We start from the raw sequence: 56,989 nt of genomic DNA, 5'->3' as shown, positions 1-56,989 counted from the left end.
AGATGTGTATAAGAGACAGGTATGCGAACGCGTGCGCGCCGTGATGCTCGCCGAATTCCCGCGCGGCCTCACGATCGTGCGCGACTACGACGTCAGCGTGCCGGACCTGCGCGGCGACAAGGAGCAGTTGATCCAGGCGCTGCTGAACATCGTGCGCAACGCGGCGCAGGCATTGCGCGAACGGATCGCGCAGGGCGACGCGAAGATCGAGCTGCGCACGCGCGTCGCGCGCAAGGTCACGATCGCGAAGCGGCTGTACCGGCTGGCACTGGACTTGCATGTGATCGACAACGGCCCCGGCATTCCGGACGAGATCCGCGACCGGATCTTCTATCCGCTCGTCTCCGGCCGCGACGACGGCAGCGGCCTCGGCCTGACGCTCGCACAGACGTTCGTGCAGCAGCACGACGGGACGATCGAGGTCGAAAGCCGGCCGGGACGTACCGAATTTCAGATTCTGCTGCCGCTCGACGCATGAGCGGCGACATTGCGATACACCAATATCTGACCGACCTATGAAGCCGATCTGGATAGTAGACGACGATCAATCGATCCGCTGGGTGCTCGAGAAGGCGCTCGCGCGCGACAGCTTCGCGACGAAGAGCTTCGCGAACGTGCGCGACGCGCTCGCCGCGCTCGATCACGAGACGCCGCAGGTGCTGGTATCCGACATCCGGATGCCGGGCGGGTCCGGGCTCGAGCTGCTGCAGGCCGTGCACGAGCGCCTGCCGGGGCTGCCCGTCATCATCATGACTGCGTTCTCCGATCTCGACAGCGCGGTCGCGGCCTTCCAGGGCGGCGCGTTCGAATATCTCGCGAAACCGTTCGACGTCGACAAGGCCGTCGAGCTGATTCGCCGTGCGGTCGAAGAGAGCCTGCGCGGCGGCACGCCGCAGGACGACCGCGTCGCCGAGGCGCCCGAGATGCTCGGCCAGGCGCCCGCGATGCAGGACATGTTTCGCGCGATCGGCCGGCTGTCGCATTCGGCCGCGACCGTGCTGATCACCGGCGAATCGGGCACCGGCAAGGAGCTCGTCGCGCGTGCGCTGCACCGTCATAGCCCGCGTGCGAACGGCCCGTTCATCGCGCTGAACACGGCCGCGATTCCGAAGGATCTGCTCGAATCGGAACTGTTCGGCCACGAGCGCGGCGCGTTCACGGGCGCGCAGACGACGCGGCAGGGCCGCTTCGAGCAGGCCGAGAACGGCACGCTGTTTCTCGACGAAATCGGCGACATGCCGTTCGATCTGCAGACGCGGCTGCTGCGCGTGCTGTCCGACGGGCAGTTCTATCGCGTCGGCGGTCACAGCCCGCTGCGCGCGAACGTGCGCGTGATTGCCGCGACCCATCAGAACCTCGAGGCGCGCGTGCGGCAGGGGCTGTTCCGCGAAGACCTCTATCACCGGCTGAACGTGATCCGGCTGCGGCTGCCGCCGCTGCGCGAGCGCAGCGAGGACATCCCGCTGCTTACGCGCCATTTCCTGCAGAAGAGCGCACGCGATCTCGGCGTCGAGCCGAAGCGCGTGTCGGACGAGGCGCTCGCGTATCTGACCTCGCTGCCGTTTCCCGGCAACGTGCGCCAGCTCGAGAACCTCGCGAACTGGCTGACCGTGATGGCGCCCGCGCAGACGGTCGAAATCAAGGATCTGCCGCCCGATCTCGTCCCGTCGGGCGCGCCGATCGCCGTATCGGCCGGCGACGGTGCGGCCGCGCCCGGCAGCCACGACGCGCCGGCCGCGCCGACGGTCGCCGCCGCGGCGCCGCTGGCATCGATGGCGGGCACGGCTGCGCCGAACGGTGCGCCTGCCGGCTACCCGATGTGGGAGCACGGGCTACGCACCGAAGTCGCGCGATTGCTGCGCGAGAATTCGGCCGGCGTGATGGACGAACTCGCGCGCCGCTTCGAGGCGGCCGTGATTCGCGAGGCGCTCGACTTCACGCGCGGCCGCAAGGTCGAGGCCGCCGAGCGGCTCGGCATCGGCCGCAACACGATCACGCGCAAGATCCAGGAACTGCATCTGGAGCCCTGAGCCTGCATCGCGGCATGCGCGGCGCCGCGCATGCCGCGATCGGACATAATCGCGCTTTGTGTTGCGCGCGCGATTCCGTCATGTCCGATTCCTTCCGCTGGCCCGCCGCGGCCGATCCCTTCCGTTTTCTCGAAGCGCTCGACAGCGCGCGCGCCCGCGCGTGGGTCGACGAACAGAACGCGCGCACGCGCGCCGCGCTGCGCGACGACGACGCGTACCGCGCGCTCGCCGCACGGCTCGCACGCGCGTATCTGCCGCGTGAACGGCCGGTGATTCCGACGCGCTGGCGCGACTGGGCCTACGACCTGTGGCAGGACGATCTGCATCCGAAGGGCCTCTGGCGTCGCGCGCGCTGGGACGACTGGCGTGCGGGCCGCCCCGAATGGGAGACGCTGCTCGACGTCGATGCGCTCGGTGCGGCCGAAGGCGAATCGTGGGTGTTCGAGCAGGACGCGATCCTGTATCCGGACGGCGATCGCGCATTGCTGTCGCTGTCGCCGGGCGGCGCGGATGCGGTCGTCGTCCGCGAATTCGATCTCGTGCTGCGTCGCTTCGTCGACGACGGCTTCACGATCGACGTGCCCGGCCATCACACGATCGGCTGGATCGATCGCGATACGGTGTACGTGAGCTGGGATCGCGGCGAAGCGCATTCGACCGCAGCCGGCTATCCGTACGACGTGCGGCGCTGGGTGCGCGGCACGCCGCTCGCGCAGGCGCCGGTCGTGTTTCGCGGCGAACCGGACGATATCAGCGCCGGTGCGTGGTTCGATCCGATCGACGGTCGTCACGTCGCGTGGCGCAGCGTCGACTTCTTCGACGCGCATACCTACCGGCTGACCGAGGCGGGCGAGTGGGCGCGCTACGACGTGCCGACGCACGTCGAGGTCGGCTTCTGGGAAGGCTGGCTCGTGCTGGAGCCGCGGCTCGACTGGGACTGCGACGGCGTGCGTCACGCGGGCGGGTCGTTGCTCGCGATCCGCGAGCGCGCGTTCCTCGAAGGTTCGCGCGCGTTCACGACGCTGTTCGAGCCGCAGCCGTCGACGTCCGCCTGCACGTGGACGCATACGCGCCACACGCTGATCGCGAGCTGGCTCGACGACGTGCACAACCGCACGCTGCTATGGGAGCCGCGCGAGACGGCCGACGGTACGTGGACCTGGGACGCGCGGCCGCTCGATTGGCCGGGCGACGGGCAGATCGACGTCGAGCCCGTCGAGCCGACGCTGAACGACGAGGTCTACGTCGACGTCGATACCTATCTCGATCCGCCCGAATGCTGGCTCGCCGATCTAGCCGACCGCGCGGCGGATGCCGCGTCGCGGCGCGTGCTGCTCGACCGGCCGCCGGTGCAGTTCGATGCGACCGGGCTCGTCGTGCGTCGCGCGAGTGCACGCTCGCGCGATGGCACGCGCGTGCCGTACACGCTGATCGGCCCGCGCGATGCGCTCGACGGCGCTACGCGCGTCGCGCGGCCGTGCCTGCTGTCCGGCTACGGCGGCTTCGCGCTGCCGAACCTGCCCGGCTACAGCGACGCGCTCGGCATCGGCTGGCTCGAGCGCGGCGGCGTCGCGGCGTTCGCGCACATCCGCGGCGGCGGCGAGTTCGGGCCGCGCTGGCACGTCGACGCACAGCGCGAACATCGGCAACGTTCGTTCGACGATTTCATCGCGGTCGCGGAGGACCTGATCGCGACCGGCGTGACGACGGCCGCGCAGCTCGGCATCGAAGGCGGCAGCAACGGCGGGCTGCTGGTCGCCGCATGCATGGTGCAGCGCCCGGCGCTGTTCGGCGCGGTGCTGTGCCGCGTGCCGCTGCTCGACATGCGCCGCTATCCGAAGCTGCATGCGGGCGCCGCGTGGCTCGACGAATACGGCGACCCGGACGATCCCGACGAAGGGGCGGCGCTCGCCGCGTATTCGCCGTATCACCGCGTGCGCGACGACGTCGCGTATCCGCCGCTGCTGCTGACGACGTCGACGCGCGACGACCGCGTGCATCCGGCGCACGCGCGCAAGATGGCCGCGCGCATGCAGGCGCTCGGTCATCGCAACGTGTGGTACTGGGAGAACACCGACGGCGGCCACGGCAGCGCCGACGATCTCGAGCGCGCCGAATCCGACGCGGCCGAATTCGGCTTTCTGTGGACCCATCTCGGGCCCGCGCCCGCGCGCGGCTGAGCGCACGCGGGGCAGGAGCGGGGCAGAAGCGGCAGGGCGGCGGCGTCAGCCGACGACCGCGACGACCGGCGTATGGTCGGACGGCTGCTCCCACGTGCGCGGCACGCGATCGACTTCGCACGACGTGCAGCTGCCCGCGAGCGCCGGCGACAGCAGGATGTGATCGATGCGCAGCCCGGCGTTGCGGCGGAACGCGAACATCCGGTAGTCCCACCACGTGAAGGTCTTCTCGGGCTGCTCGAAGCGGCGGAACGCATCGACGAAGCCGAGCTCGATCAGCTTCGCGAAGTGCGCGCGCTCCTGCGGCGACACGAGGTTCTCGCCTTCCCATTTCGCCGGATCGTGGACGTCGCGATCTTCGGGCGCGATGTTGTAGTCGCCGAGCAGCGCGAGCTTCGGGTAGCGCTGCATCTCGGTGCGCAGCCACGCATGCAGCGCGTCGAGCCACTGCATCTTGTACAGGAACTTGTCGGAGCCGACGGCCTGCCCGTTCGGGAAGTAGGCGGACACGATCCGCACGCCGTCGATCGTGACGGCGATCACGCGCTGCTGCGTGTCCTCGAAGCCCGGAATGTTTCGCACGACGTCCGATTCGTCGAACGGCAGCGTGTCGCGCGCGAGAATCGCGACGCCGTTGTAGGTTTTCTGGCCGGCGAACCAGCTGCGATAGCCGGCCGCCTCGAGATCGGCGCGCGGAAATTTTTCGTCCGGCAGTTTGAGTTCCTGCAGGCACAGTACGTCGACGGCGCTTTGCGCGAGCCAGTCGAGCACGTGCTGCTTGCGGACGTTGAGCGAGTTGACGTTCCAGGTGGCAATTTTCATGAACGGGGAAGCGCGCGTGCGGATCAATGCAAAGGCCGCCATCTTACCGCGAGCACGGGGCGGGAACGCGCGAAGCGCCGCGATGCATTGAGTACGAATATGACAAAAGTGTTGACGTAAGTGCTTAACCACCCTATAATTTATTTCTCTGACGCGGGGTGGAGCAGTCTGGCAGCTCGTCGGGCTCATAACCCGAAGGTCGTAGGTTCAAATCCTACCCCCGCAACCAAGCACACCAGACGATGTGCAGCGCAAGTGACCGATGCGCGCTTCGTCGACAGGAACCCGGCCCCGTGCCGGGTTTTTTGTTTTGTGCGTCCGCTGCGCGTCGTTGCGTCAGTGCGCGGCCCATTCGACGGCCGCCTTGGCATGCAGTGCCGTCGTGTCGAACACCGGCAGCGGCGAATCGTCGGCGCCGATCAGCAGCGTGATTTCCGTGCAGCCGAGAATCACCGCCTGCGCGCCGCGTTGCGCGAGCGATTCGATGATCCGCGCGTACATGGCGCGTGACTCGCGCGCGACGATGCCGTGGCAGAGCTCGTCGTAGATGATCCGGTGCACGTCGGCGCGCTCGCGTTCGTCAGGTACGAGCACGTCGATGCCGAAGCGCTCGCGCAGCCGTTGCGCGTAGAACGGCAGTTCCATCGTATAGCGCGTGCCGAGCAGCGCGACGCGCTCGACGCCCGCGTCGCGCAGCGCGGCGCCGGTCGGATCGGCGATATGCAGGAACGGCAGCGTGACGGCCGCTTCGATCGCGTCGTGCACGCGATGCATCGTGTTGGTCGTCAGCACGACGAGATCGGCGCCGGCCGCTTCGAGCTGCCGCGCGGCGTCGGCCATCCGTTCGCCGAGCGCAGGCCAGTCGTGCGCGCGCTGTAGCGCCTCGATCTCCGCGAAATCGACGGTGACGAGCACGCTCTTCGCGTTGTGATGACCGCCGTGCAGCGCCTTCGAATGGCGATTGATCAGCCGGTAGTATTCGGCCGACGATTCCCAGCTCATTCCGCCGATCAGTCCGATCGTCTTCATCCGTTGCCCTTTCGTTCGTATGGTCGCCGTCGAGTATAGGGGCCGGTGCGCGTGTGCGGCGGTACGCTTCGCGTAAAGCCGGCCGGTACGGCGCAGTGCGAGGCGGCGGCCCGCGGCAGGGCACCGTACGACGGCGGTCCGCGCCTGCCTCACGCGGCGGTTGAAACGCCCACTGTGTTTTTGTACAGTATCGGCACCGTGAACCCGCCCGCCATTCCGTCTTCCGATCCGCGCGAGCCGCCGCCCGACGGCGACGCACCGCCGCGCGTACGCAAGATCATCCACTGCGATTGCGACTGCTTTTACGCATCGGTCGAGATGCGCGACGATCCGTCGTTGCGCAATCGTCCGCTCGCGGTCGGCGGCCGGCCCGACCAGCGCGGCGTGATCGCGACATGCAATTACGAGGCGCGGCGCTATGGCGTGCACTCGGCGATGTCGTCGGCGCTGGCGATGCGCAAGTGTCCGGATCTGCTGATCCTGCCGAGCGCGATGGACAAGTACCGCACCGCATCGCGGCAGATCATGGCGATCTACCGCGACTACACGGCCGACGTCGAACCGCTGTCGCTCGACGAAGCCTATCTCGACGTGAGCCGCTCCGAGCGCTGTCAGGGCAGCGCGACGCTGATCGCGCGCGAGATCCGGCAGCGCGTGTACGAGACGGTCGGCGTGACGGTGTCGGCCGGCGTCGCGCCGAACAAGTTCATCGCGAAGATCGCCTCCGACTGGAACAAGCCCGACGGCCTGTTCGTCGTGCGGCCGCACGAAGTCGACGCCTTCGTCGCCGCGCTGCCGGTGCGCAAGCTGCACGGCGTCGGCAAGGTCACGGCCACGCGGCTCGACCGGCTCGGAATCCAGACCTGCGCGCAGCTGCGGACCTGGTCGCTGATCGATCTGCATCGCGAGTTCGGCGCATTCGGCCGGCGGCTGTACGAGCTCGCGCGCGGGATCGACGAACGGCCGGTGCAGGCCGATCAGGAGCGCAAGTCGGTCAGCGTCGAGACGACTTACGTGACCGATCTGACCACCCTCGAGCAATGCGCGGACGAGATCCGCCGGCTCGTCGTGCAGCTCGATGCGCGAATCGCCCGCGCAGGTGCCGCGCGTGCGATCCGCAAGCTGTACGTGAAGATCCGCTTCGCGGATTTTCAGCGCACGACGGTCGAATGCGTGGCCGACGCCACGAATGCCGATACGGCCGTCGCGCTGCTCGCGAAAGGGCTGCTGCGGCGCGCGCAGGCGGTGCGGCTGCTCGGCGTCGGCGTGCGCATCGACGAAAACACGCCCGAGCGCCACGGGCAGTTCTCGCTGTTCGACGACGACTCGCGCGCGCAATGAGCGCGCAATGAAAAAGGCACCGCCGAAGCGGTGCGTGTGCGGCGGCGACGCGGCGCAGCCCGTCAGTGCGCGGGCGCGGCCATCCCGTTATGACGCAGCAGCGCGTCGATCTTCGGCTCGCGGCCGCGGAATGCCTTGAACGAATCCATCGCCGGGCGGCTGCCGCCGACCTCGAGGATTTCGCGGCGATAGCGCGTGCCGGTTGCCGCATCGAGCACGCTGCCGTTCGCGGCGGCCGCTTCCTCGAACGCTGCATAGGCGTCGGCGGACAGCACTTCGGCCCACTTGTAGCTGTAGTAACCGGCCGCGTAGCCACCCGCGAAGATGTGGCTGAACGTGTTCGGCCAGCGCGAGAACGGCGCCTGCGGGATCACGTGATAGCGCTCGTTGATGTCGCGCGCAAAGTCGTTCACGGCGAGCGCGCCGGCCGGATCGAAATCGACGTGCAGCAGCATGTCGAACATCGAGAACACGATCTGGCGCAGCGTGCCGAGCCCGCTCTGGAAGTTCTTCGCGGCGATCATCTTGTCGAACAGCGCGCGCGGCAGCGACGCGCCCGTATCGACGTGCGACGACATCGACGACAGCACGTCCCATTCCCAGCAGAAGTTCTCCATGAACTGCGACGGCAGCTCGACCGCATCCCATTCGACGCCGTTGATGCCGGACACGCCGAGCTCGTCGACGCGCGTGAGCATGTGATGCAGCCCGTGGCCGAACTCGTGGAACAGCGTGATCACTTCGTCGTGCGTGAAGCAGGCGGGCTTGCCGCCGACTGGTGCGGAGAAGTTGCAGGTCAGATACGCGACGGGAGTCTGCACGCCGTCGCAGCGCTTCGCGCGCGAACGCGCGTCGTCCATCCACGCGCCGCCGCGCTTGCCTTCGCGTGCGTACAGATCGAGATAGAACTGCGCGACGAGCGAGCCGTCGCGGTTTTCGACGCGGAAAAAGCGCACGTCCTGGTGCCAGACCGGCGCATCGTCCGGCTTGATCTGCACGCCGAACAGCGTCTCGGTCACGGTGAACAGACCCTTCAGCACGGCCGGTTCCGGGAAGTACTGCTTGACCTCGTTTTCCGAGAACGCATAGCGCTGCTGGCGCAGCTTCTCGGCCGCGTACGCGACGTCCCACGGCGCGAGTTCGCCGAGGCCGAGTTCCTTCGCGGCGAACGCACGCAGCTCGTCCCAGTCCTTTTCCGCGTGCGGACGCGCGCGCGTCGCGAGATCCTCGAGGAACGCGATCACCTGCTGCGGCGACTCGGCCATCTTCGGCGCAAGCGACACTTCGGCGAAGTTGCGGTAGCCGAGCATCTGCGCTTCTTCGCGGCGCAGCTTCAGTTCGTCGGCGACGATCGCGGTGTTGTCCCACTCGGCCTTGCCGCCGCCGTACTGCGGGCCGAGCTCCGAGGCGCGCGTCGCATACGCGCGGTACAGCGTCTCGCGCATCGCGCGGTTGTCCGCGTACTGCAGCACCGGGAAATACGACGGGAAGTGCAGCGTGAATTTCCAGCCTTCCTTGCCGTCCTTCTGCGCCGCTTCGCGCGCGGCTTCGATCGCGTCGCCCGGCAGGCCGGCCAGTTCGGCTTCGTCGTGCGCGAAGTATGCATACGCGTTCGTCGCGTCGAGCACGTGATCGGAGAACGCCTTCGCGAGCGCGGCCTGCTGCTCCTGCAGTTCCGCGAAACGCGGCTTCTGGTCTTCGGGCAGCTCGGCGCCCGACAGGCGGAAGTCGCGCAGTGCGTTGTCGAGGATCTTCTTGCGCTCGGCAGAAAGCGTCGCATATTCGGCGCCGGCCGCGATCGCCTTGTACTTGTCGTAGAGCGCGAGATTCTGGCCGACGCTCGACCAGAACTCGGTCACGCGCGGCAGGTTTTCGCCGTACGCGGCGCGCAGCTCGGGCGTATCGGCGACCGCGTTCAGATGGCCGACGATGCCCCATGCGCGGCCGAGCGGCTCGGTCGCGCGCTCGACCGTTTCGACGACGTCGGCCCAGGTGGCGGGCGTGGCCGGCGCGCTCGCGGTTTCGACCGCGCGATTGGCGGCATCGAGCAGTGCGTCGAGCGCGGGCGTCACGTGTTCGGGGCGAATCTCGCCGAAGCGGGGCAGGCCGGAGAAATCGAGGAGCGGATTGGTTTGGGCGCTGTCGGACATAAGACTCCCTGTCTGTTGCCGGATGAACCGGGATGAAAACGGTGAGGCGCGAGGCGCGCCGATACCGACATTATTGGGGCGCGTCGCGCGCTTTCCAATCGTTAGTTTCTAATGGCGCGATTGAGGCAGGGTCGGATGCGCGGCGCGCACGCGATGCGCGGGGCGCGCGGCGAGCCGCGAGCGGCGCGGGGCCGCCGAGCGGCGGCCGGCAGGAAGCCGGCGCGCGCACGCGCCGGCGGGCATGGGGTCAGGCGGCCGCGGCGGCGCGCTCGGCCGATTCGAGCGTGTTGATCAGCAGCATCGTGATCGTCATCGGGCCGACGCCGCCCGGCACCGGCGTGATGTAGCCGGCGACTTCCTTCACGCCCGCGAAATCGACGTCGCCGCACAGCTTGCCCGCGTCGTCGCGGTTCATCCCGACGTCGATCACGGTCGCGCCCGGCTTCACCATGTCGGCGGTCAGGATGTTGCGCTTGCCGACTGCGGCGACGATGATGTCGGCCTGCCGCGTATGCGCGGCGAGGTCGCGCGTCTTGCTGTGGCAGATCGTCACGGTCGCGCCCGCTTCGAGCAGCAGCATCGCCATCGGCTTGCCGACGATGTTCGAGCGGCCGATCACGACCGCGTTCGCGCCCTGCAGCGCAATGCCGTGCGCGGCGAACATCATCATCACGCCGTACGGCGTGCACGGGCGGAACAGCGGCTTGCCCGTCATCAGTGCGCCGGCGTTGGCGACGTGAAAGCCGTCGACGTCCTTCTCGGGCGCGATCGCCTCGATCACCTTGTGGCTGTCGATATGCGCGGGCAGCGGCAGTTGCACGAGGATCCCGTGAATCTTCGGATCGCGGTTCAGTTCGTCGATGCGCGCGAGCAGGTCGGCCTCGGACAGCGTCGCCGGGTACGTGTCCTTCTGCGAGAAGAAGCCGTTGTCCTCGCACGCCTTGATCTTGTTGCGCACGTAGACTTCGCTCGCCGGGTTGTCGCCGACGAGGATCACCGCGAGGCCGGGCTGGTGGCCGCGGGCGGTCAGGGCGGCGGCGCGTTCGGCGGCCTGCGCGCGCAAGGTCTTCGAGAGGGCGTTGCCGTCGATGAGGAGGGCTGTCATGGTGGTGGGTTCTGCCGGGAAGTTGGAATGCGGGCGTGCGGCGTCGGGAAACGCCGCAGCAAAGCACGCAATTATACCGTTCGCCTGTCGCGGTCCGACAGCGAATGCGCGGAATGCGTCATGATCGGCGCGCACGGGCGCCGCAAGCAACGCCGCCCCGAGCGAGAGGGCCGTATCGCTCGGGGCGGAAGGGGAGCGGGCGCACCGGGCCGCGCGGCCCGGCGTGCGCGTCGCGCGCTCAGGCGGGCTTCTTCGACAGCGCGAGGCGCAGCAGGTCGGCCACCGTGTTGACGTTGAGCTTTTCCATGATGTTCGCGCGGTGCGCTTCGACCGTCTTGATGCTGATCCCGAGATCGTCGGCGATCTGCTTGTTCAGGCGGCCGGCAATGATGCGTTCGAGCACCTGCTGCTCGCGCGCCGTCAGCTTCGACAGGCGCTCGCTCGCGGCGCGCTGTTCCTGCACGCTCTTGCTTTCGCTTCGGGCCTTGTCGAGCATCCGCTCGACGAGCCTGCGCAGTTCCGCTTCGTCGAACGGTTTCTCGATAAAGTCCATCGCACCCTTTTTCATCGTCGACACGGCCATCGGTACGTCGCCGTGACCGGTGACGAAGATGATCGGCAGCGCGGCATTGTCGGCGATCAGACGCTCCTGCAGTTCGAGGCCGCTCATGCCCGACATCCGCACGTCGAGGATCAGGCACGCGATCTGGCCGGCCTGCTGCGCGGGCTGATACGCGTCGAGAAACTGCTCCGCGCTCGAGAAGCATTGCACGCGATAGCCGTTCGCCTCCAGCAGCCAGCGCAGCGAGTCCCGCACGGCCTCGTCGTCGTCGACGACAAAGACGGTTTCCTGGGTGGTGGTGACAGGACTATTCATAGTTCTCCCGTAACGGTATGTGATGCCGATGTCTCGGACCCCCCTTGGCCGAGATCAGCGGGTTCCCCAATGGGCAGGCTGCAGTGGAACGTCGCGCCGGAAATGCGGCCGTCCGGCTCGACGTTGTTGACCACCCACAGGCGCCCCCGATGCGATTCGATGATCGAACGGCAGATGTTCAGCCCCATGCCCATGCCGTCGGACTTGGTGCTGTAAAACGGTTCGAACAGGCGCTCGGCCGTCGCTTCGTCGACGCCGGGCCCCTGATCGATCACGCGAATGTCGACGAAGCCGGCGTCGATGTCGGCGACGACGCGAATCACGCCGTCGGCCGACGGCGGCTTCACGTCGGCCATCGCTTCGGCCGCGTTCTTCATCAGGTTCACGAGCACTTGCTCGATCAGCACGGGGTCGACATAAATAATAGGCATTCTTGCGAGGATTTCGGTGACGATCCGAATCCTGCGCTTCCTGGCCTCGATTTCGGCGAGCCCGACCGCATCGGCGACGATGTCCGCGACGCGCGCCGGCTGGCGCTTCGGCTCGCTGCGCTTCACGAATTCGCGGATCCGCTTGACGATCATGCCCGCGCGCAGCGCCTGCTGGGCGGTCTTTTCGAGCGCCGGCTGCAGCATCTCGGGCGTGCCGCGGCCGCTCTTCACGAGCGCGAGCGTGCCCGAGCAGTAGTTGTTGATCGCCGCGAGCGGCTGGTTCAGTTCGTGCGCGATCGACGACGCCATTTCGCCCATCGTCATCAGCCGGCTCGTGAACTGCAGCTTTTCTTCCTGCTGATGCGCGAGTTCCTGCGCCTTCTTGCGGGTCGTGATGTCGGTCGCGATCTGCATCTGCGCGAGGTGGCCGTCGACCCACTGGATGTACTGGCGGCGCACCTCGAACCATTTCTGGATGCTTTCGACGTACACCTCCTGCGCGTCGGCGGCGGTGTTCGTCAGCGCGGTGGCCGGCAGGCCCGCGAACGCATCGACCATGTCGATCGAATCGGACGACGCCTGCGCGCGGTCGAAGCCGCCGCCCGACAGCTCGAGATGGCCGTCCGGACGGATCCCGAACAGGTGACGGTAGTAGCGGTTCGCGAACAGCAGCTCGGCTTCGTCGGCCGCGAGCACCGACACTGCGGCGTCGAGGCTTTCGAGCACCGTCGTGAAGCGCTCGTGCGCGGCCGCGAGCTCCTCGCGCGCGCGCTTCGGCTCGGTGATGTCGGTCATCGACGACATCCAGCCGGTCTGGCGCCCCGAGCTGTCGATCAGCGGCGACACGTAGAGCCGCGCGTGGAACAGCGTGCCGTTCTTGCGCCGCACGCGCAGCTCGAAGCCCGAGCTCGGCGCCTTGCCGCGCAGCGTCATGTCGAGCTGGCGCTGCATTTCGGGATACGCGTCGCGCGGCCAGTACGGGAACGGCGCGACCTTGCCGACCAGATCGCTTTCGTCCCAGCCCGTCATGCGGCAGAACGCGGGATTCACGTGCGTGATGCGGCCGTGCATGTCGAGCACGCGCATGCCGATCAGCACCGAGTTTTCCATTGCACGGCGGAAGAACGCTTCCGCGTAGAGCGCCTGCTGCGCCTCGAAGCGCTGGCGCGTGTGCTTCCACAGGCTCCAGAGGCTCCACAGCACGAAACACGACAGGCCGGCGACGAGCCACACGAGCGTGTTGTTGGTCAGGTTCGTGAGCTGCGGGAACGCGTAGACGCGCACCGTGAGCCCCTGGCCGGGCGGATCGAGCGGCAGGTCGTAGTGCGAGTCGCGCGGCAGGCGCGGGCGCGTCGACGTCGACGAGAGTTCGCGGTTGTTCGCGTCGGTGATCGAGATCTTGTACTTCGACGACAGTTCCTGCGGGATGTCGTGCTTCAGGATGCCCTCGACCGAGAACACCGCGGCGAGCGAGCCGAGATAGTCGCGGTCGCCGCGCATCACGGGCGTCTGCAGCGTGATGTAGCCGTTGCCGAAGTCGTCGTAGATCAGCGGCGAATACGCCTGGCGGCGCGAGCTGCGCGCTTCGTCGTAGGCACCGCGCACCGCGTCCTGCAGCTGCGCGTCGCCGGGCTTCGCGAGCCGCTGGCCGAGCAGCGGCGGATGCACGGTCGGCCAGCGCTGCACGCCGGGCGCCGTATACCAGTTCAGATAGAGGATTTCCGGATGCGTCTGCATGACGTCCGCGACGGCCATCTGGAATGCGTTCTGGTCGAGGCGGCCCGACGCGAGGTCGCGCGACAGCGCCTGCAGCTGTTCCTGCGCACCTGTCATCGACAGCCGGATCTGCTGCTGCGCCCACGCGACGTTACGGAACAGCGTGTCTTCCTGCTGCTGCTGTTCCCGGCGGTTGAGGCTCCATAGAATGAGGCTCATCACCACGAGGAACACGAGGATCGACAGCAGCGGCGTCAGCAAATAGGAATTGGACCACCACGGTCCGTGGTGCCAACGGGACGGCTGCGACTCCGCCGGCGGGCCCGACGGTCGCGCCGAGCGTGCGAAAAGCCGATCGGTCAACATGGCAGGATTGTAGCGCAGCGCAATACATGGAAAACCTATACCCGATATGTTGAGCCGAAACGGATTTATGCGGCTGGCGCGGGCCGCAGCGCCCCGCGGCATGGGTGCAGCGCAGCAATATTCCGCATTACGAGAAAAGATCTCATAATTCGAAAATTTTGTTGCGTGCGGCCCGGCACGCTCATTACAATCCGCTGAGCTTGCCCGCAGCCGGCCGCGCCGCGTCGTCTGCACGAGAGCGATCCTCACATTCCAGGACCCAGGAGACGAGAATGTCCGCTGTACCGAATGAAGTGATGAAGTATGTCGCCGCCGAGCGTGACGACGACCCGCAGGAAACCGTTGAATGGCTCGAGGCGCTGGACGGCGTGATCTCCTCCGTGGGTACCGGCCGCGCGCACTACCTGATCGAAAAGCAGATCGAATTCGCACGCATGCACGGCGAACATCTGCCGTTTTCCGCGAACACCCCGTACATCAACACGATTCCGGTCGAAGCCCAGGCCAAGATTCCGGGCGACCAGGACATCGAGCACCGCATCCGCTCGTACACGCGCTGGAACGCGCTCGCGATGGTGCTGCGCGCCGGCAAGGACACGAACGTCGGCGGCCACATCGCGTCGTTCGCATCGGCCGCGACGCTGTACGACGTCGGCTACAACCATTTCTGGCACGCACCGTCCGACCAGCACGGCGGCGATCTCGTGTTCGTGCAGGGCCACTCGTCGCCGGGCGTGTACTCGCGCGCGTTCCTGCTCGGCCGCCTGACCGAGGAGCAGCTCGACAACTTCCGCCAGGAAGTCGGCGGCAACGGCATCTCGTCGTACCCGCACCCGTGGCTGATGCCGGACTTCTGGCAGTTCCCGACCGTCTCGATGGGCCTCGGCCCGATCATGGCGATCTACCAGGCGCGCTTCATGAAGTACCTCGAGGCGCGCGGCATCGCGAAGACGGAAGGCCGCAAGGTGTGGGCGTTCCTCGGCGACGGCGAGACCGACGAACCGGAATCGCTCGGCGCGATCGGGATGGCGAGCCGCGAGAAGCTCGACAACCTCGTGTTCGTGATCAACTGCAACCTGCAGCGTCTCGACGGCCCGGTGCGCGGCAACGGCAAGATCATCCAGGAACTGGAATCGGAATTCCGCGGCGCCGGCTGGAACGTCATCAAGGTGATCTGGGGCAGCCGCTGGGATGCGCTGTTCGCACGCGACAAGACGGGCGCGCTGATGCGCCGGATGATGGAAGTCGTCGACGGCGAATACCAGACGTACAAGTCGGAGTCGGGCGCGTTCGTCCGCGAGCACTTCTTCAACACGCCGGAGCTGAAGGCGCTCGTCGCCGACTGGTCCGACGACGACATCTGGAACCTGAACCGCGGCGGCCACGATCCGCACAAGATCTACGCGGCGTTCCATGAAGCGACGCACACGAAGGGCGCGCCGACCGTCATCCTCGCGAAGACCATCAAGGGCTACGGGATGGGCGAGTCCGGTCAGGCGATGAACATCACGCACCAGCAGAAGAAGCTGCCGGTCGAGCAACTGAAGAAGTTCCGCGATCAGTTCCGCCTGCCGATCACCGACGAGCAGATCGCCGACGTGCCGTACCTGAAGTTCGAGGAAGGCTCGAAGGAGCTCGAATACATGCGCCAGAAGCGCATGGACCTCGGCGGCTACCTGCCGCAGCGTCGCCAGAAGGCGGCATCGCTGCCGGTGCCGGCGCTCGACGCGTTCGAGCCGCTGCTCAAGGGCACGGGCGAAGGCCGCGAGATCTCGACGACGATGGCGTTCGTGCGGATCCTGAACATCCTGCTGAAGGACAAGGCGCTCGGCAAGCGCGTGGTGCCGATCGTCCCGGACGAGTCGCGCACGTTCGGCATGGAAGGCCTGTTCCGCCAGATCGGCATCTGGAACCAGGAAGGCCAGAAGTACGTGCCGGAAGATTCCGACCAGCTGATGTTCTACAAGGAATCGCAGACCGGCCAGATCCTGCAGGAAGGCATCAACGAAGCGGGCGGCATGTGCGACTGGATCGCGGCGGCGACGTCGTACTCGACGCACGGCGAGATCATGGTGCCGTTCTACATCTTCTACTCGATGTTCGGCTTCCAGCGGATCGGCGATCTGGCCTGGGCGGCAGGCGACATGCGTTCGCGCGGCTTCCTGCTCGGCGGCACCGCGGGCCGCACGACGCTGAACGGCGAAGGTCTGCAGCACGAAGACGGCCACTCGCTGCTGTGGGCGGCATCGGTGCCGAACTGCGTCAGCTACGACCCGACGTTCGGCTACGAGCTCGCGGTCATCATCCAGGACGGCCTGCGCCGGATGGTGCAGGACCAGGAAGACGTGTACTACTACATCACGGTGATGAACGAGAACTACGAGCACCCGGCGATTCCGCAGGGCGAGCACGTGGCGGCCGACATCATCAAGGGCATGTACGCGTTCCGCAAGGCGGACGCCAACACGAAGGCGCCGCGCGTGCAGCTGCTCGGCGCGGGCACGATCTTCAACGAAGTGATCGCCGCCGCCGATCTGCTGAAGAAGGACTGGGGCGTCGCCGCCGATCTGTGGAGCGTGCCGAGCTTCACCGAGCTCGCGCGCGAAGGCCACGACGTCGAGCGCTGGAATCTGCTGCACCCGACCGAGGAGCGCCGCCTGTCGCACGTGCAGAAGTGCCTGAAGGACACGCAGGGCCCGGTCATCGCCTCGACCGACTACGTGCGTGCGCTGGCCGACCAGATCCGCGGCCAGATCGATCGCCGCTACGTCGTGCTCGGCACCGACGGCTACGGCCGTTCGGATACGCGTGAGAAGCTGCGTCACTTCTTCGAAGTCGACCGCTACTGGGTGACGGTGGCCGCGCTGAACGCGCTGGCCGACGAGGGCACGATCGATCGCAAGATCGTCGCCGACGCGATCGCGAAGTACAACCTCGATCCGTCGAAGCCGAACCCGATGACCGTTTAACGACACGCGCCGCGTGATGCCGCGCGCCGCCTCGCGGGGAGGCGCGCGGTCCTGGAGACACAGACAGATGAGTCAAGCGATCGAAGTGAAGGTGCCGGATATCGGCGATTACAAGGACGTGCCCGTCATCGAGGTGCTCGTGAAAGCGGGCGACACGGTCGAGCCCGAGCAGTCGCTCGTCACGCTCGAGTCCGACAAGGCGACGATGGACGTGCCGAGCCCCGCCGCGGGCACGGTCAAGGAAGTGAAGGTCAAGGTGGGCGATGCCGTGTCGGAAGGCACGCTGATCATCCTGCTCGAAGGCGGCGCCGCCGCGCAGCCGAACGGCGCCGCTGCGCCGGCGGCCGCACCGGCCCAGGCGTCCGCGCCGGCACCGGCTGCCGCGGCCCCCGCTGATGCCGCACCGGCCGCCGCGCCCGCCGCATCGGGCGGCACGCTCGAAGTGACGGTGCCCGACATCGGCGACTACAAGGACGTGCCGGTGATCGAGATCGGCGTGAAGGTCGGCGACACGGTCGAGAAGGAGCAGTCGCTCGTCACGCTCGAATCGGACAAGGCGACGATGGACGTGCCGAGCCCGGCCGCCGGCGTCGTGAAGGACATCAAGGTGAAGGTCGGCGACACCGTGTCGGAAGGCACGCTGATCGTGCTGCTCGAGGCCGCCGGCGCAGCGCCGGCCGCTGCGGCACCGCAGGCGAGCGCACCGGCGCCGGCACCGGCCGCCGCCGCTCCGGCTGCGGCGCCCGCACCGGCACCGGCGAAGGCCGCGGCACCGGCTGCCGCGCCGGCCGCTGCTGCGCCGTCGGGCGAACACCGTGCGAGCCACGCGTCGCCGTCGGTGCGCAAGTTCGCGCGCGAACTGGGCGTCGACGTGTCGCGCGTGCAGGGCAGCGGTCCGAAGGGCCGCATCACGAAGGAAGACGTCACGGCCTTCGTGAAGGGCGTGATGACGGGCCAGCAGGCGGCGCCGGCCGCAGCGGCCGCGCCGGCCGGCGGCGGCGAGCTGAACCTGCTGCCGTGGCCGAAGGTCGACTTCTCGAAGTTCGGCCCGTTCGAGTCGAAGCCGCTGTCGCGCATCAAGAAGATCTCGGGCGCGAACCTGCATCGCAACTGGGTGATGATCCCGCACGTCACGAACAACGACGAAGCCGACATCACCGATCTCGAAGCGCTGCGCGTGCAGTTGAACAAGGAGCACGAGAAGGCGGGCGTGAAGTTCACGATGCTCGCATTCGTGATCAAGGCGGTCGTCGCCGCGCTGAAGAAGTTCCCGACCTTCAACGCGAGCCTCGACGGCGACAACCTGGTGTTCAAGCAGTACTACCACATCGGTTTCGCGGCCGACACGCCGAACGGTCTCGTCGTGCCGGTGATCCGCGATGCGGACAAGAAGGGCCTCGTCGAAATCGCGAAGGAAATGGCAGAGCTGTCGAAGGCCGCGCGCGAAGGCAAGCTGAAGCCGGACCAGATGCAGGGCGGCTGCTTCTCGATCTCGTCGCTCGGCGGGATCGGCGGCACGCATTTCACGCCGATCATCAACGCGCCGGAAGTCGCGATCCTCGGCTTGTCGCGCGGCCAGATGAAGCCGGTGTGGGACGGCAAGCAGTTCGTGCCGCGTCTGACGCTGCCGCTGTCGCTGTCGTATGACCATCGTGTGATCGATGGCGCGGAGGCCGCGCGGTTCAATGCGTATCTTGGCGCGTTGCTCGCGGATTTCCGTCGCATCATTCTTTGATGAGCGGGGAGAGTGCTCGCGGGGGCGTGGGTTTTGTTCTGTCGGTTATCCGCGCTCTGCCTTTGAACCTGTATTGCCAACGGTCTGCTAGCGTCGCCCCTGCGCGGGGCGGCGGTCACTTTTCTTTGTCTTCCAAAGAAAAGTAACCAAAAGAAAGGCGCGTCCTTGGGCGGACGGCAAAGGTGGTGCTGCCCAGGTTCGCGTTCTTTGGTCAGGCCGTAAGCGCGGTTCTCTGCGGGGTTCTCCCTCTCTGTCTGCAGCTAATCAAGAAGGGGACAGTAATGAGTCTCATCGAAGTCAAGGTTCCGGATATCGGCGATTTCAGCGGCGTCGATGTCATCGAAGTCAACGTGAAGCCGGGCGACGTGATCGAAAAAGAGCAGACGCTCATCACGCTCGAATCGGACAAGGCCTCCATGGAAGTGCCGAGCGACGTCGCCGGCACCGTCAAGGAAATCAAGATCAAGGCCGGCGACAAGGTCTCGCAAGGCACGGTCATCGCGCTCGTCGAAGCAGCGGAAGGCGCAGCCGCACCGGCGAAAGCGCCGGAGCCGGCCAAGCCCGCCGCAGCCGCGCCGGCGGCCGCCCCCGCAGCCGCACCGGCGCCCGCGCCGCAAGCGGGCAGCTATGCGGGCGCAGCCGACATCGAGTGCGACATGCTCGTGCTCGGCGCCGGCCCCGGCGGCTACTCGGCCGCATTCCGCGCGGCCGACCTCGGCATGAAGACGGTGCTCGTCGAACGCTACCCGACGCTCGGCGGCGTGTGCCTGAACGTCGGCTGCATCCCGTCGAAAGCGCTGCTGCATACGGCGCTCGTCGTCGAGGAAGCCGAGGCGCTCGCCGCGCACGGCATCTCGTTCGGCAAGCCGCAGGTCGACCTCGACAAGCTGCGCGACTTCAAGGGCGGCGTCGTCAAGAAGCTGACGACGGGCCTCGCCGGCATGGCGAAGGCACGCAAGGTCGAAGTCGTGACCGGCGTCGGCACGTTCGTCGATCCGCATCACATGGAAGTGCAGGGCGAAAACGGCAAGAAGGTCGTCAAGTTCAAGCAGGCGATCATCGCCGCGGGCTCGCAGGCCGTGAAGCTGCCGTTCATGCCGGAAGATCCGCGCGTCGTCGATTCGACCGGCGCGCTCGAGCTGCGTCAGCTGCCGAAGCGCATGCTCGTGATCGGCGGCGGCATCATCGGCCTCGAAATGGCGACGGTCTATTCGACGCTCGGCGCCGAAATCGACGTCGTCGAAATGATGGACGGCTTGATGATGGGTGCAGACCGCGATCTCGTGAAGGTCTGGGAAAAGTACAACGCGAAGCGCTTCGGCAACGTGATGCTGAAGACCAAGACGGTCGGCGCGGAAGCGAAGGACGACGGCATCTACGTGAAGTTCGAAGGCGAGAAGGCGCCGGCGGAACCGCAGCGCTACGACCTCGTGCTCGTCGCGGTCGGCCGCAGCCCGAACGGCAAGAAGATCGGTGCCGACAAGGCCGGCGTCGCCGTCACGGACCGCGGCTTCATCGAAGTCGACAAGCAGATGCGCACGAACGTCCCGCACATCTTCGCGATCGGCGACATCGTCGGCCAGCCGATGCTCGCGCACAAGGCCGTCCATGAAGGCCACGTCGCCGCCGAAGCCGCACACGGCGAAAAGGCGTACTTCGACGCGCTGCAGATTCCGTCGGTCGCCTATACCGATCCGGAAGTCGCGTGGGCCGGCAAGACGGAAGACCAGTGCAAGGCCGAAGGCATCAAGTACGGCAAGGCCGTGTTCCCGTGGGCCGCATCGGGCCGCGCGATCGCGAACGGCCGCGACGAAGGCTTCACGAAGCTGATCTTCGACGAGGAAACCCATCGCGTGATCGGCGGCGGTATCGTCGGCCTGAACGCGGGCGATCTGATCAGCGAAGTGTGCCTCGCGGTCGAAATGGGCGCGGACGCCGAAGACATCGGCAAGACGATTCACCCGCACCCGACGCTCGGCGAATCGGTCGGCATGGCTGCCGAACTGTACGAAGGCGTCTGCACGGACCTGCCACCGCAGCGCAAGAAGTAACGCGCACGACCGGCCCCACGCCGGTCGATACGAACGCCGCCTGTCCGGATTCTCCGGCAGGCGGCGTTTTTCGTTGCGGCGGCCGCGGCCGCGCCGGTCCGGCGCCTGCGCGAGCGGCGGAAATGAAAAAGCCGCGCAGTGCGCGGCTCTTTCCGGAGCAGGGGACGCTTACGCGGCCGGCTTGCTCGTACGGCGCGACGCAGCGGCAGTCGCAGCCTTCGACGCGACCGCAGCGGCTGCGTTGAAGTTCGTCTCGGCGATCTCGACGGCCTGCTTCGCGGCCTTCTGGACCGTTTCGTACGTCGTGTTCGCGGCGTTCAGCGCCGACTTCAGCGCGGCGACAGCCGTTTCCGAACCGGCCGGTGCGTTCTTCGCGACGTTGTCGACGAGCGCCTGCACCTTCTTGTTCTGCTCTTCGAATTGCGCTTCGGCAACCTTCGCGAACTCGGCTTGCGTGGCCGACGCGATCTCGTACAGATGACGGCCGTACGACAGCACCTTTTCCGCGACCGGCTGCGTCAGGCTCGCCTGCAGCGCGATCAGTTCCTGCGCATCCTTCACCGACAGCAGACGCTGTGCGTTTTCCTGGCCTTCGGCCAGCGTCGACTTCACGACCTGAAGGTTGAGTTCGATCAGCTTTTCGACGCCTTCGAACGCCTTGGTGGTCAGACCGAACAGGCTCTCGAGGTTGGCTTTTTGGGCGGCGGCGATTTGCTCGGGGGTCAGCAAGGACATGTCAAGCTCCTGGAAAGCGATCGCGTCGATCGCGGGGTAAAGGGCACTGCGCTGGGGAATCTTGCGGCGACGTGCTTTGTGCAACGCAGCAATGGAGCCTATTTTAGGGCAGAGAAAAACCTTGTCAAGCATTTTTTGTGCATTGCACAATCACGACAAATTATCGACAAAACAACGGCTTACCGCCGCGTTCCGGAATCGGTTTCAGCGGCTGTCCACGCTGGTGCACGGCGCGTGCTCCGGCGCGCGGCGCACCATGATCGCGCGCAGGTAAACCGCGCACGCGCATGGAACGTTATGCTTATGTCCGTGTCGAAAAGCGCGCCGTTTCGACACGCGCGCCCGTGGCGACGTGCCTTCGCCCGTGCCGAGCCCGCGCGGCGGCACGCCGGGCGCGGACTACGTAGTAACCCCGCTTTAAAACGCCTCCGAAGTGACGTTATCTCAATTAACCATGTGGTAATCGGGAGACGGCCGCTGTCGCGCCGTATCGATGATTTTTTTCGATGGAAGCGGGCAGGTCGATCGACCGAATGTTGGCGGACGCTTACAATTCGGTTTAACGACGCTCGGTAAGTGCCTAATATTGCTCTTTTTTTCAGCTTTAACTACACTGGCGGAACCCTCCCGCCCGCTTTGTCCAGACCCCAATGAAAGCCGAATCGTTTTCACCGCGCAGATTGTTGCAGAGCATGACGCTCGGCACGGCTGTGTCGGTCGCCGTCGCGCTGCTCGCGACCGCCGCGTCCGTCACGCCCGCTGACGCCTTTGCCGCCACTGCGAAGACTCACCACGCCGCCAAGAAAACCGCTTCGCCCGCGAAGCAGAAGGCGGCATCCGGCAAATCCGCGAAGGTCGCCGCGGCCGAGGCGCCGCGCGCGAAGGCGTCGCGCAAGCGCGTGACGCTCGCGGCGAACGTGCGCGGCGGCCACCATGGCGCGGTGCGCCGCGTCGCGTTCCAGCCGCGTCAGCCGACGGTCGGCCAGGCCTTCGGCCTGCACGACACGCCGGACGCGCTCGCGCTGCGTTCGAGCGTCGCGTATGTCGTCGACCAGAACACCGGCGAGCCGCTGTTCGACAAGAACTCGCACGCCGTCGTGCCGATCGCGTCGATCTCGAAGCTCATGACCGCGATGGTCGTGCTCGATTCGAAAGCGCCGATGACCGAGCAGATCGAAGTCACCGACGAAGACCGCGATTACGAGAAGGGCACGGGCTCGCGCCTGTCGGTCGGCTCGGTGCTGTCGCGGGAAGACATGCTGCACATCGCGCTGATGGCCTCGGAAAACCGCGCGGCGGCCGCACTGTCGCGCTATTACCCGGGCGGCCGTCCGGCCTTCATCGCGGCGATGAACGCGAAGGCGAAGGCGCTCGGGATGACGGATACGCACTTCGAGAATTCGACGGGGCTGTCGAGCTCGAACGTGTCGAGCGCGCGCGATCTCGTGAAGATGGTCAACGCCGCGTATCAGTATCCGCTGATCCGCAAGTTCTCGACCGACCGCACCTACGAGGTCTATACGGGCAAGCGCAATCTCGTCTACAACAGCACGAACGCGCTGATCCGCGGCAACGGCTCGTGGGACATCGGTCTGCAGAAGACGGGCTTCATCAACGAGGCCGGCGAATGCCTGGTGATGCAGGCGACGATTCACGGCCGCCCGGTCGTGATGGTGCTGCTCGATTCGTTCGGCAAGTATTCGCGTTTCGCCGACGCGTCGCGCCTGCGCAACTGGCTCGACGCCGGCGGCGGCGAGCGCCTGACCGCGGCCAACACGCCGGCCGGCGGCACCTGAACCCGATCGCGCGACGCGGCGCTGCCGTTGCAGTCGCCGCGCCCGAAGTCGAAAAAAAGCCCCGCGGCAGCGGGGCTTTTTGCATTGCGGCGCCGGCGGCGCGTCATGCCTGCCGTTGCAGGCCTTCCGCTTCCTTCACGACTTCCGGCCGATAGCCGAGCGCTTCGGAGATCGTCAGCGCGGTGCGGCTGAGCTGGCTGATCCACGCATCCTGCAGGCGATCGGCCGGCGCCGACAGCGACAGCCCCGCGACGAGCTTGCCCGAATCGTCGTAGATGCCGGCCGCGATGCAGCGCACGCCGAGCTCGAGCTCCTCGTTGTCGCGCGCGCACGATTGCTGGCGCACGAGCGTCAGCTCGCGCTCGAGCTTGGTCAGATCGGTGATGCTGTTCTGCGTGTGGCCGGACAGCCCCGTGCGCGTCGCGTACGCACGGACGCGCGAGGTTTCGTCGGCCGCGAGGAACAGCTTGCCGACGGAGGTCAGATGCAGCGGCGCGCGGCCGCCGATCGCGCGGACGACCTGCATGCCCGAGCGCTCCGAATACGCACGCTCGATATAGACGATCTCGTCGCCTTGCCGGACCGACAGGTTGACCGTCTGGCCGGTGAGGCGGTGCAGCTCGCGCATCGGCATCAGGGCCGCATCGCGCACCGACAGGCGCGCCTTCACGAGGTTGCCGAGTTCGAGCAGCCGCATGCCGAGCCGGTACGTGCCGGGATCGGAGCGGTCGACGAGGCGGCAGGTCACCATGTCGTTCAGGATGCGATGCGCGGTGGACGGATGCAGTTCCGTGCGCTGCGCGAGTTCCTTCAGGCTGACGGGATCGCTGTGAGCGGCGAGCGCGTCCAGCAGCCTCATCATGCGTTCGATCACCTGGATCGACGTTTTGGAATCCGGGGTGGGTTGGTTCATGTCGGCGGGGGAATCAGTTGACGCGGCAAGCGGTGTTGAACCGATTGTATCTCGTATGGTGAAAAAAGCGAACGCTGTTCGAGGAAGTCCTCGCTTGCGGCAGGGGCACGCGCCGGCGTTGGTCTTGTCGGCCAAACGGCGGATAATGAGGGCCGTTTTCCCGGAGGAGCGCGTATGCGAGTCGGTTTGTTCGTGACCTGTCTGGTCGATCTGATGCGTCCCGAAATCGGTTTCTCGGCGCTCAAGCTGATTCGCGACGCGGGCTACGAGGTATTCGTGCCGCCCGCGCAGACGTGCTGCGGCCAGCCTGCCTACAACTCGGGCGAGCGCGCGCTCGCGCGCGACCTCGCCGAAAAGATGCTGCGCGAGTTCGAGCAGTTCGACTATGTCGTCGCGCCGTCCGGGTCGTGCGGCGGGATGATCCGCGCGCACTACGGCGACCTGTTCCGCGACGATCCCGAGCTGATGGCCCGCTATGCGCGGCTGCAGCCGAAGGTCTACGAACTGACCGATTTCCTCGTCAACGTCGCGAAGGTCACGCTGGCGCCCGGCGAATTCGCGGGGCCCGTCACCTATCACGACTCGTGTTCCGGGTTGCGCGAACTCGGCGTGAAGGCGCAGCCGCGTGCGTTGCTCGCGCAGCGCGGCGTCGCGGTCACCGAGATGAAGGACTGCGAGCACTGCTGCGGCTTCGGCGGCACGTTCGCGGTGAAGTACGGCGACATTTCGGCGGCGATCGCGGACGAGAAGTGCGCGAACGTGCGCGCGTCGGGCGCCGGCACGGTCGTGCTCGGCGATCTCGGCTGCATGCTGAACATCGAAGGGCGGTTGCGCCGTACCGGCGACCGCGATACGCGCGTGCTGCACGTCGCGCAGGTGCTGGCGGGCGACGTCTGACGCCCGGTTCCGCTCACTTTCTCCCCCGATACCGCGATGCAAGTCCAATCGATGCACTTCAAGGCGCGCGCCGGCCAGAAGCTGGCGGATCAGCGTCTGCAGCAGAACCTGAAGAAACTGTCGACGAAGTTCGTGTCCGCGCGCGCGGACGCGATGACGGCGATCGACTTTCCGGCGACGCGCGCGGCGCTGAAGGCGCGCCGCAACCGCGCGCTCGACAATCTAGACGTGTGGCTCGAGGCCTTCGAGCGCGAGGCGACGCGTCGCGGCACGACCGTGCTGTTCGCGGAAACGACGGCCGACGCGGCGCGGCTCGTCGCCGACATCGCGCGCCGTCACGACGTGAAGAAGGTCATCAAGACGAAGTCGATGGTGTCCGAGGAAATGCACGTGAACGCGGTGCTCGCCGAGATGGGCGTGCAGTCGATCGAGACGGATCTCGGCGAATACATCCTGCAGATCAACGACAACGAGCCGCCGAGCCACATCATTGCGCCGGTCGTCCACAAGGACAAGGACGAGATCGCCGATCTGTTCGCGCGCACGCACCGGCGCGAGCGGCTGACCGAGATCCCGGACATGACGCGCGAGGCGCGCGAGATGCTGCGCCCGCACTTCCTGTCGGCCGACATGGGCGTGACGGGCGGCAACTTCGTGATCGCGGAGACCGGCTCGGTCGCGCTCGTCACGAACGAGGGCAACGAGGGAATGTGCACGGTGATGCCGCGCGTGCACGTCGCGGTGACGGGCATCGAGAAGGTGCTGCCGACGCTCGAGGATCTCGCGACCGCGATGCGCTTGCTGCCGCGCTCGGCGACCGGGCAGAAGACGTCGAACTATTTCTCGCTGCTGACGGGCCCGCGCGGGCCCGGCGACGAGGACGGCCCCGAGCACAACTACGTCGTGCTGGTGGACGGCGGACGCACGGGCCTCATCGGCGGCGAATTCCAGGAGATGCTGCGCTGCATCCGCTGCGGCGCGTGCATGAACCATTGTCCCGTGTATCAGAAGGTCGGCGGCCACACGTACGGGTGGGTGTATCCCGGCCCGATGGGATCGGTGCTGACGCCGAGCTACGTGGGGCTCGACCGCGCGCTCGACCTGCCGCAGGCGGCGACGCTCTGCGGCGAATGCGACAGCGTGTGCCCGGTCGGGATTCCGCTGTCGCACCTGCTGCGCACGTTGCGCGAAAAGCAGGTGGAGCGTCACCTGCGGCCGTGGCGCGAACGCGCGGCGCTTGCCGCCTGGGGCTTCCTCGCGCGCCGTCCGATGCTGTACGCGCTGACGACGAAGCTCGCGGTGCGGATTCTCGAGCGGCTCGGCGGCGACGGCGGGATGCTGCGACGGCTGCCGATGATGGGCGGCTGGATGGACACGCGCGACATGCCGACGCCGACGGGGCGCACGTTCCGCGAACTGTACGCGGCGTCGCAAAGCCATCTCGGCTGATACTGTTCATCGCGACGCAACACTGCATTCACTATTTGCGTATTTATCCTGATAGATGCGGTCTATAGAATACGTCCTGTAGTCCCCGGAATCGGGTTTCCGGGGCATCAGGTCAATGAGGTCCGCATCATGAGAAAGACAATAGCGACGTACTGGCCGCTTGCAATCGTCGTACCGCTTGCAGCGGCCGCTTATCTGCACGCGACGGACAACGCGCCGTCGCGCGGTCCGGTCGCGGTTCATCAGGCTTCCGCCGAACTGGCGCGCGCCGTGTCGTTCGGTCTCGTCGGCGACGGGTCGCAGTCGCTGCCGGCCGCCTCCGGCGATGTCGTGCTCGCCGCCCCGAAGACGCTGTAGTACAGGTCGCCGTCGCTTGGCGCGACGGCGCGAGATCGGGCGCCTTTGTATAATGGCGCGTTCTTCCTCCACGCGGTCCGCCGCGGCTTTCCGATAGTGCGATGACGCGCGTTGCGATCTGTTTCGTCTGTCTCGGCAACATCTGCCGTTCGCCCACCGCAGAGGGCGTCATGCGGCATCAGGTCGACGCGGCCGGGCTGGCCGACCATATCGAGATCGATTCGGCCGGCACCGGCGACTGGCACGTCGGCGAGCCGCCCGACACGCGCGCGCAAGCCGCGGCGCGCACGCGCGGCTACGATCTGTCGACGCTGCGTGCACGGCAGGTGAGCGCCGACGATTTCGAGCGCTTCGACCTGCTGCTCGCGATGGACGAAGCCAATCTCACGGAATTGCGGCGGCGCTGCCCACCCGCGCATCGCGACAAGGTGCGCTTGCTGATGGAATTCGCGCCCGGCGCGAGCGAAACCGAGGTGGCCGATCCGTACTTCGGCGGCGCGCAGGGCTTCGAACAGGTGCTCGACCAGGTCGAGCGCGCGTGCGAGGGCCTGCTCGACACGCTGCGCGCGCGCCTCGCCCGCTGAACGCGGCGCGGTATTCAGCGATCTGCGAATACCCTGCCGAAGACATGGATACTTGACTAAAATCGTCAAATATTTATACTTGACCAAAATCGTCAAGATTGCAGTCCCCTAGACACCATGAGACTCACCACCAAAGGCCGTTTCGCCGTCACGGCGATGATCGACTTGGCACTGCGCCAGGAGCAGGGCCCGGTGACGCTTGCAGGCATCAGTCAGCGCCAGCGGATTTCGCTCTCGTATCTCGAACAGCTGTTCGGCAAGCTGCGCAGGCATGAAATCGTCGAATCCGTGCGCGGCCCGGGCGGCGGCTACAACCTCGCGCGCCGCGCGCAGGACGTGACCGTTGCCGACATCATCATCGCGGTCGACGAACCGCTCGACGCGACGCAATGCGGCGGCAAGGGCACGTGCGACGGCTCGAAGCAGCCGGACGGCCACTGCATGACGCACGAGCTGTGGTCGACGCTGAACCAGAAAATGGTCGAATACCTCGATTCCGTGTCGCTGCAGGATCTCGTCGATCAGCAGCGCGCACGCGAAGGCGCGCCCGCAGTGCTGCGCGACCGGCGCGCGCCGGAGCCCGTCGCCGCGCCGGCCGAGCCGGTGCGCACGATGCCGCTCGGTCCCAATTCGGTGTTCAACATCGCGAGTTCGTGAGCGCGAACCGCGCCACACCCTATAACGCAAATCGTCCCTGCACAGAATCCCGGAGCGACAGATGACTCAACAGACCCTCCACCTGCCCATCTACATGGATTACAGCGCCACGACGCCCGTCGATCCGCGCGTGGTCGACAAGATGGTGCCGTACCTGCGCGAACAGTTCGGCAACCCGGCGTCGCGCAGCCACGCGTACGGCTGGGATGCCGAGCGCGCGGTCGAGGAGGCGCGCGAGCAGGTGGCCGCGCTCGTGAACGCGGATCCGCGCGAGATTATCTGGACGTCCGGCGCCACGGAATCCGACAACCTCGCGATCAAGGGCGCCGCGAACTTCTACAAGGGCAAGGGCAAGCACATCATCACGGTGAAGACCGAGCACAAGGCCGTGCTCGACACGTGCCGCGAGCTCGAGCGTGACGGCTTCGAAGTCACGTATCTCGACGTGAAGGAAAACGGGCTGCTCGACCTCGACGTGTTCAAGGCCGCGCTGCGCCCCGACACGATCCTCGTGTCCGTGATGCACGTGAACAACGAGATCGGCGTGATCCAGGACATCGAGACGATCGGCGAGATCTGCCGCGAGAAGGGCATCGTGTTCCACGTCGATGCCGCCCAGGCGACCGGCAAGGTCGAGATCGACCTCGCCAAGCTGAAGGTCGATCTGATGTCGTTCTCCGCGCACAAGACGTACGGCCCGAAGGGCATCGGCGCGCTGTACGTGCGTCGCAAGCCGCGCGTGCGCATCGAAGCGCAAATGCACGGCGGCGGCCACGAGCGCGGCATGCGTTCGGGCACGCTGCCGACGCACCAGATCGTCGGCATGGGCGAAGCGTTCCGCATCGCGCGCGAAGAAATGGCGACCGAGAACGAGCGCATCCGCATGCTGCGCGACAAGCTGCTGCGCGGCCTGTCGCAGATCGAGGAAACGTACGTGAACGGCGACATGGAGCACCGTATCCCGCACAACCTCAACATCAGTTTCAACTTCGTCGAAGGCGAGTCGCTGATCATGGCGATCAAGGACGTCGCGGTGTCGTCGGGTTCCGCGTGCACGTCGGCGTCGCTGGAGCCGTCGTACGTGCTGCGTGCGCTCGGCCGCAACGACGAACTCGCGCACAGCTCGATCCGCTTCACGGTCGGCCGCTTCACGACGGAGCAGGAAGTCGACTACGTGATCGAACTGCTGAACAGCAAGATCGCGAAGCTGCGCGAGCTGTCGCCGCTCTGGGAAATGCACCAGGAAGGCATCGATCTGTCGACGATCGAATGGGCCGCACACTGAGCACCGCATATCGAACATACCCGCGGGCGGATTCGCGCACGCAGACGTAACGAGTCAAGGAGTCTGAGTCATGTCTTACAGCAACAAGGTTCTGGATCACTACGAAAACCCGCGCAACGTCGGTTCGTTCGCGAAGGACGACGACGCGGTCGGCACGGGCATGGTCGGCGCGCCGGCCTGCGGCGACGTGATGAAGCTGCAGATTCGCGTCGGCGCGGACGGCGTGATCGAAGACGCGAAGTTCAAGACCTACGGCTGCGGTTCCGCGATCGCATCGAGCTCGCTCGTCACCGAATGGGTGAAGGGCAAGACGCTCGACGAAGCGCTCGCGATCAAGAACACGCAGATCGCCGAAGAACTCGCGCTGCCGCCGGTGAAGATCCACTGCTCGATCCTCGCGGAAGACGCGATCAAGGCAGCCGTGGCCGACTACAAGAAGCGCCACGACACGAAGCAGGACGATCAGGCAGCGGCCTGACGCATCGAGCGGCTTGTGAAGGGAATCGCGGCGTGCCGACGGCGCGCCGCGGCAAGGACATCATGGCAATTACACTGACCGAAAAAGCAGCACAGCACGTCCAGAAATACCTGGTCCGTCGCGGCAAGGGCCTGGGCCTGCGGCTCGGCGTTCGCACGACCGGGTGCTCGGGGCTCGCGTACAAGCTCGAGTATGTCGACGAGCTTGCCCCCGAGGATCAGGTGTTCGAGAGCCATGGCGTGAAGGTCGTCGTCGACCCGAAAAGCCTCGCGTATATCGACGGCACCGAGCTCGACTTCGCGCGCGAAGGCCTGAACGAAGGGTTCAAGTTCAACAACCCGAACGTGAAGGACGAGTGCGGCTGCGGCGAATCCTTCCGCGTCTGACGCGGATCTCCGCGCGACGCGGGCAAGAGGCGGCACGGGCCGCCTTTTTATTGGGCGGCGTTCGCCGCACGACGAACCGGAATTGAACGCGACGATGGTCTCGCTGAAAGACAGCCATTTCGATCTGTTTCATCTGCCGGCGCAGTTCGCGCTCGACGAAGCGGCGCTCGACGCCGCCTATCGGGCCGTGCAGACGCAGGTGCATCCGGACCGCTTCGCCGCGGCCGGCGACGCGCAGAAGCGCATCGCGATGCAGTGGGCGACGCGCGCGAACGAGGCGTACCGGACGCTGCGCGATCCGTTGAAGCGCGCGACCTATCTGCTGTCGCTGCGCGGCGTCGACATCGGCGCGGAGAACAACACCGCGATGGAGCCCGCGTTCCTGATGCAGCAGATGGAATGGCGCGAAAGCATCGAGGACGCCGCGGCAGCCCGCAACGTCGATGCGCTCGACGCGCTGCTTGCGGAACTGCGCGACGAGAAGCGCGCGCGCCTCGAGCGGCTCGGCACGCTGCTCGACAGCGGCGCCGATCAGGCGGCCGCCGAGGCCGTGCGCCAGCTGATGTTCATCGAGCGCGTCGCGTCTGAAGTGGGCGCGCAGATCGAGCGCCTCGAAACTTAACCGCGTGCCTCGCGGCACGCGCAGCAAACGGGCCGAGCGCCCGAACGAACCAAGATGGCTTTACTGCAAATTTCCGAACCGGGCATGGCGCCGGCGCCGCACCAGCGGCGGCTCGCCGTCGGGATCGATCTCGGCACGACGAACTCGCTCGTCGCGGCCGTGCGCAACAGCGTGCCCGAAGTGCTGCCGGACGACGCGGGCCGCGTGCTGTTGCCGTCCGTGGTCCGTTATCTCGAGAACGGCGGCCGCCGTATCGGTCACGACGCCAAGGCGCAGGCCGCCACCGATCCGCGCAACACGATTGTGTCGGTCAAGCGCTTCATGGGCCGCGGCAAGGCCGAAGTCGAAGGGGCGGCGAACGCGCCGTACGAATTCGTCGATGCGCCGGGCATGGTGCAGATCCGCACGGTCGACGGCGTGAAAAGCCCGGTCGAGGTGTCGGCCGAGATTCTCGCGACGCTGCGGCAACGTGCCGAAGACACGCTCGGCGACGAGCTCGTCGGCGCCGTGATCACGGTGCCGGCCTACTTCGACGACGCGCAGCGCCAGGCGACGAAGGATGCCGCGCGGCTCGCCGGCCTGAACGTGCTGCGTCTGCTGAACGAGCCGACCGCGGCGGCGATCGCATACGGTCTCGACAATGCGGCCGAAGGGCTCTACGCCGTCTACGACCTCGGCGGCGGCACGTTCGACCTGTCGATCCTGAAGCTCACGAAGGGCGTATTCGAAGTGCTGGCGGCGGGCGGCGATTCCGCGCTGGGCGGCGACGATTTCGATCACGCGCTGTTCGATCACGTGCTCGCGCAGGCCGGTCTCGACGCGAAGACGCTCGCGCCCGAAGACGTGCGCCTGCTGCTCGATCGCGTGCGCGTGCTGAAGGAGGCGCTGTCGTCGGCACCCGAGGCGGCGCTTGACGTCACGCTGTCGAACGGCGCGCATCTCGCGCAGACGATCTCGCACGACACGTTCGCGACGCTCGTCGAGCCGCTCGTGCAGCGCACGCTGACGCCGACGCGCAAGGCGCTGCGCGACGCGCAGGTGACGCCGGCCGACATCAAGGGCGTGGTGCTCGTCGGCGGCGCGACGCGCATGCCGGTGATCCGCGAGGCGGTCGCGAAGTATTTCGGCCAGCCGCCGCTCGTCAACCTCGATCCGGACCAGGTCGTCGCGCTCGGCGCGGCGATCCAGGCCGATCTGCTCGCCGGCAATCGCGGCAGCGGCGACGACTGGCTGCTGCTCGACGTGATTCCGCTGTCGCTCGGTGTCGAAACGATGGGCGGCCTCGTCGAGAAGATCATTCCGCGCAATTCGACGATTCCGATCGCGCGCGCGCAGGAATTCACGACGTTCAAGGACGGCCAGACCGCAATGGCGATTCACGTCGTGCAGGGCGAGCGCGAGCTCGTCGCCGACTGCCGGTCGCTTGCGCGTTTCGAGCTGCGCGGCATTCCGCCGATGACGGCCGGCGCGGCGCGCATTCGCGTCACGTATCAGGTCGATGCGGACGGGCTGCTGTCGGTGTTCGCGCGTGAACAGCATTCGGGCGTCGAGGCGTCGGTCGTCGTGAAGCCGTCGTACGGCCTCGCCGACGACGACATCGCGAAGATGCTCGAGGACAGCTTCAAGACGGCCGAAGTCGACATGCGCGCACGTGCGCTGCGCGAGGCGCAGGTCGAGGCCGAGCGAATGATCGAGGCGACGCAGGCCGCGCTCGCGGCCGACGGCGAACTGCTCGATGCCGCGGAGCGCGCGGAAATCGATGCGCGCGTCGCGGCGCTGCGCACGATCGCGCAGGGCGACGACGCGGACGCGATCGAAGCGGCGACCAAGGCGCTCGCCGACGGCACCGACGAATTCGCGGCGCGCCGGATGGACAAGAGCATCAAGCGCGCGCTGTCGGGCCGGCGGCTCGACGAGATCTGAACGAACGACGACTCGCGCGCGGGCCCGACGGTCCGCGCGATATTGAACCGTGCGGCGCGCGTCGCCGCACTCTGACTGACGGAACGGACATGCCTCAACTGGTGGTGCTGCCTCACGTCGAACTGTGCCCGGACGGCGCGGTGATCGACGCGACGCCCGGCAAGAGTATTTGCGACAACCTGCTCGACAACGGCATCGAGATCGAGCACGCGTGCGAGAAGTCGTGCGCGTGTACGACCTGCCACGTGGTGATCCGCGAAGGCTTCAACGAACTCGATCCGTCCGAGGAGGACGAGGACGATCTGCTCGACAAGGCGTGGGGGCTCGAACCGACGTCGCGCCTGTCGTGTCAGGCGATCGTGAAGGAGGATTCGGATCTCGTGGTCGAGATTCCGAAGTACTCGATCAATCACGCGAAGGAAAATCACTGACGGACGGACGGACGGGCGGGGCGACAAGGCGGCCTGTCTGCCGGGCCGGCCCGCCATCGATACGGGAGAGCAGGCCATGAAATGGACCGATTCGCGCGAAATCGCGATCGCGCTTGCAGACAAGCATCCGGATGTCGATCCGCAGCGGATCAATTTCGTCGACCTGCGCGCGTGGGTGATCGCGCTCGACGGCTTCGACGACGATCCGAACCGCTCCGGCGAGAAAATCCTCGAAGCGATCCAGGCGCACTGGATCGACGAATCGGACTTCGACGACGAAGACTGACGTCCCCTGCGCTTCGCGCAAAAAGAGACGGCTCGTGACCTGCGTCACGAGCCGTTTTTTATTGCCGCTGCGCGTAGCCGCCCGCCGTGCGGGCGAGCGCGACGATCATGCGCCGACCAGCGTGCCGTTCTCGACGCGTACGCGCTGACCCTGGCCGAACGGCGGCGGATTGCGGTACGTGAACGTGCGCGTCGCGCCGTTCTCCATCTGCACTTGCACCTGATAGTCGGTTTCCGCGCGAACCTGCTTCTCGACCTGGTTGCCGGCGAGACCGCCGCCGAGCGCGCCGATGATCGTCATCGCGGTGCGGCCGTTGCCGTGCCCGAACTGGTTGCCGAGCAGGCCGCCCGCGGCGGCGCCGCCGATCGCGCCGATGCCCGAGCTCTGGCCGGCCGTACGCGTCTGCGTGATCGCGACGACCGTGCCGCACGACTGGCAGTACGCGGCCTGCGCGGGCGCGGACGGCTGCTGTGCATACTGCGGCGGCTGCTGCGGCGGCGTATGGCGACGATGGACCGGGCGCGGCGCCGGCTTCGGCTCGGGCTGAGCGGCCGCGGCCTTGTGCTGCGCGGCCTGTTCGGCCGCCTGCTGCTGCGCCTGCGCGGCGAGCGCGGCGCTTGCGGCCGCCGCCGTATCGACGGCCGGCTGCGAGGCGATCAGCGCGGCCTGGGTCTGCCCGTTCTGCTCGCCGGTACTGTTCGCTTTCGGGAATACGCCCGTGATCGCGGCCGTTGCCGCGAGACTCGCGACGATCACGGCACCCGCGGCCGTGGCGATCAGCGGATGAAGGCGTTGCTTTTGCGGTGTGGTCTGATTCTGATTGTCCATTTTGGCTCTCCGAGGGTCGATCCGCGTACGCAGCAGCGCTGAAGCGGATCCCACGCGTCGGGATCGATCGGACGCGGCGTGCATGCCGCCGTGCCGGCCCCGTTGCAATGCGTGGTGACGCATCCGGAGTGTCGTCCACGCGCAAACGGCGTGCCGTATCAAGGTGTAACGAATTGCAGCGGTCGCGCCTGTCTGGCGGGGCGGCGAAGGAGAGGGTGGCCGGGCGCGCGCGGCGCCGGTGAAGCGAATAAAACGGGGGAGGATCGACAGCCGGCCCGTATCGGCCGGCAGGATTTACGCGCCGTTACAAAGCTGACGCGCGTGCGCCGCAGCGGCGGCGCACGCAAGCGCGCGAACTGTCAGTCTTCGCGACGCAGGTGCGGGAACAGCAGCACGTCGCGGATCGTCGGGCTGTCGGTCAGCAGCATGACCAGACGGTCGATGCCGATCCCGCAGCCGCCGGTCGGCGGCATCCCGTATTCGAGCGCGCGGATATAGTCGGCGTCGAAGTACATCGCTTCCTCGTCGCCCGCGTCCTTCTGCTCGACCTGCTTCTTGAAGCGCGCGGCCTGATCTTCCGGATCGTTCAGCTCCGAGAAGCCGTTCGCGATCTCGCGGCCGGTGATGAACAGCTCGAAGCGCTCGGTGATGCCCGGCACCGTGTCCGATGCGCGCGCGAGCGGCGACACTTCGACCGGGTAGTCGATGATGAACGTCGGTTCCCACAGCTGCGATTCGGCCGTTTCCTCGAACAGCGCGAGCTGCAGCGCGCCGATGCCGGCGTTCAGGAACGCGGGCTGTGTGACGTCGACGCCGAGGCGCTTCAGTTCGCTGCGCAGATACGGATCGTCGGACAACTGACCGTCGGTGTACTGCGGCGCGTACTTCTGGATCGCCTGCGTGATCGTGAGCCGATGGAACGGCTTCGCGAGATCGAGCTCGCGGCCCTGGTACTGGATCGTCGCGGTGCCGAGCGCATCGATCGCGGCCTGGCGGATCAGCTGCTCGGTGAAGTCCATCAGCCAGCGATAGTCGGTGTACGCGGCGTAGAACTCCATCATCGTGAATTCCGGGTTGTGGCGCGGCGACACGCCTTCGTTCCGGAAATTGCGGTTGATCTCGAACACGCGCTCGAAGCCGCCGACGATCAGCCGCTTCAGGTACAGCTCCGGCGCGATGCGCAGGAACATCTGCATGTCGAGCGCATTGTGATGCGTGACGAACGGCTTCGCCGCGGCGCCGCCCGGAATCGGGTGCAGCATCGGCGTCTCGACTTCCATGAACTCGGCATCGCTCATGAACTTGCGGATCGACGCGATCGTCTTCGTGCGCGCACGGAACGTGTCGCGCGTCTCCGGCGTGACGATCAGGTCGACGTAGCGCTGCCGATAGCGCATTTCCTGGTCGGACAGGCCGTGGAACTTGTCGGGCAGCGGACGCAGCGCCTTCGACAGCAGCCGCAGCTCCGTGCACTTGACCGACAGCTCGCCCTTGTTGGTGCGGAACAGCACGCCGCGCGCGGCGACGATGTCGCCGAGGTCCCACTTCTTGAATGCGTCGTAGGTTTCGGCGCCGACGTCGTTCGGCGTCACGAAGAACTGGATCTGGCCCGAACCGTCCTGCACGGTCGCAAAGCTCGCCTTGCCCATCACGCGCTTGAGCATCATCCGGCCGGCGATCGCGACCTCGAACGGATTCGCTTCGAGCGCTTCCTTGTCCGACTCGGCGAATTTCGCCTGCAGCTCGGCTGCGCGGTGCGTCGGGCGGAAGTCGTTCGGATAGGCGACGCCTTGCTCGCGCAAGGCGCGGAGCTTGTCGCGGCGTTCGGCGATGATCTGGTTTTCGTCCGCCGCGACGGCGGGCTGCGTTTGGGTCGGTTCGGTCATGATGGTCGGAATTCGGAATGGTGCGGCAACGCAAGCGGGAAGGGCGGCGCGGCCGGGCCGCGCCGCGGCGCTTACACGCCCTGTTTGAGGCTCGCGCTGATGAAGTCGTCGAGATCGCCGTCGAGCACCGCCTTCGTGTTGCTCATTTCGACGTTCGTACGCAGATCCTTCACGCGGCTCTGGTCGAGCACGTACGAGCGGATCTGGTGACCCCAGCCCACGTCGGTCTTGCTCGATTCGAGCTTGTCCTGCTCGGCCTGGCGCTTGCGCAGCTCGGCTTCGTACAGGCGCGACTTCAGCATCGCCATCGCTTCCGCGCGGTTGCGGTGCTGCGAGCGGTCGTTCTGGCACTGCACGACGATGCCGGTCGGCATGTGCGTGATCCGCACCGCCGAGTCCGTCTTGTTGATGTGCTGGCCGCCCGCGCCCGATGCGCGGTACGTGTCGATCCGCAGGTCGGCCGGGTTGATCTCGACTTCGATCGAGTCGTCGATTTCCGGATAGACGAACACCGACGAGAACGACGTGTGACGGCCGCCCGACGAATCGAACGGCGACTTGCGCACGAGCCGGTGGATGCCGGTTTCGGTGCGCAGATAGCCGTATGCGTATTCGCCCGACACCTTGATCGTCGCGTTCTTGATGCCGGCGACGTCGCCGTCGGATTCTTCGAGCACTTCGGCCTTGAAGCCCTTGCGCTCGCAGTAGCGCAGGTACTGGCGCAGCAGCATCGACGCCCAGTCGCAGGCTTCGGTGCCGCCTGCGCCGGCCTGGATATCGATGAAGCAGTTGTTCGGGTCGGCCGGGTTCGAGAACATCCGGCGGAATTCGATGTCGGCGACGCGCGCTTCCAGCTTCGCGGCGTCTTCTTCGGAGGCGATGAGCGTGTCCTCGTCGCCTTCCTCGCGTGCAAGCTCGAACAGGTCGAGCGCGTCGCGCAGGTCGTTATCGAGTTCGGTGAGCGTCGTGACGACGCCTTCGAGCAGCTTCTTTTCGCGGCCGAGCGCCTGGGCGTTCTTCGAATCGTTCCAGACGTTCGGGTCTTCGAGTTCCTTGTTGACTTCGGTCAGACGCGCTGCTTTGGCGTCGTAGTCAAAGATACCCCCGAAGCTCGCCCGCGCGCGTGCGCAGGTCGAGCAGGGAGCTTTCGATCGCGTTGAGACGTTCCGCTTCCATGATCGTTTCGCTTTTCGTGCTTCGTAAAAAAGCGGAATTATAGCCGATCGGCAGAGGCTCCCGGTGGCGCCGATCGAATCCAGGCGGCCGCGGCGGCCCCGTCCGGCGCGGCATCGCGCCAGGCGGCGGCGCCCGTCACGCGCTCGCGTGCTCGACGATCAGTTGCACGCGCGTGACGCCGTTCCACGTGTCGGCGACGAGCCGATACGCGAGCAGCGCGCTCGCCGGCAGCGGCTCGGTGCGGTTGAACCAGATCGCGTTGAAGCGCTGGCGCCCGCGCGCGAGCTGCAGCTTCAGGTGCTTGTCCTTCACGAGGCTTTGCGACACGACGTCGAACTCGCCCGAGAAAAGCGGGGCCGGAAAGCCCTGGCCCCAGACCGCCTCGTCGAGCAGGCCGACGAACTGCGGCGTGAAGTACGCGTCCTCGAGTTCGCCGTCGGTTTCGATCACGCGCGCGAGTGCGTCGTCGGACAGCCATTCGCGCGCGACGGCCTCGAACGCGGCCGCGAAGCGCGGCACGTTGTCGGTGTCGAGCGTGACGCCGGCCGCCATCGCGTGGCCGCCGAACGCGACGAGCAGGTCCGGCTCGCGCTTCGAGACGAGGTCGAGCGCATCGCGCAGATGGAAGCCCGGAATCGATCGTCCGGAGCCCTTCACGCGCGTGCCGTGCTCGTCCGCGTGCGCGAACGTGAACGACGGGCGGTGGAACTTCTCCTTGAGCCGGCCGGCGACGATGCCGATCACGCCCTGGTGCCATTCGGGATTGAACAGCGTGATCGAGCACGCATCGGCCGGATCGACATCGGCGAGATCGGCGAGCGCCTGCTGCTGCATGCCGGCCTCGATCTCGCGCCGTTCGCGGTTCATCGTGTCGAGCTGCTGCGCGAGCGCCCACGCGCGGCCGATGTCGTCGGTGATCAGGCATTCGATGCCGAGCGACATGTCGGACAGCCGGCCGGCCGCGTTCAGCCGCGGGCCGAGGCCGAAGCCGAGATCGAAGCCCGACGCGGTGCGTGCGTCGCGGCCCGCCGCGCGGAACAGCGCGGCGATGCCCGGCTGCATGCGGCCGTTGCGGATGCGCTGCAGCCCCTGCGCGACGAGCACGCGGTTGTTGCCGTCGAGCCGCACGACGTCGGCGACGGTGCCGAGCGCGACGAGGTCGAGCAGCCCGTCGAGGCGCGGCTCGGCGGCCTTGCTCGCGAATGCGCCGCGGCGGCGCAGCTCGGCGCGCAGCGCGAGCAACACGTAGAACATCACGCCGACGCCCGCGATGTGCTTGCTCGGAAACGCGCAGCCGGGCTGGTTCGGGTTCACGATCGCGCGCGCGGGCGGCAGTGCGTCGCCGGGCAGGTGGTGGTCGGTCACGAGCACGTCGATGCCGCGTGCGTTCGCCGCTTCGACGCCGGCGACGCTCGCGATGCCGTTGTCGACGGTGATCAGCAGGTCGGGCTTGCGCGCGGCGGCCAGCTCGACGATTTCGGGCGTGAGTCCGTAGCCGTATTCGAAGCGGTTCGGCACCAGGTAGTCGATCTGCGCGCCGAACATGCGCAGCCCGCGCACCGCCACCGCGCAGGCGGTCGCGCCGTCGCAGTCGTAGTCGGCGACGACGAGCAGGCGCCGCTTCTCGGCGATCGCGTCGGCGAGCAGCGCGGCGGCGTCGGCGCAGCCTTTCAGTTCGGTCGGCGGGACGAGGCGCGCGAGCGCCGTCTCGATGTCGGCGGGCGATTGCACGCCGCGCGACGCGTACAGGCGCGCGAGCACCGGATGCAGGCCGTGGCGCGCGAGCGCTTCGGCGTCGGCGGGCGCGACGGGGCGGGTAACGATGCGGGTCATTCGGTATCGGTGGAGCTTATTCGAACAGGGAGGCGAGCGCGCGGCGGCGCCAGAACTTGCGCAAGGCGCCGCGCGTCGCGCGCAGCGTGGCCGAGCTCGTGTCGCCGCACAGCGTGACGTCGATGCCGGCCAGTTCGCCGCGCTGCAGGGCGGCGAGCGCCGGCGCGAACCAGTCGCGCTCGAGCGCGGCGAGCGCATCGTGCCAGCGTGCCCAGTCCTGTTCGATAAACGGGGTAGTGAGGGGCGTCAGCTCGACGAGCGTCGCGCCCTCGGCGGCCGGCAGCGCATCGAATGCGCGCGGCGGCACGCCGGTGTCGACGCCGGCCGCGCGCGCGAGGCCGAGCGCGGCCGGCGACGCGGACAGCACGCGCGCGAACGGCTTGCCGACCGGTTTCAGCGTGCCCTGTGCGTGGAACCAGATCGAATTGACGGCGGGCAGCCCGCGCGCTTCGCGCGCTTCGTTGACGGGATGCTGGAACCACGCCATCTGCACTTCGTTCTGCAGCTTCATCCACATCCGCGAGCGCTCGCCGGTGTGCGCCTCGTGCGGCAGCCAGATCTCGATGTTGCGGCCGCTCGCGCGCAGCGGCGCCGCGCCGGCCAGATGCGCGAGCTGATCGCTCGACAGATACCAGCGCGCGGGCGTCGGCGCTTCGACGCGCACGCCGAGCTCCTCGATCAGCGGCCGTGCGACGGCGAGCAGCGCGGCGGCGTCGCCGTCGTCGAGCGCGAGCGCGGCCGGGTCGACGAGGACCAGATGGTCGTGCGCGATTTCGACGTGAACGGGCTCGACGCAGGCCCACGGCTGCGTGCCGGGCTCGCCGCCGTCGGCGAGCAGCATGTAGGGCGCGAGCGGCGCCTCGTCGGCGGCGCTGCCGTGCGTCGCGCCGAACTGGCGCGCCAGCCAGCGCTCGTGCGGCAGCGTGCGCTGGAAGTCCTCGCCGGCCACGCGCTCGACGACGCTCGCGCGCGCGAGCAACTTTTCGAGCGCGGGACTGTCCAGCGTGTGCAGGGACGAGGCCGCATCGGCCGCCGACGGCAGCGCGAACGGAACGAGAAAATGGAGGCGTCGGTCGTGCATGATGCTGCGCATTGTATGGCAAACTGCGCGCGTGATCGGGCCGGCCGACGGCCCGATCGCGTCCGGCGGCCGTTTTTCGACTCGCGTCCGCGGCCGGCGGCGTTGCCGCCGCAGCGCGCCGCGCGCCGGCCGCCCTCCCGCCGTAACCAGCAGAAAGGATTCGCTTGAAACTTCCGTACGAATGGCAAATCGGCTGGCGCTACACGCGCGCCGGCAAACGCACGACCGGCAACGGCTTCATTTCCTTCATCGCGCTCGTCTCGATGCTCGGGATCGCGCTCGGCGTCGCCGCGCTGATCGTCGTGCTGTCGGTGATGAACGGCTTCCAGAAGGAAGTGCGCGACCGCATGCTGTCGGTGCTCGCGCACGTCGAGATTTTCTCGCCGACGGGTTCGATGCCCGACTGGCAGCTGACCGCGCAGGAAGCGCGCCGCAATCCGTCGGTGATCGGCGCCGCGCCGTATGTCGAAGCGCAGGCGCTGCTCACGCGCCAGGACGCCGTGAGCGGCGTGATGCTGCGCGGCATCGAGCCGTCGCTCGAACCGCAGGTGTCGGACATCGGCAAGGACATGAAGGCCGGGCAACTGAGCGCGCTGGTGCCGGGCCAGTTCGGCATCGTGCTCGGCGACGCGCTCGCGGGCAATCTCGGCGTGACCGTCGGCGACAAGATCACGCTCGTCGCGCCCGAAGGTTCGATCACGCCGGCCGGGATGATGCCGCGGCTCAAGCAGTTCACGGTCGTCGGCGTGTTCGAGTCCGGCCACTACGAATACGACAGCACGCTCGCGATGATCGACATCCGCGACGCCGAGGCGCTGTTCCGGATGTCCGCGCCGACCGGCGTACGGCTGCGGCTCAAGGACATGCAGAAGGCGCCGCAGGTCGCCCTCGAGCTGTCGCATACGCTGTCGGGCAGCCTCTACATCCGCGACTGGACGCAGCAGAACAAGACCTGGTTCTCGGCCGTGCAGATCGAGAAGCGGATGATGTTCATCATCCTCACGCTGATCATCGCGGTGGCCGCGTTCAACCTCGTGTCGTCGCTCGTGATGACGGTCACGAACAAGCAGGCCGACATCGCAATCCTGCGCACGCTCGGCGCGCAGCCCGGCTCGATCATGAAGATCTTCGTCGTGCAGGGCGTGACGATCGGCTTCGTCGGCACGGCGTCGGGCGTCGCGCTCGGCTGCCTGATCGCGTGGAGCATTCCGTGGCTGATCCCGATGATCGAGCATCTGTTCGGCGTGCAGTTCCTGCCGCCGTCCGTGTATTTCATCAGCGAGCTGCCGTCCGAGCTCGTCGCGAGCGACGTGATCAAGATCGGCCTGATCGCGTTCGCGCTGTCGGCGGTCGCGACGCTCTACCCGAGCTGGCGCGGCGCGAAGGTGAAGCCGGCGGAGGCGCTGCGCTATGAATGATCACGCCACCGCCTTCGCGGATTCACGACAACACCTCAAACAGGATTCGGCAGGTATGCAGGAATACGTGCTTCAGGCGCGCGGCATCACGAAAGCGTTCGTGCAGGGCGGCTTCAACGTGCAGGTGCTCAACAACACGGAGCTCGCGGTGCGGCGCGGCGAGAAGCTTGCGGTGGTCGGCGCCTCGGGCTCCGGCAAGAGCACGCTGCTGCACGTGCTGGGCGGCCTCGACGAGCCGAGCGCGGGCGAGGTGTCGCTGCTCGGCAAGCCGTTTACGCAACTGGCCGAACGTGAACGCAACGATCTGCGTAACCGCGCGCTCGGCTTCGTGTATCAGTTTCACCATCTGCTGCCGGAATTCAGCGCGCTCGACAACGTCGCGATGCCGCTGCGCATCCGCCGGATGACGACCGAAGACGCACGCGAGCAGGCACGCGCGATGCTCGAACGCGTCGGGCTCGGCCCGCGCGCGAAGCATCGGCCCGGCGAGCTGTCGGGCGGCGAGCGGCAGCGCGTCGCGATCGCGCGCGCGCTGGTGACGAAGCCGGCCTGCGTGCTGGCCGACGAGCCGACCGGCAACCTCGACGGCACGACGGCCGACACGGTGTTCAACCTGATGCTCGAGTTGTCCGAGACGCTCGACACGAGCTTCGTGATCGTCACGCACGATCCGGAGCTTGCCGCGCGCTGCGACCGCACGATGCGGCTGCGCGACGGCGTGCTGCACGAGGAGCCGGCGCTGCCGGTGTAAACGACGAACGCCCGCGTGCCGGGCCTGCCGCGTGCGGCTCGGCGCGGCGGCGCGGCGCACGGGATGCAGGAGTGCCGACATGTGGATCGACACGCATTGTCATCTCGATGCCGCCGAATTCGACGGCGACCGCGATGCGGTCGCGCACGCGGCCCGCACGGCCGGCGTGTCGCGCATCGTGATTCCGAGCGTCGGGCGCGACAATTTCACGACCGTGCGCGAGCTCGCGCACCGCACGCCGGGCGCCGTCTATGCGCTCGGCATTCATCCGCTGTTTACGCCGCAAGCGCGCGACGAGGATCTCGATCGGCTGCGCATGGAGATCGAGGCGAGCATCGACGATCCGCGCTTCGTCGCAATCGGCGAAATCGGCCTCGACTATTTCGTGCCGGGCCTCGACGAGGACCGGCAGCAGTTCTTCTATCAGGGGCAACTGCGGCTCGCGCGCGAATTCGACCTGCCGGTGCTGTGCCATGTCCGCAAGTCGCAGGATCGCGTGCTCGCGGGCCTGCGGCGCGCGGGCGTGCGGCGCGGCATCGCGCATGCGTTCAACGGCAGCTTCCAGCAGGCCGAAGCGTATCTCGCCCATGGCCTGCATCTCGGTTTCGGCGGCAACGTGACGTTCGAGCGCGCGCGGCAGATCCGCCGGCTCGCAACGCAGTTGCCGCTCGACGCGATCGTCGTCGAGACCGACGCGCCCGACATCGCGCCCGAATGGGCATACAAGTCGCGCAACACGCCCGACCAGATTCCGCGCATCGGCGACGTGCTCGCCGAACTGCGCGGCATCGATGCGCAGGCGCTGTCCCTATCCACTTCGGCTAACGCGCTCGCCGCGCTGCCGCGCCTCGCGCTTTCGTCCGCATAATCGTTGCCGCAGGGCGTCGCATGCGCAAGCGCGGCGCCGGTTCGGCAAGGAGGCGGGATGCGCGGGTGGTGGATGGCGTTTGCGCTCGGCGTCGTTGTGCTGCAGCGGCAGGCGGCATTGCCCGGCGCGCGCATGTGGGTGGCCGGCGCGGCGGTGCTGGCCGTCTGCGCGGCGCTGTACCTGGCACGTCGGCGCTGGCCGCGTTGCGCGAAGGGCGTGCCGGGATGGGCACTGTGTGCGGTCGCGGCGTGCGTGTCGGGGTTCGGCTACGCGGCCGCGCGCGCCGAATGGCGGCTGCGCGACGTGCTGCCGGTCGAATGGGAGCGGCGCGACATCGTCGTGACGGGCGTGATCCGCGGGCTGCCGATCGTCGACGAAACGGGTGCGCGGCTGCTGTTCGCGGTCGAGTCGAACGACGCGCGGCTCGCGCGGTTCCCGCCGCTGATCCGTCTGTCGTGGCGAAACGATCGCGCGCCGGCCGCGCCCGCGGCGGTGCCCGACTTTCGCGCCGCGCAGCGCTGGCAGTTCGTCGTACGCCTGAAGCGCCCGCACGCCGAGGCGAATCCCGGCGTGCGCGACGCCGAGGCCGCGTGGCTGGCGGCCGGCATTCGCGCGATCGGCTACGTGAGCGCGCCGTCGCGCGCGGTGCTGATCGATGCGCGTGCATCGGGCTGGCGTGCGTCCGTCGATCGGCTACGCGACATATTGCGTGCACGCATCGCCGCGGTGCTCGGTGACGACGCGCGACATCGCGGGATCGTCGCCGCGCTCGCGATCGGCGATCAGTCGGCAATCGGCGACGACGACTGGCGCGTGCTGCGCGATACCGGCACGAGTCATCTGGTCGCCATTTCATGGTGATGAACACATATCCTGACTGGTAGAATTCCGCGACCGTGGAACACCGTGATGGACTGCCCTTGCCGACCGCATACTCCTACATCCGTTTCTCTACCCCCGAACAGAAGAAGGGGGACTCGCTGCGCCGTCAGACAGAACTGTCCGAACGGTACGCCCGCGAACATGGCCTGACGCTGGACACGTCGCTGCACCTACAGGACCTTGGCGTATCGGCGTTCGATGGGTCCAACGTCACACGCGGCGCACTTGGCGGATTCCTGAAAGCGGTCGATGAAGAGCGTGTCGTCCCGGGCTCTTACCTTCTTATCGAATCGCTCGACCGGCTGTCTCGGGACCGCGTGATAGAAGCACTGAACCTTTTCCTGTCCATCCTAAACAGGGGAATCACCATTGTTACCCTGTCCGATGGAAAGGTGTACAGCCCCGGCATCGACAATCCGACCGATCTCATCGTGTCAATCACGATCATGACGCGTGCGCACGACGAATCGCTAACGAAGAGCCGACGACTTAAAGCTGCATGGATGAACAAACGCTCTCGACTGCAAGAGAAAAAGCTGACCGCACGGTGCCCGCTTTGGATGGAACTGAACGACGACAGGACCCGGTTCGAATTCATTCCCGCACGCGCGTCCGTCGTCCGAGAGATCATCTCTCTAGCGAAAAACGGAATGGGACAGACCATCATCGCCAAGACGTTGAACTCCCGCTCCGTGCCAAGTTTCTCCGGCAACCCGAAGGGCTGGCATCCGAGCTACATTCAAAAAATATTGACATCGAAGGCCCTATACGGTGAGTACCAACCGGGCATATTCGAGAATGGCCGCGTGATTCCACACGGCGAACCCGTGGTTGACTACTATCCGGCGCTCATCACCCGGGACGAGTTCTACTCTCTGCAAGCCTACCGGTCGCAGAACGCGGTCGGCGGCGGTAAGGCCAGAAAGGGCGAAACGATACCTAACCTGTTGAGCGGTCTGCTTCGATGCGGATATTGTGGGAATCCGATGGTTATCGCGGGTGCGGCGGCAAAGCGGATTCGAAGCGCAGACGGCAAGGAAGTGATGCGGCCACCGAAGAAGGTTCTAGTCTGCGATGGCGGCAGGCGCGGTTTGGGGTGCTACGCTGTTCAGTGGGGCCACAAGGACTTCGAGACAAGTTTTCTCTCCTTCACCCGTGGGATCGAGTTCGAAAGGATATTGACGGACGTGCGATCCGGGCACGAAGAGAGTCGCGATCTGACGCTTGATGAAAGAATACGCAGCATCGAAGCCGAAATATCGGCGAAGGACGCTCGTATCAAGAATCTGATGGTCGCAATCGAAGAAGGAAATGCCCCGGCTTCGTTGGTGGATAGAATCCGCTCGCTGGAAGAAGAAGTGACCGAACTCACGCGCACGAAGGTACAGCTGTCAACCGAACTGAACCTGCACCGTGCTGCACACCAAGAACTGACATCGGCAGCGAAGACCGCGCGATCGATGATCGACACAATGGAATCAATGACGAACGATGAACTATTCCGTGTCAGGGCGGCGCTCGCGGCTCAGTTCAGAAGGACCATCGCATCGGTTACGCTGTACCCTGCCGGAAGACTGTTCACGCACGAACAGGTGGAAAGACAGCGGGCGTCACTGATCGATGCCGGTTTGGTCGCGGGTCAGGTGGATCGATACGTGGCCGAAACGTATCCCACCGAACCGAGAAGACAGGGACGCGGAAATCGTGGTCGCTACGCATCTAGGAAGGACATCGGCAGATTCTTCGCCATCGAAACTGTCAACGGCGGGTTCCGCGTTGTCTATCCCGATTTCGATGATCCTTCCACCGCACGGATCGTGGCCGGTCTTGACGAAACCCCGGTGTTTGCTGTCCATCCAGAAGGACGGTTGTCGCTGGCGACGCACTGACGGTAGCTGTTTGAGCGGCAGGATCGCCCACATGATGACTACGACGCGCCGTCTCGGGCATCACGGCTTGGCGATTTGAAGCGGTACTACCATCCGTCCGCTTGCGAGTCGGCACGGAAGCTAGATGTCGTTGTCGGCCCGCTACGGACCAGTGGACGCAGCAGCACGGCGGGCCGTTGCACTATTGCTTGCACTGCTCACCGTGAAGGATTCCTGCGACAATATGACGAATCGGGCCGAGCCAGCCTTTTCGCCAAAGGGGTCGTGGTGTTCTATCTCATTATTTTGTATCTGTTGGTGGTCAGCGCAGCCTGCGGTGCGGGAGTCGCGGAAATTTTTCTTGGCGCATTGCCATCTCACTACGAACCGCTGCGTATCGCCTTGTCGTGCTGCGCAACCGCTTGTATAGGCGGTTGCCTGTATTGCCTTCGCGCCGTGTATCTCAATAAATGCGTCCGAAAAAGTTGGGATGCAGACTGGCACACATGGTATTTCCTGCGTCCTATTGCCAGCTTCATATGCGGCGGGGCCAGCTTCCTTTTTCTGAAGGCTGGTTTGTTGGTTTTGGAATCAAATACGAAGGAAAACGCCAGCGAAATCGGATTTTATGCGCTGGCTTTCGTTGCAGGTTTGAACGTTGATAAATTCGTTGCCAAGATTGAAGGTGTTGCATACGCTGTCTGGGGAATAGAAAAATCACGATCCGCATCTGCGGCAACCGGGGGGAATAATGGCGAAGGTTCACATAATTAATGTCTCGCCGGGTGACTGTACAGTTATACAGCATAATACCGGACGGGTAACTGGTATCGACATCTGCTGCGGGAATCTTGAAGTGAGACAGCGGGCCGTCGAACTTGAAACCCGGGCGACAGGTTTGTTGGGCTTGTTGAAAGAAGGTGGTAGCGGCAACTACAGGATGTGTGAGCGACCGTCCAATCCGATTAACTATATACAGACCCACAACATCGGAAGACTTTGGCGTTTTATCGTCACGCACCCGGATATGGATCATATGGACGGGCTGGCGAATCTAAAGAAGAAGGTTGGATTTAACAATTTCTGGGATACTGGTGCCCGTCGAGAAAAACCCGATTTCGAAAACTTCTTTCGCTACAGTGAAGATGATTGGAACCTTTACGACGACCTAATAAAAGGGCGTGCGAACGATGTGATTGTTCTAGAAAAGCTCGCGGGTGCTAGGTTTTCATATGCAAATAAGGAAGGCACTGATGGCGGTGGATCGGATGGGCTGTACATTCTTGCGCCCAACAAGGAGCTTCTCTGCGATCCCAATGAAAATGACGACATAAACGAAGCGTCATATGTATTGCAATACAAAAGTGATGCGGGGAATATGGTGTTCCCGGGCGATGCGCATGACGCATCATGGGAATTCGTGATGAACACCACCGCGAATGCCGATCTTAAAGAAAGCTGCTCGTTTTTACTTGCGCCGCATCACGGGCGCCATTCTGATCGGTCCTACGATTTTCTCGATTTCTTAAAACCCAAACTGACCGTGCTCGGTTGTTCGCCAAGCAAGTATATCGAATACGATCAATGGTACAGGCGGGACCTTGAAATCCTTACGAGCAATCAGGCCGGGAACATCGTGCTTGAAACGGGTGATGGATACTACGACGTTTATATCGAGAATGACGAATTTTCGCGCACCCATGGTGGACTTCTCTCTGTACGGAATTCACAGGGATTCAGCTTCTACAAAAGGGTGACTGTTTAAGCGGGTTGCGCCAATAGCACGCAGAGACGGGGAAGAAAATGAGCCTTGATGCGTTTCTTCAAATATTCGATGTGGATCATGGTCAGTGCGCCTTGCTCACTGTATTTCATTCCACAGGCGCGCGCAGGGTGCTAATCGACTGCGGCCACTCCGTCGATTTCAAAGGTGGTCCGTGGTATCCGGGCCGACACCTTCGCAATTTGGGTGTGGACTATATCGATTTGTTAGTGTGCACCAACTACGATGAAGATCATGCGTCTGGCTTCCCCGATCTAGAACGTCAGGGCATCACCATCGGCTGTATTCTGGGTAACCCGACCGTGGCACCGGAAACGATCGTCCAACTGAAAACAGCGGACGGCATGGGTGACGGCATACGGGCAATCGCCAACACGCTCGCGGTGCGTAGACAAATAGGATGGGCGCAAACGCCGCCGATCATACCCGGTGTGAATCTGACGTGGACGTGGAATCCGTACCCCCACTTTGACGACGAGAACAACCTGAGCTTGGTGGCGACCTTCAACATTCTGGGGTTCAATTTCATGTTTCCGGGGGACATGGAGACCAATGGATTTAACCACTTGTTGAATACGTGCCCGCCATTCCGCCAGACTGTCGCAGGAGTCCATGTGCTGGTAGCGGCGCATCATGGCAGGTCCAACGGCATTTGCCGTGCTATGTTCGATATGCACGGCTGCAATCCGCAACTGGTTGTGATTTCCGACGACTACAAACAGTACGATACGCAGGAAACGACGAGCTACTACGCGCAGAAGGTGCGGGGGATACCATGGTTCCGAGAACAGGGACGGCGGTACGTTCTGACGACGCGTAGCGACAGTGAAATCAGGTTTTCCTTCCAGAACGGTCAGTGCACCGCGTGGTGATGCATCGGACGTAAGTGGGGCGGCGGCGGAGATCGGGACGAGTTGCGGACCTAGAACTCGGCCCATCTCGGGAAAATGCTGCCGCTTCGATTCACTGCCAAATTAGGGTTCGGGGTCCGGGTACAGCCAGTCATTCATTCAGCCTAGCTGACGAGTATCGCGGTGGCGGACAGGACTCAGCGTGACATCCCGGTCTTGACATTTCAATGCAGAAGCTCGCCACCGGTCGGCCCTGATCCCCTGTCGGCCACGGCGGGAACCGTTGTCGGCGCACCGAAATCGATCAAGCCGTCGCCGTTGTACGTCTCGACTACGAATTCCAGCAGCGACGCAAACCTGTTCACGATGGACATGAAGTTCCCGGCAATCAATCCACCGCCGCCATACGGCAAGGCGTAGGAAACAGACAGGTCTTGGTCCGAGTCGATGGTGAAGACGGGAAGGAACACGTCTTCGTTGAGACGCCGCGCCAGTGCGTGCTTCTGGTCGATTGGGGCTTGTCGTGCCAGTGGCAAGTATGTGGCGAACCTGATGAATTTTCGCTCCGGGATCAAGAACACGCGGAAGGCGATCCCGTTCCCTGTCCGCAAGCGGATGACATCAGGCTGTACGTCGTAGGGCACCACGCCGCTATCGCGGAGATGGGCGTCAAGGACTTCGATAGAAACTGCGGATTCTTCAAGGATTTTCGTCAATAGGCGCTCCTGATAGGGAACAAGGACTGGCCTGCTCGCCAGAACACAACGACCAGAATGTGAAATCCGCCGATGAACGGGGGTTGCAAGCGACGAGCTATTACTTCGGACCGACCGTCCTGAAGGCGCAATATGCGACCGCCACGAAGACCACCGCTGCCAAAAATGCAGCGGCCTTCCAAGAAGCCTTACTCATGGCTCCCGCAGTCGCTGCATCTTTCGCTTCCCCGTTGGCGGCTAGGATCGTGCTGCCGCAGTGTTTGCAGCGTGTCGCAGAATCCTGAATCTCTTCATAGCAGTAATAGCACTTTCTCACTCGTCAGCCCCGGAATATCGTCATATGGATTCGTGCCCCGCATAGCCGTGTGCGGCGTGTGCCGAGTTCATTAATTTACCGCAAGCGGACTTCCTTCTGGATGATGGACTGAAGAAAAGAAGGCGGGCGATGCGCCCGCCCATCGATCCTGTCAGTCGATGTACTTCCAGATGTTGTAATACACGGTCTGCCCCACGTTCCATGTAAGTTCCGCAAGGCGTCCGCCACCGGATTGAAGCGCGGGGAACTGGCACCCCGAACACTGTTGAACGCCGAACTGGTCCACACCAGCCGTCACCATGGACGAATACTGGCCCGAAGTAGCGAACGTTGCCGGTCCGGGCCACCACCCATCGACTTCACCCGTCGTCACACCCGTACCCGGCACGGCCTGAACCTGCGTTCTCGAAACCAGCGGCGCGATGTTCTGGTTGTTGACAAGATTCGACCACGACAGACCAACGGACGGCTGCGCACCGGCCAGCGAACCATTCGGGTTCAGGAAGTTGTTCTGCACACTGGTAGCGAGCGTTTGCCATGCGACGCCCGCACCCGATGCCGCACTGATGGGCGGCGTCGTGTTGACGACGCTCATCGGCTGGCCGATCTGCGTTCCGGTCGAATCGTAGAACGTGACCGTGTAGGTCGCGAACTGCGGCACGGTGGACAGATCGACTGGCGATGGCGCATAGAACCCACGTCTGCCGGTCGGCGGGGTGTAGGTGCCAGTTGCGCCCGGAAGGGCTTGCCACGACCACCGATAAAGGTTCGTATTCGAACCCGACGTGACGCCACCCGTAGGTACGCCGGTCTGCACGGTCGATGTCAGTGCCAACGTGCTGTTACCCGATGCCGCACGCGGCACCAGATACAGCGTGCCGTTGATACCGGGACCCGTCACTGATGCGGACGCGAGATTCGCCGGATTCGGACCACCGACCGGGATGCTGATGTTCAGGCCCGCTTCGTATCGGTTGTACGACGCGTCATTGGTATCAAGGAACTGCCAGCGGCTCAGATACGACCAGATGTTGACGTTGTACTGCTGCTGGTTGCCGATGATGTCCCACGCCCCACCAGACGTTTGCTGGACCACGGTCACTTCCGTACCCGCCACGCCACCGCTCGTCGTGTACGGGATCGAGACGAGTGCTTCTTGAACACCACCAGTGCCGGTGAAGAATTCAAGGGTCTGCGGCGTGCCGATGGTCACGCCCGATGCGGCGAGCTTCGGATGCGCAGTCGCGAACGTCGTGAAGCCATTATCCTTGTAGTTGGCGTCAATGGCATTCGAACAGACCGACGACGTTCCGCCAAGACACTGCGTCAGTGCCGTCATCACTTGCGACAGGTACGTGGCTGATGCAGGCGGCGCGGCCAGCGGTGTCGATACCGAAGTCGATTGGTTCAGGGAAATGCCGTTCGACGGTGCAGCGGACGAGATGATCTGGGTTCCACCGGTCGGCGCGGGCACCACCTGAACCGCATCGATCACCGCGTCCGCACCCGTCTGGTTCGCCGTGAACGCAGTCCCCACCGGGTTGAACGATGCAGCAGTCAAGCCGTTGGCGGGCAGGATGTTGGACAAGGCCGTATTGAGCTTCGCGATAGCAGCCGACACCGAAGAAGTCTGCGCCAGCGACGACAGGCTACCGCTGCCAGTCAGTTCCAGCGGATTACCGCTGGTCGTCAGCAGTGCCGCCACTGCGGTCGTCAAGGTTGTGACGTTCCCGACCACTGGTGCGCTCGTACCAGTGGGGATGCTGGCGACAACCGAAGCCAAGGTCGGATGCACGTCAGTGGGATCGGATGCAACGACCAGCAACGGTGCAGTCAACCCCGACAGCGAGATCGAGTAATTGCCCGATGCGTCACTGGTTGTCGCGACGCTCTTGCCAGTCGCATCGATCACCGTGATGTTCGCCCCGACGACGCTACCACCCACGGCTACAGTTCCCGCCATTGCAGTCGGTGTCGCATTGCTGGTCGTACCGCTGGTCGTGCTGCTGTCCGAACTGCCACCACCGCACGCTGCCAGCACGAAGGCAGCCGATACCGCGACTGCCGCCGCTGCCATCCCCAAATGGATACCGCGTCCCGCTTGTTTGTTTTCGTTCATATAGGACCTTCTCGTTGTGCTACTGCCGATGAAATACAGCACCAAGCCGGGACAACGAGAGCTCGTGTCCCGAGTTGGTGCTGTATGGGATTCAGATGCCGCCGAGTGCGGCGCTTACATCGAAGAGAGACGGGCGATGCGGTCGTTCGTCACGCGAAGAAGACAGGCGGCATCTGAACACGCAATGCGCTCGTTCGCCAGCCAGTTCCGTTCATCCGCTTTCAGGGTGTTCGGGTCGCTCGACTTCGCGCGGGCAGCACTGTAGGCAGCAGCTAAGCGCCGGTCCGCATCAGCAGTCTCGGGCGTCGAACAGATCAACTTTTCGATCTTCGATGACGCCCGCGAGCAATCGAACGACGCGACGATGGCGACGGGCTGTTCAGCTTGCGCATCCGGTTTTGCATCGACTTGTGAAGAAGATTCCGATGCCGTCACCTGTTGGGCCGTGTCGCTTGTGACCGCAGTCGTGTCCGACGCGGGGATGCTGTCTTCGCTGGCCGATGGCACCGAAGCCACACTCTGCTGCGCCGATACCTTGGTCGCAGCCGATTGCACGTCCGCACTCGCTTGTGGTTTTGCCATGTTATGGGACTGTTCCACCTGTCGTGCTTGCGCACGCATAGCTGCATCATTTTGCAGCCAGTCCACCCCGTAGAGCGCACCACCGGCGAGAAGCAGAATCACGCTGACAATGCGACCTATCTTGGTTGAGACAAGCCACCAGAAGAGCGCACCAACCCCGAGTAGAACTATGCCGATGAGCTTGAAGTTTTCGATAGTCTGATCGGCTCGATGTGCCGCTTCTTCTCCTTCTCGACGGTTCCGTGCCGCCTGAAAATATGCAAGCTTCTCACGGCGAAGCCGGTCTTCTTCGTACTGCCTGACTAGATCATCCATCGGTCCCCCTTTTTGTTTCATCTACAAATACGGTACATGTACCCTAGAGATCGCCGCATCATATCGGAAAGATGCGGGGCATGCCAAATCTCAGCAGCAGCCGCCAACACCCCACTCTCGTTGCCCTTGGACGTGCGATCCGGCGCATTCGCAAGGATCGCGGTTTGTCGCAGGAACAACTGGCGCTGACCGCTGGAATCGATGTGAGCTATCTAGGGCGCGTGGAACGCGGTGACAACAATGCGTCTGTTCTCGCGTTGCATTACATCGCCGAAGCACTTGGCATGACGATGACGGCACTGATGACCGAAGCGGGCTTATGAGACAGCCGCCAGTTGCGCGGTTGCCGCTTCAACTACCCGCATGATCGTCTCGCGACTGGCCTTCATGCGCCGCGCGATTTGCGACGATCCGACCAATCAACGACCGCACATGGGACGCCATCAGGTCCCATGCCAGTCGGTTCACGTGACGGATTCACCACCGCCAGCACACTCGCCCGCGAGATGCCGTAGGTTCGTGCCAAAGCACTGATCGTTTCACCCGCCGCGTACTTCGTAATCATCTCTTCGCGCTGCGCGGGCGTCGTCTTGGATGGCCGACCAAGGGTTTTGCCTTCTGCCTTCGCACGTACCAATCCCGCTTGCGTGCGCTCCACCAGCAGCGACCGCTCCATCTCCGCAACAGCCGACAACATCGTGAGCATCAGCTTCCCGGCAGATGACCCGAGATCGAGTTTCCCAAGTTGAAGCACAATGACTTCAATCTTGCGTTCGGCCAACGTCCGCACGGTCCGCAGCACATCTTCAGCATCACGGCCAAGCCTGTCGAGACGGGAGACAACCAACGTCTCGCCATCCCTGATCTTGTCCAACATCGCGACGAACTGCGGGCGCTGCGACGCATGGGTCTTGCCGCTGATGCCTTCGTCCGTGAACCAGTAATCGACCTTGAAACCAGCGTTCTCGATTTCGAGACGCTGATTCTCGGTTGTCTGTTCCCGCGTGCTGACCCGACCGTACCCGAAGATCGCCATAGACACCCCGAAGGCGTTGAAAAAGGGTGTCAGAATATCACTTGGTGTCGGAAATAGTCAACCCTATATTTCCAACACTTCGACATGGCGTGTCCGGCGACTGTTAGGAAACGGTGGTTTAGCGACGGTCGATTGGCGATGCACAACGATGGATCGTGGAAATTCGCTTCGGGCTAGTTCGATGGCGACGGCAACTTTAGAAGCCAGTGGGAATAGGTGTATGCTTACACAGGCTGTCTATCCATACAGGGGTACGCATGCACCACTCGTTCGACAAGCGGTTAATCAGATTCGAGAACATCGAAGAAATCAGGATACGTCCAGCATTCCGGGACGAGATCGCGGCAGCGTCCGCACTTCCGAAGGAAGCTGTCGGCGTCTACCGGTTTCCAAAAGACGCACCCGAACAGTGCGGCCTGTCGAACTGTCGAACACCGCATATGAAGGGATTCGTGGTCGCGATGGAATCCGGCGAAGAAACGCTCGTCGGTGGCTATTGCGGCGCGAAGAAGATGGGGTTGGCCTTTCAGGAAGTTATCAATCGAGCGCAACTCGCCGACCGTATGCAGCGATACAGGGACACCATATCGGCTGCTGTCGGCAGAGCGGATGAATTCGATACGCGGCTTGCCGATCTGCTGGAACGACCGCGCGGTGCGAAGTGGATCGCGAAGCGCATCGCGAATTGCAACGCGACACTGCCGTCAGAAGTGAACTACCTGATTCGCCGGATGGCGCAACGACAAGAGCCTGATGTCTTTGATGCCGTTCCCATGACCGAAACGGAAATTGCGATTGCGCGTGAGACGGGCGCAATACCCAAGGGGCAGCCGGGTCCCTACTTTCGACAGGAGAAAGTAGGCATTATCGTGGGACTGGAAATCTGGCGGACCGATCTACGTCCACTGCTGATTGACGATCTTCAACAAGGCATGCGGGCCTTGAAAGCTCTCGACGTGGCGTTGATACGTTCCGAGCACACGCTGCGAAAACACGCGCAGTGGGTAGATGAAATTCAGCGAAAATTTTCGGATGCTGAACGGCTAATCGTGGCAGGACAGGAGTTCTTTGATGCAGCGAACTTGCGCCTATTGAAACGACTCAGTACGGCTGAAAGGGAAGTCAAAGGACTGGCGGGAGCAGTAGACAATCTTATCTTGCAAACCACGGCGAGTCTATAATCACCACTGTTGGCAAGGCCAGTGAGATGAATGACGAGCGATTGCCAGTGGCGGTTGATTACCAGCAGTAGTCGATTGCCGGTTGCGATGGATTTGCCACCGGTAGCCAATTGCTGATGGCAAGTGATCGGCGCTGACAGGTGATTGCCAGTGGTGGCTGATTGCCGGTGATGGTTGATTACCGGTGGTGGCTGATTACCGGTGGTGGCTGATTGCCGGTGGTGGCTGATTGCCAGTGGTGGTTGATTACCGGTGGTGGCTGATTACCGGTGGTGGCTGATTGCCAGTGGTGGTTGATTACCGGTGGTGGTTGATTACCGGTGGTGGCTAAAAATCACCAACAAGCGAAGACGAAATTCAATAACAGGGACATCCAATTTATTTCAGGTGGCGATCTCGCGTAGCGAGATGCGCGAAGCGCCAATCAGTTACCAACTAATGGCAGGGCTTGTGGTGCATTGGGATTTAACTTGTAACGCGAGTTCTTTAGTGACCTGCGCTTCGTCTTTTTCTGCTTGTTATGCGAACTAGTTACGTCTTCATTTTATCCCTTCGGGTGCTTCGTTCAAAACCCAAGTTCTTTACCGATTTGTTTTCTTCTTCTTCGACCTGTCACGTCAACTAGTTACTTCTTCATTTCCGCCCTTCGGGCGCTTCGCTTCGCTCAGGTCACAAGTTCTTTACCGACTTGTTTCCTTTTTTTCCTACTTGTCACTTCAACTAGTTGCTTCTTCATTCAGCCCTTCGGGCCTTCGCTTCGCTCAGAACACAAGTTTTTTATTGACTTGTTCTTCTTGTTCCTTGTTACTTCACTAGTTCATCCACATTTTTAAAACCCTTTATATTTAGTCATGCAAGCTTCGTGAAGGCGTCCGTTTTGTGCCAAAAAGCGGGGGTTTTGGAGCCGAGACGCGTACTTCCTGCTCCACGAAAGGTCGAAAAACCCTTTTAAGTCAATTGTTTACAGAATCCAAAAAAATAGAGCAAACACTCTAACTATAATTTGTAACAAAGCATCTTTATTAAGCATGCGCTTACAAAATGCTCAATTTTTAGGCAAAAATACCCCTGCTTGCACGGCGGCGAACGCACCAGCGACGCGAGTCGCAGGACAAAGTTGCCGCCTGTAATCACGAATCCCGCCCATTCGGCCCGGTCAGGGGGATTCTGGGGTTCTCACTCCGCCTTGCTTCTCACGGTCGTCTGCTTGTGAAACATACTGATCGGCCACAAGCCACATGCCGTCGTTCGACGGCGCTTCCGGGAAGTTCAGCGACTGTAACGGCCAAAGGTCCAGTGCCATACGAGATGCGGCTGAGATGAAGGTAGATGATTCTTTCATTTGCCGCAACGCGAATTGCCGACTTCGGCCACCGTCTTCATTCCATACGAACCAGAACCCGAACGGGAAGAATTTGAAGACGTGTCCATAGATGGTCGCACCGTTGCCACCAAAGAAACCCATCGCCGAATGCTTCATGACGACACGGCGTCGATGTGGATAGAACCAGTAGTAGACGCACAACTCTTCGGGAAGACATCGCGCCGGGTCCAGCACGTACTCCCGCAACGCGGCATCCAGTGGCGCAACCAGATCATTTGATACCACGTCGGGCACGCCGTTGGCGGCCAACAGATGTCCGGCCACGGCTCGTAGAAACCTGTTCGGCTGGTAATCGAACAATCGCGTTCGTGGTAACGACAAACGGCTGCTGGACGCCAGCTTGAAATACGTCTCGATCTGATGAACTACATCGCGTAGTGCAGGATCGTATTCGGTGCCGAGTACCGTGTTGTTGCAATAGGCACAGATGGTCCTGAAATGCGATCCACCCTGAGACATAACCTGCGTATTCCGGCGAACGTGATCACGCATTTCGGCGGATCGTGATCATGGA

The 56,989-nt window shown here is 64.7% G+C and carries 47 protein-coding genes, 1 tRNA gene and 2 pseudogenes; 32 read left to right on the top strand and 18 right to left on the bottom strand.

Annotated elements, in window-relative coordinates; genetic code table 11:
* The 3 genes from ACSHSS_RS12345 to ACSHSS_RS12335 all read left to right on the top strand — a co-directional run.
* A partial coding sequence (locus tag ACSHSS_RS12345) for a two-component system sensor histidine kinase NtrB (RefSeq protein ID WP_445545033.1) occupies positions 1 to 478 on the top strand: 478 nt, incomplete at its 5' end.
* Positions 479 to 515: 37 nt separating this feature from the next.
* The gene (gene ntrC / locus ACSHSS_RS12340; RefSeq protein WP_217044432.1) at positions 516 to 2,030 is read left to right on the top strand and encodes a nitrogen regulation protein NR(I); all 1,515 of its coding nucleotides are present in this window, start codon (positions 516 to 518) and stop codon (positions 2,028 to 2,030) included.
* A gap of 80 nt (positions 2,031 to 2,110) precedes the next feature.
* Positions 2,111 to 4,210: a prolyl oligopeptidase family serine peptidase gene (locus ACSHSS_RS12335; protein WP_445545032.1), complete on the top strand. Its 2,100-nt coding sequence runs from the start codon at positions 2,111 to 2,113 to the stop codon at positions 4,208 to 4,210.
* Between the two features lie 45 nt (positions 4,211 to 4,255).
* On the opposite strand, the gene xth is transcribed toward ACSHSS_RS12335, so the two are convergent.
* On the bottom strand, positions 4,256 to 5,032 hold the full coding sequence (gene xth, locus ACSHSS_RS12330) for an exodeoxyribonuclease III (RefSeq protein WP_012467657.1): 777 nt from the start codon (positions 5,030 to 5,032) through the stop codon (positions 4,256 to 4,258).
* Between the two features lie 152 nt (positions 5,033 to 5,184).
* Between xth and ACSHSS_RS12325 the strand changes: the two genes are divergently transcribed.
* Positions 5,185 to 5,261: transfer RNA gene (locus ACSHSS_RS12325), tRNA-Met, on the top strand.
* Between the two features lie 107 nt (positions 5,262 to 5,368).
* On the opposite strand, the gene ACSHSS_RS12320 is transcribed toward ACSHSS_RS12325, so the two are convergent.
* Complete coding sequence (locus ACSHSS_RS12320) at positions 5,369 to 6,061, bottom strand: aspartate/glutamate racemase family protein (protein ID WP_445545031.1); 693 nt, start codon at positions 6,059 to 6,061, stop codon at positions 5,369 to 5,371.
* 174 nt (positions 6,062 to 6,235) lie between these two features.
* Here ACSHSS_RS12320 and dinB point away from each other — a divergent pair, with 174 nt between their 5' ends.
* Positions 6,236 to 7,402 carry a DNA polymerase IV gene (gene dinB, locus ACSHSS_RS12315; RefSeq protein ID WP_006413943.1) on the top strand — a complete coding sequence of 389 codons (1,167 nt, stop codon included), beginning with the start codon at positions 6,236 to 6,238 and terminating at the stop codon, positions 7,400 to 7,402.
* Positions 7,403 to 7,464: 62 nt separating this feature from the next.
* Here the strand turns inward: dinB and ACSHSS_RS12310 are convergent, their stop codons facing one another.
* From ACSHSS_RS12310 to fixL, 4 genes are all read right to left on the bottom strand, one after another.
* On the bottom strand, positions 7,465 to 9,552 hold the full coding sequence (locus ACSHSS_RS12310) for a M3 family metallopeptidase (RefSeq protein WP_445545030.1): 2,088 nt from the start codon (positions 9,550 to 9,552) through the stop codon (positions 7,465 to 7,467).
* A gap of 247 nt (positions 9,553 to 9,799) precedes the next feature.
* On the bottom strand, positions 9,800 to 10,657 hold the full coding sequence (folD, locus tag ACSHSS_RS12305) for a bifunctional methylenetetrahydrofolate dehydrogenase/methenyltetrahydrofolate cyclohydrolase FolD (RefSeq protein WP_105840985.1): 858 nt from the start codon (positions 10,655 to 10,657) through the stop codon (positions 9,800 to 9,802).
* Between the two features lie 238 nt (positions 10,658 to 10,895).
* Positions 10,896 to 11,534 (bottom strand): oxygen response regulator transcription factor FixJ, encoded by a 639-nt coding sequence (gene fixJ / locus ACSHSS_RS12300; RefSeq protein WP_445545029.1) that lies wholly within the window; start codon positions 11,532 to 11,534, stop codon positions 10,896 to 10,898.
* Complete coding sequence (fixL, locus tag ACSHSS_RS12295; protein ID WP_012213070.1) at positions 11,531 to 14,047, bottom strand: oxygen sensor histidine kinase FixL; 2,517 nt, start codon at positions 14,045 to 14,047, stop codon at positions 11,531 to 11,533. The genes fixJ and fixL overlap by 4 nt, the downstream gene beginning before the upstream one ends.
* Between fixL and ACSHSS_RS12290 the strand changes: the two are divergent.
* The 4 genes and pseudogenes from ACSHSS_RS12290 to lpdA all read left to right on the top strand — a co-directional run.
* Positions 13,967 to 14,184 (top strand): annotated as a pseudogene (locus tag ACSHSS_RS12290) (hypothetical protein); the annotation flags it as partial. The gene fixL and the pseudogene ACSHSS_RS12290 sit on opposite strands and share 81 nt — an antisense overlap.
* 135 nt (positions 14,185 to 14,319) lie before the next feature.
* Positions 14,320 to 17,016: a pyruvate dehydrogenase (acetyl-transferring), homodimeric type gene (aceE, locus tag ACSHSS_RS12285; RefSeq protein ID WP_105780025.1), complete on the top strand. Its 2,697-nt coding sequence runs from the start codon at positions 14,320 to 14,322 to the stop codon at positions 17,014 to 17,016.
* Positions 17,017 to 17,083: 67 nt separating this feature from the next.
* Positions 17,084 to 18,751 carry a dihydrolipoyllysine-residue acetyltransferase gene (gene aceF, locus ACSHSS_RS12280; RefSeq protein WP_445545028.1) on the top strand — a complete coding sequence of 556 codons (1,668 nt, stop codon included), beginning with the start codon at positions 17,084 to 17,086 and terminating at the stop codon, positions 18,749 to 18,751.
* Between the two features lie 281 nt (positions 18,752 to 19,032).
* Complete coding sequence (gene lpdA, locus ACSHSS_RS12275) at positions 19,033 to 20,802, top strand: dihydrolipoyl dehydrogenase (RefSeq protein WP_445545027.1); 1,770 nt, start codon at positions 19,033 to 19,035, stop codon at positions 20,800 to 20,802.
* Positions 20,803 to 20,970: 168 nt separating this feature from the next.
* Here lpdA and ACSHSS_RS12270 read toward each other — a convergent pair whose 3' ends face one another.
* Entirely contained in the window at positions 20,971 to 21,537 is a 567-nt protein-coding gene (locus ACSHSS_RS12270; RefSeq protein ID WP_006401963.1) for a phasin family protein, read from the bottom strand.
* Positions 21,538 to 22,187: 650 nt separating this feature from the next.
* Between ACSHSS_RS12270 and pbpG the strand changes: the two genes are divergently transcribed.
* Positions 22,188 to 23,333: a D-alanyl-D-alanine endopeptidase gene (gene pbpG / locus ACSHSS_RS12265; protein WP_006401961.1), complete on the top strand. Its 1,146-nt coding sequence runs from the start codon at positions 22,188 to 22,190 to the stop codon at positions 23,331 to 23,333.
* A 103-nt stretch (positions 23,334 to 23,436) separates the two neighbouring features.
* Here pbpG and ACSHSS_RS12260 read toward each other — a convergent pair whose 3' ends face one another.
* Positions 23,437 to 24,246 (bottom strand): IclR family transcriptional regulator, encoded by an 810-nt coding sequence (locus ACSHSS_RS12260; protein ID WP_006401960.1) that lies wholly within the window; start codon positions 24,244 to 24,246, stop codon positions 23,437 to 23,439.
* Positions 24,247 to 24,420: 174 nt separating this feature from the next.
* Here ACSHSS_RS12260 and ACSHSS_RS12255 point away from each other — a divergent pair, with 174 nt between their 5' ends.
* The 12 genes from ACSHSS_RS12255 (at position 24,421) to iscX (ending at position 33,601) form a co-directional block, all read left to right on the top strand.
* Positions 24,421 to 25,143 (top strand): (Fe-S)-binding protein, encoded by a 723-nt coding sequence (locus tag ACSHSS_RS12255; RefSeq protein ID WP_006412885.1) that lies wholly within the window; start codon positions 24,421 to 24,423, stop codon positions 25,141 to 25,143.
* Positions 25,144 to 25,179: 36 nt separating this feature from the next.
* Positions 25,180 to 26,592: a lactate utilization protein B gene (locus ACSHSS_RS12250; RefSeq protein ID WP_006408173.1), complete on the top strand. Its 1,413-nt coding sequence runs from the start codon at positions 25,180 to 25,182 to the stop codon at positions 26,590 to 26,592.
* Between the two features lie 129 nt (positions 26,593 to 26,721).
* Positions 26,722 to 26,949, top strand: coding sequence for a hypothetical protein (locus ACSHSS_RS12245; protein WP_445545026.1), 228 nt, complete (start codon positions 26,722 to 26,724; stop codon positions 26,947 to 26,949).
* A gap of 101 nt (positions 26,950 to 27,050) precedes the next feature.
* Positions 27,051 to 27,533, top strand: a complete 483-nt coding sequence (locus tag ACSHSS_RS12240) for a low molecular weight protein-tyrosine-phosphatase (RefSeq protein ID WP_217261735.1) — start codon at positions 27,051 to 27,053, stop codon at positions 27,531 to 27,533.
* 117 nt (positions 27,534 to 27,650) lie between these two features.
* Positions 27,651 to 28,190 (top strand): Fe-S cluster assembly transcriptional regulator IscR, encoded by a 540-nt coding sequence (iscR, locus tag ACSHSS_RS12235; protein ID WP_006401955.1) that lies wholly within the window; start codon positions 27,651 to 27,653, stop codon positions 28,188 to 28,190.
* A 61-nt stretch (positions 28,191 to 28,251) separates the two neighbouring features.
* Positions 28,252 to 29,475 carry an IscS subfamily cysteine desulfurase gene (locus ACSHSS_RS12230; protein ID WP_006401954.1) on the top strand — a complete coding sequence of 408 codons (1,224 nt, stop codon included), beginning with the start codon at positions 28,252 to 28,254 and terminating at the stop codon, positions 29,473 to 29,475.
* A gap of 70 nt (positions 29,476 to 29,545) precedes the next feature.
* Complete coding sequence (gene iscU, locus ACSHSS_RS12225) at positions 29,546 to 29,953, top strand: Fe-S cluster assembly scaffold IscU (RefSeq protein ID WP_006401953.1); 408 nt, start codon at positions 29,546 to 29,548, stop codon at positions 29,951 to 29,953.
* Between the two features lie 62 nt (positions 29,954 to 30,015).
* Positions 30,016 to 30,339, top strand: a complete 324-nt coding sequence (iscA, locus tag ACSHSS_RS12220; protein WP_012213076.1) for an iron-sulfur cluster assembly protein IscA — start codon at positions 30,016 to 30,018, stop codon at positions 30,337 to 30,339.
* A gap of 94 nt (positions 30,340 to 30,433) precedes the next feature.
* A complete protein-coding gene (hscB, locus tag ACSHSS_RS12215) occupies positions 30,434 to 30,961 on the top strand; it encodes a Fe-S protein assembly co-chaperone HscB (protein WP_012213077.1) in 528 nt (175 codons plus the stop codon).
* A 54-nt stretch (positions 30,962 to 31,015) separates the two neighbouring features.
* Positions 31,016 to 32,884 carry a Fe-S protein assembly chaperone HscA gene (gene hscA / locus ACSHSS_RS12210; protein WP_054317715.1) on the top strand — a complete coding sequence of 623 codons (1,869 nt, stop codon included), beginning with the start codon at positions 31,016 to 31,018 and terminating at the stop codon, positions 32,882 to 32,884.
* Positions 32,885 to 32,973: 89 nt separating this feature from the next.
* Positions 32,974 to 33,315 (top strand): ISC system 2Fe-2S type ferredoxin, encoded by a 342-nt coding sequence (gene fdx / locus ACSHSS_RS12205; protein ID WP_006401949.1) that lies wholly within the window; start codon positions 32,974 to 32,976, stop codon positions 33,313 to 33,315.
* Between the two features lie 76 nt (positions 33,316 to 33,391).
* A complete protein-coding gene (gene iscX / locus ACSHSS_RS12200; RefSeq protein ID WP_006408177.1) occupies positions 33,392 to 33,601 on the top strand; it encodes a Fe-S cluster assembly protein IscX in 210 nt (69 codons plus the stop codon).
* A gap of 105 nt (positions 33,602 to 33,706) precedes the next feature.
* Here iscX and ACSHSS_RS12195 read toward each other — a convergent pair whose 3' ends face one another.
* The 5 genes from ACSHSS_RS12195 to ACSHSS_RS12175 all read right to left on the bottom strand — a co-directional run bounded on the left by ACSHSS_RS12195 (position 33,707) and on the right by ACSHSS_RS12175 (position 40,405).
* Positions 33,707 to 34,429, bottom strand: coding sequence for a glycine zipper 2TM domain-containing protein (locus ACSHSS_RS12195; protein ID WP_445545025.1), 723 nt, complete (start codon positions 34,427 to 34,429; stop codon positions 33,707 to 33,709).
* Between the two features lie 359 nt (positions 34,430 to 34,788).
* Positions 34,789 to 36,315 (bottom strand): lysine--tRNA ligase, encoded by a 1,527-nt coding sequence (gene lysS / locus ACSHSS_RS12190; protein WP_445545024.1) that lies wholly within the window; start codon positions 36,313 to 36,315, stop codon positions 34,789 to 34,791.
* A 71-nt stretch (positions 36,316 to 36,386) separates the two neighbouring features.
* A protein-coding gene (prfB, locus tag ACSHSS_RS12185; protein WP_100085614.1) for a peptide chain release factor 2 occupies positions 36,387 to 37,491 on the bottom strand; the annotation gives its coding sequence in 2 pieces (ribosomal slippage) (positions 36,387 to 37,409 and positions 37,411 to 37,491; 1,104 coding nt in all).
* A gap of 135 nt (positions 37,492 to 37,626) precedes the next feature.
* Entirely contained in the window at positions 37,627 to 39,324 is a 1,698-nt protein-coding gene (gene recJ, locus ACSHSS_RS12180) for a single-stranded-DNA-specific exonuclease RecJ (RefSeq protein WP_039334591.1), read from the bottom strand.
* Between the two features lie 16 nt (positions 39,325 to 39,340).
* Positions 39,341 to 40,405: a regulator gene (locus ACSHSS_RS12175; protein WP_369717657.1), complete on the bottom strand. Its 1,065-nt coding sequence runs from the start codon at positions 40,403 to 40,405 to the stop codon at positions 39,341 to 39,343.
* A gap of 164 nt (positions 40,406 to 40,569) precedes the next feature.
* On the opposite strand from ACSHSS_RS12175, the gene ACSHSS_RS12170 reads away from it, so the two are divergent.
* The 8 genes and pseudogenes from ACSHSS_RS12170 to ACSHSS_RS12135 all read left to right on the top strand — a co-directional run bounded on the left by ACSHSS_RS12170 (position 40,570) and on the right by ACSHSS_RS12135 (position 48,847).
* A complete protein-coding gene (locus tag ACSHSS_RS12170; protein ID WP_006401942.1) occupies positions 40,570 to 41,823 on the top strand; it encodes a lipoprotein-releasing ABC transporter permease subunit in 1,254 nt (417 codons plus the stop codon).
* A gap of 55 nt (positions 41,824 to 41,878) precedes the next feature.
* Positions 41,879 to 42,574, top strand: a complete 696-nt coding sequence (lolD, locus tag ACSHSS_RS12165; protein ID WP_006401941.1) for a lipoprotein-releasing ABC transporter ATP-binding protein LolD — start codon at positions 41,879 to 41,881, stop codon at positions 42,572 to 42,574.
* Positions 42,575 to 42,653: 79 nt separating this feature from the next.
* Complete coding sequence (locus ACSHSS_RS12160; protein WP_217061395.1) at positions 42,654 to 43,442, top strand: TatD family hydrolase; 789 nt, start codon at positions 42,654 to 42,656, stop codon at positions 43,440 to 43,442.
* Positions 43,443 to 43,499: 57 nt separating this feature from the next.
* Positions 43,500 to 44,297 (top strand): annotated as a pseudogene (locus ACSHSS_RS12155) (ComEC/Rec2 family competence protein); the annotation flags it as partial.
* Between the two features lie 41 nt (positions 44,298 to 44,338).
* On the top strand, positions 44,339 to 46,213 hold the full coding sequence (locus ACSHSS_RS12150) for a recombinase family protein (protein WP_445545023.1): 1,875 nt from the start codon (positions 44,339 to 44,341) through the stop codon (positions 46,211 to 46,213).
* 267 nt (positions 46,214 to 46,480) lie between these two features.
* Positions 46,481 to 46,966: a hypothetical protein gene (locus ACSHSS_RS12145; protein WP_445545022.1), complete on the top strand. Its 486-nt coding sequence runs from the start codon at positions 46,481 to 46,483 to the stop codon at positions 46,964 to 46,966.
* Positions 46,944 to 47,957: a ComEC/Rec2 family competence protein gene (locus ACSHSS_RS12140; protein ID WP_445545021.1), complete on the top strand. Its 1,014-nt coding sequence runs from the start codon at positions 46,944 to 46,946 to the stop codon at positions 47,955 to 47,957. The genes ACSHSS_RS12145 and ACSHSS_RS12140 overlap by 23 nt, the downstream gene beginning before the upstream one ends.
* A 38-nt stretch (positions 47,958 to 47,995) precedes the next feature.
* The gene (locus ACSHSS_RS12135; RefSeq protein ID WP_445545020.1) at positions 47,996 to 48,847 is read left to right on the top strand and encodes a ComEC/Rec2 family competence protein; all 852 of its coding nucleotides are present in this window, start codon (positions 47,996 to 47,998) and stop codon (positions 48,845 to 48,847) included.
* A gap of 203 nt (positions 48,848 to 49,050) precedes the next feature.
* Here the strand turns inward: ACSHSS_RS12135 and ACSHSS_RS12130 are convergent, their stop codons facing one another.
* The 3 genes from ACSHSS_RS12130 to ACSHSS_RS12120 form a co-directional block, all read right to left on the bottom strand.
* Positions 49,051 to 49,542, bottom strand: a complete 492-nt coding sequence (locus ACSHSS_RS12130) for a YbjN domain-containing protein (RefSeq protein ID WP_445545019.1) — start codon at positions 49,540 to 49,542, stop codon at positions 49,051 to 49,053.
* 467 nt (positions 49,543 to 50,009) lie between these two features.
* Positions 50,010 to 51,977, bottom strand: a complete 1,968-nt coding sequence (locus tag ACSHSS_RS12125; protein WP_445545018.1) for a hypothetical protein — start codon at positions 51,975 to 51,977, stop codon at positions 50,010 to 50,012.
* Between the two features lie 114 nt (positions 51,978 to 52,091).
* A complete protein-coding gene (locus ACSHSS_RS12120; protein ID WP_212164887.1) occupies positions 52,092 to 52,874 on the bottom strand; it encodes a lysozyme inhibitor LprI family protein in 783 nt (260 codons plus the stop codon).
* An 80-nt stretch (positions 52,875 to 52,954) separates the two neighbouring features.
* Between ACSHSS_RS12120 and ACSHSS_RS12115 the strand changes: the two genes are divergently transcribed.
* Complete coding sequence (locus ACSHSS_RS12115) at positions 52,955 to 53,197, top strand: helix-turn-helix domain-containing protein (RefSeq protein ID WP_011402588.1); 243 nt, start codon at positions 52,955 to 52,957, stop codon at positions 53,195 to 53,197.
* A gap of 62 nt (positions 53,198 to 53,259) precedes the next feature.
* Here ACSHSS_RS12115 and ACSHSS_RS12110 read toward each other — a convergent pair whose 3' ends face one another.
* Positions 53,260 to 53,910: a recombinase family protein gene (locus tag ACSHSS_RS12110; RefSeq protein WP_212164886.1), complete on the bottom strand. Its 651-nt coding sequence runs from the start codon at positions 53,908 to 53,910 to the stop codon at positions 53,260 to 53,262.
* A gap of 257 nt (positions 53,911 to 54,167) precedes the next feature.
* Between ACSHSS_RS12110 and ACSHSS_RS12105 the strand changes: the two genes are divergently transcribed.
* The gene (locus ACSHSS_RS12105) at positions 54,168 to 55,091 is read left to right on the top strand and encodes a hypothetical protein (protein ID WP_212164885.1); all 924 of its coding nucleotides are present in this window, start codon (positions 54,168 to 54,170) and stop codon (positions 55,089 to 55,091) included.
* Between the two features lie 1,156 nt (positions 55,092 to 56,247).
* On the opposite strand, the gene ACSHSS_RS12100 is transcribed toward ACSHSS_RS12105, so the two are convergent.
* The gene (locus tag ACSHSS_RS12100) at positions 56,248 to 56,967 is read right to left on the bottom strand and encodes a hypothetical protein (RefSeq protein ID WP_445545017.1); all 720 of its coding nucleotides are present in this window, start codon (positions 56,965 to 56,967) and stop codon (positions 56,248 to 56,250) included.
* Positions 56,968 to 56,989: the final 22 nt, after the last annotated feature.

This window comes from Burkholderia sp. BC1 (genome assembly GCF_052683555.1).
This window is presented reverse-complemented; position numbering and strand designations above follow the sequence as displayed.

Excerpts from the sequence above, each read along its gene's own strand:
- ntrC (WP_217044432.1), top strand. The coding sequence starts at position 516 with ATGAAGCCGATCTGGATAGTAGACGACGATCAATCGATCCGCTGGGTG.
- ACSHSS_RS12335 (WP_445545032.1), top strand. The coding sequence starts at position 2,111 with ATGTCCGATTCCTTCCGCTGGCCCGCCGCGGCCGATCCCTTCCGTTTT.
- xth (WP_012467657.1), bottom strand. The coding sequence starts at position 5,032 with ATGAAAATTGCCACCTGGAACGTCAACTCGCTCAACGTCCGCAAGCAG.
- ACSHSS_RS12320 (WP_445545031.1), bottom strand. The coding sequence starts at position 6,061 with ATGAAGACGATCGGACTGATCGGCGGAATGAGCTGGGAATCGTCGGCC.
- ACSHSS_RS12310 (WP_445545030.1), bottom strand. The coding sequence starts at position 9,552 with ATGTCCGACAGCGCCCAAACCAATCCGCTCCTCGATTTCTCCGGCCTG.
- folD (WP_105840985.1), bottom strand. The coding sequence starts at position 10,657 with ATGACAGCCCTCCTCATCGACGGCAACGCCCTCTCGAAGACCTTGCGC.
- fixJ (WP_445545029.1), bottom strand. The coding sequence starts at position 11,534 with ATGAATAGTCCTGTCACCACCACCCAGGAAACCGTCTTTGTCGTCGAC.
- fixL (WP_012213070.1), bottom strand. The coding sequence starts at position 14,047 with ATGTTGACCGATCGGCTTTTCGCACGCTCGGCGCGACCGTCGGGCCCG.
- aceE (WP_105780025.1), top strand. The coding sequence starts at position 14,320 with ATGTCCGCTGTACCGAATGAAGTGATGAAGTATGTCGCCGCCGAGCGT.
- aceF (WP_445545028.1), top strand. The coding sequence starts at position 17,084 with ATGAGTCAAGCGATCGAAGTGAAGGTGCCGGATATCGGCGATTACAAG.
- lpdA (WP_445545027.1), top strand. The coding sequence starts at position 19,033 with ATGAGTCTCATCGAAGTCAAGGTTCCGGATATCGGCGATTTCAGCGGC.
- ACSHSS_RS12270 (WP_006401963.1), bottom strand. The coding sequence starts at position 21,537 with ATGTCCTTGCTGACCCCCGAGCAAATCGCCGCCGCCCAAAAAGCCAAC.
- pbpG (WP_006401961.1), top strand. The coding sequence starts at position 22,188 with ATGAAAGCCGAATCGTTTTCACCGCGCAGATTGTTGCAGAGCATGACG.
- ACSHSS_RS12260 (WP_006401960.1), bottom strand. The coding sequence starts at position 24,246 with ATGAACCAACCCACCCCGGATTCCAAAACGTCGATCCAGGTGATCGAA.
- ACSHSS_RS12255 (WP_006412885.1), top strand. The coding sequence starts at position 24,421 with ATGCGAGTCGGTTTGTTCGTGACCTGTCTGGTCGATCTGATGCGTCCC.
- ACSHSS_RS12250 (WP_006408173.1), top strand. The coding sequence starts at position 25,180 with ATGCAAGTCCAATCGATGCACTTCAAGGCGCGCGCCGGCCAGAAGCTG.
- ACSHSS_RS12245 (WP_445545026.1), top strand. The coding sequence starts at position 26,722 with ATGAGAAAGACAATAGCGACGTACTGGCCGCTTGCAATCGTCGTACCG.
- ACSHSS_RS12240 (WP_217261735.1), top strand. The coding sequence starts at position 27,051 with ATGACGCGCGTTGCGATCTGTTTCGTCTGTCTCGGCAACATCTGCCGT.
- iscR (WP_006401955.1), top strand. The coding sequence starts at position 27,651 with ATGAGACTCACCACCAAAGGCCGTTTCGCCGTCACGGCGATGATCGAC.
- ACSHSS_RS12230 (WP_006401954.1), top strand. The coding sequence starts at position 28,252 with ATGACTCAACAGACCCTCCACCTGCCCATCTACATGGATTACAGCGCC.
- iscU (WP_006401953.1), top strand. The coding sequence starts at position 29,546 with ATGTCTTACAGCAACAAGGTTCTGGATCACTACGAAAACCCGCGCAAC.
- iscA (WP_012213076.1), top strand. The coding sequence starts at position 30,016 with ATGGCAATTACACTGACCGAAAAAGCAGCACAGCACGTCCAGAAATAC.
- hscB (WP_012213077.1), top strand. The coding sequence starts at position 30,434 with ATGGTCTCGCTGAAAGACAGCCATTTCGATCTGTTTCATCTGCCGGCG.
- hscA (WP_054317715.1), top strand. The coding sequence starts at position 31,016 with ATGGCTTTACTGCAAATTTCCGAACCGGGCATGGCGCCGGCGCCGCAC.
- fdx (WP_006401949.1), top strand. The coding sequence starts at position 32,974 with ATGCCTCAACTGGTGGTGCTGCCTCACGTCGAACTGTGCCCGGACGGC.
- iscX (WP_006408177.1), top strand. The coding sequence starts at position 33,392 with ATGAAATGGACCGATTCGCGCGAAATCGCGATCGCGCTTGCAGACAAG.
- ACSHSS_RS12195 (WP_445545025.1), bottom strand. The coding sequence starts at position 34,429 with ATGGACAATCAGAATCAGACCACACCGCAAAAGCAACGCCTTCATCCG.
- lysS (WP_445545024.1), bottom strand. The coding sequence starts at position 36,315 with ATGACCGAACCGACCCAAACGCAGCCCGCCGTCGCGGCGGACGAAAAC.
- recJ (WP_039334591.1), bottom strand. The coding sequence starts at position 39,324 with ATGACCCGCATCGTTACCCGCCCCGTCGCGCCCGCCGACGCCGAAGCG.
- ACSHSS_RS12175 (WP_369717657.1), bottom strand. The coding sequence starts at position 40,405 with ATGCACGACCGACGCCTCCATTTTCTCGTTCCGTTCGCGCTGCCGTCG.
- lolD (WP_006401941.1), top strand. The coding sequence starts at position 41,879 with ATGCAGGAATACGTGCTTCAGGCGCGCGGCATCACGAAAGCGTTCGTG.
- ACSHSS_RS12160 (WP_217061395.1), top strand. The coding sequence starts at position 42,654 with ATGTGGATCGACACGCATTGTCATCTCGATGCCGCCGAATTCGACGGC.
- ACSHSS_RS12140 (WP_445545021.1), top strand. The coding sequence starts at position 46,944 with ATGGCGAAGGTTCACATAATTAATGTCTCGCCGGGTGACTGTACAGTT.
- ACSHSS_RS12135 (WP_445545020.1), top strand. The coding sequence starts at position 47,996 with ATGAGCCTTGATGCGTTTCTTCAAATATTCGATGTGGATCATGGTCAG.
- ACSHSS_RS12125 (WP_445545018.1), bottom strand. The coding sequence starts at position 51,977 with ATGAACGAAAACAAACAAGCGGGACGCGGTATCCATTTGGGGATGGCA.
- ACSHSS_RS12120 (WP_212164887.1), bottom strand. The coding sequence starts at position 52,874 with ATGGATGATCTAGTCAGGCAGTACGAAGAAGACCGGCTTCGCCGTGAG.
- ACSHSS_RS12115 (WP_011402588.1), top strand. The coding sequence starts at position 52,955 with ATGCCAAATCTCAGCAGCAGCCGCCAACACCCCACTCTCGTTGCCCTT.
- ACSHSS_RS12110 (WP_212164886.1), bottom strand. The coding sequence starts at position 53,910 with ATGGCGATCTTCGGGTACGGTCGGGTCAGCACGCGGGAACAGACAACC.
- ACSHSS_RS12105 (WP_212164885.1), top strand. The coding sequence starts at position 54,168 with ATGCACCACTCGTTCGACAAGCGGTTAATCAGATTCGAGAACATCGAA.
- ACSHSS_RS12100 (WP_445545017.1), bottom strand. The coding sequence starts at position 56,967 with ATGCGTGATCACGTTCGCCGGAATACGCAGGTTATGTCTCAGGGTGGA.